Genomic DNA, 57,076 nt, shown 5'->3' with positions numbered 1-57,076 from the left:
GCCGGTGGAACGAAGATGGCTATTGGGGTCTTCCTGCTTCGGTTAAAATCACTTGGCGTTGTCCTCATTCCGCGCCATACCGTGCGCGCCATGACAGCGCCCCTCGTTTTCGACCGCTCCCTCGCCCGTCAGCGTCTCCAGCGCGCCCTGCGTCAGGGCTATGCGGATTTTCTCCTCGCACGGGCGGTGGAAGATCTCGATGAGCGGCTCTCGGCGGTGTTGCGAGACTTCTCGCTTGCTCTCGATCTCGGAACGCCGACGGCTCTGGCGGCGACGGCCTTGCGTCAGGCGAAGCGGGCTCGAGAGGTGGTGCGATTGTCGCCGCTTCCCGAAGCCGGGGCTATCGTCGGCGACGAAGAGAGCCTGCCTTTCGGCGATGCGCGGTTCGATCTCATCGTGTCCCTGCTCGCGCTGCAGGGCGTCAACGATCTGCCGGGGGCGCTCGTGCAGATCCGGCGCGCGTTGAAGCCCGACGGTCTGTTCGTGGCGGCGCTCTTTGGTGGTTCGACGCTGACCGAATTGCGGCAAGCCTTCACGGCGGCGGAAGTGGAGATCGAGGGCGGCGTCAGTCCGCGCGTTGCGCCCTTCGCGGATTTGCGGGATCTTGGCAGCCTGCTCCAGCGGGCCGGGCTCGCGCTGCCGGTCACGGATTCGGAAGTGGTGCGCGTGCGCTATGCCGACCCGTTTTCCCTCATGCGCGATCTTCGCCGCATGGGGCTGACGAATGCCTTGCACGACCGCCGCAAGACGCCCCTCAAACGCCGCACCTTGATGCGCGCGGCGGAGATCTATGCGGAATGCTTCGCCGATCCCGATGGGCGGGTTCCGGCGACGTTCGAGATCGTCTGGCTTCTCGGCTGGGCTCCGCACGAGAGCCAGCAAAAGCCGCTGCGTCCCGGCAGCGCCCGCATGCGGCTTGCTGACGCGCTTCATGTCGAGGAACAGAAAACCGGAGAGAAGCCGGGGCCGTGAGGCCTTGGGCACGGGACGGTTACGCCCTAGGTTTTTGGTGTGGTCCGCGGAACGCAGGTTTCGGCGGCATCACATTTCGAGGGTCCTTCGCCATGAAACCCGCCACGAAGAAATCCAGCCCGGATCATCCGATTTCGATCACGCCGAATCCCCACCGCATCCGCGTGGTCCTCGGCGGCTTCATCATCGCCGAAACAACAGAGGCGCTAGCCTTGCACGAAGCGACATTGCCGGTCGTGCAATACATTCCGCGTAAAGACGTGCGGATGGACCTTCTCGACAAGACTGGTCGCCACACCAACTGTCCCTACAAGGGAGATGCGACCTACTACACCGCCAGCGCGGGCGGCCTCGTGCGAAGCGACGCGGCCTGGAGCTATGAGAAGCCGCAGGCGTCCGTCGCGGCGATTGCGGGCTATATCGCCTTCTACCCGGAGAAGGTGGACGCCATCGAAGAGTTCAAGGATTGATCGTCGTCAGGGCTTCTGGCCCGATGCCGTCTTCAGCCTTCCGCTGAGCGAAACAAGCGCCACGCCCGCCAGCACGACCGCGCCGCCAAGCATCTCGCGCGGACCAATCCGCTCGCCAAGAAAGATCATCGCGAGGATCGTGGTCCAGACAGGCAGAAGGTAGCCCACCATCGAGGCGCGAGTCGGCCCGGCGCTGCGGATCAGGTACATGAACAGCAGCATCGGCAGCGCCGTTGCGATGACGCCGAGGGCGAGAAGCGGTGCGATATGTGCCGGCACCGCCCCGAAAGCAGATGGGCCGACGAGAACGAGAGCGAGAATCGTCGCCGGGATGCCGGAGCAGATTTGTTGGCCGAGCGCGAGACGGGCAGGGTCGGCCTGTCGCACGACACGTATATAGAGGTTCGCGCTGGCATAGCTCAAGGCGCAGCCGAGCATGGCGAGCGCACCCGACGGGCTGACCCCGCTTTCCGGAAACGCCGCCGGACCGATGAGAATGGCCATGCCAATAAAGCCGAGCATGACGCCCATCATGCGGCCGCGCGTCAGCCGCTCCTCGGCGAACATGAAATGCGCGAGCACCGCGACGATGAGTGGGGAGGAGGCCTGAATCATCGCGGCGGGCCCCGTGGTGATCTGCGTCAGAGCGTAGGCGAGGAGCACGTTCGGGATCCAGCCGTTGAGGGCTCCGAGAATGATCCAGCTCAGCCATTCACGCCCGTGCGGAATGATGCTCTTGCGTTGGACGGCGAACCACAAGGCGAGTGAGGTCGCGCCAATCAGCCCGCGCATGCCCGCCAGCGCGAAGGGGTTCACGTCGCCGCTGAGTTTCACGAACAGAAATCCGCTCGCCCAGAGAATCGAACAGGCAAGCAGGTTCGTCACGAGGAAGCCGCGTGCCGGCGCGGTTGGCGCGGGAAGGGTAGTGCCGCCGGTCATGATGCGCTCAAGGGCCGACGAGATCGATGAGGAAAGGCAGCAGCGGCTCATCCGCCGGCGGCATCGGGTATTGCCGCAATTCCTGCGGCTTCACCCATTTCAGCGCCTGCCCCTCCAGCGGCTGCACGAAGCCCTCCCAGCGGCGGCAGATGTAGAGGGGCATGAGAAGGTGGAAGCTCTCATAGGCGTGGCTCGCGAAAGTGAGCGGCGCGAGGCACGCTTCCTTGACGGCGATGCCGAGTTCCTCGCGCAATTCGCGGATGAGTGTCTCTTCCGGCCGCTCGCCGAGCTCCATTTTGCCGCCGGGAAATTCCCACAAGCCGGCAAGCGCCTTTCCCTCAGGGCGCTGCGCGAGAAGGATACGGTTGTCCGTATCCACAAGGGCGACGGCGACGACGAGGGTCAGTTTGAGAGGGGGTGTGTTCGTGGTCATGGCGGGCTCACCTCTCCCAAGACTTTTTGCTGAATGCAACAACTCTGGGCATGAGAAAATTTTCATGTAAGAGATAACATTACTCAATGGTTAGAGAATGAGTAATGGTTATGAAGAAGGAAATGCTGGCCGCCGCTGTTTGCGCTGCCTTCATGGGATCGTCGGTTCCTGCATACGCCGCGTGCAAGGCAACGAGCGTATTTTTCAGTGGAAGCCTCGCCGAAACCGAAGGTGAGATGACCGTGGTCTCGGGAACATCGTGCTGGTCGGGCGTGAACGGCATATCGGGAGCTCTCTCCGAGGTTAAAATCACGCAGCAGCCGAAGGTAGGCAAAGCCGGCGTAGAGAATATGCGCCCGTATTACATGGCCAAGCCCGGCTATCAGGGGCCCGATGAGTTCACTTATGCCTATATTGGAACCGACCAATACGGGGGCCCGATGAAGATATCCATCAAGCGGAAGATCACCGTTGTTCCGAGCCTTTAATCAACAAAAAAATTGGGGGATTCAATGATCAAGAAAGTTGCGGTTGCGTGTGGCCTATGGGCTGCCAGCGCCATCCTGGGAACCGCTTCCGCCGACTGCTCGGGCGGATCGGTGTTCATTACTTCGGCCCGCGCTCAAGTGGAGGGCGAACTGACGGTGAAGGCCGGCACGGGGTGCTCCTTCAACCTCAATAATATTCCCGGCGCGGTCAATGAAACGAAGATTGTGCAGCAGCCGAAATTCGGCCGGGCAGGCGTTAGCAATCTCACGCCCTTCTACGCTGCCAAGGCTGGTTACTCGGGCGCGGATGAGTTCGCTTATGCCTTTATCGGCATGGACCAGTATGGCGGCCCCATGAACGTTCAGATCAAATGGAAAGTGACTGTCGTCCCCTGATCGGGAAGCGCCTCAACTGCGGTAATCGCCGTTGATTTCCACATAGGCCTTGGTGAGATCGCAGGTCCAGGCCCGCGCCTCGCCACGGCCGAGGCCGAGATCGACGCGGATCGTGACCTCGTCGCCCTTCATGTAGGCCGAGGTCTTGGCTTCGTCATAGTTCGGGTCGCGCGCGCCCTTCACGGCGACGCGAATGTCGCCGAACCAGATCGCGAGCTTGTCGCGCTCCGCCGGTTCTCCCGCCTTGCCGACGGCCATGACCACGCGGCCCCAGTTGGCGTCCTCACCGGCCACGGCGGTTTTGACGAGCGGCGAATTGGCGATCGCCATCGCGATGCGCTTGGCGGAGGTCGCGCCGCTCGCGCCTGTCACCTTCACGGTCACGAACTTGCGCGCGCCCTCGCCGTCCCGCGCGACCTGCTGCGCGAGATCGCAGAGCAGATCTTCGAGTGCATTGCGGAATCCGGTAAGGCGGCGGTCGCTCGGAAGCGAGATCGCGGGCGCGCCGCGCTCTGCCGCCGCGCCTGTCGCGAAGAACAACAGCGTGTCGGAGGTCGAGGTGTCGCTGTCGACCGTCACGCAGTTGAAGCTCTTGTCGGCGCCCTTCTTCAACAGCGCCTGCAACACCGGCGCGGCGATGGGCGCATCGGTGAAGATGAAGGAGAGCATCGTCGCCATGTCGGGAGCGATCATGCCTGCGCCTTTGGCGATGCCGTTGATCGTCACTTCGACGCCGCCGATGGTGGCCTTGCGGGTCGCCACTTTCGCAAAGGTGTCGGTGGTCATGATGGCCTTGGCGGCATCGACCCAGGCGAGGGGCTTTGCCTGCTTCTGGCACTTGTCGAGCACACCCTGGAACTTGGTGGCGTCGAGCGGCTCGCCGATCACGCCCGTGGAGGCGATGAAGACCTGCGAGGCGCGGCAGCCGGCGGCCTTGGCCGCGATGTCGGCGGTGAGCTTCACGGCCTCGGCGCCCTTCTTGCCGGTGAAGGCGTTGGCATTGCCGGAATTGACGACGAGCGCGCGGGCGCTGCCCTTGTCGAGATTCTTGCGGCACCAGTCGACCGGGGCCGAGGGGCACTTGGAGCGCGTGAACACGCCCGCCACTGCCGTGTCCTTGGCGAAGGTCATGTAAAGAACGTCGGTGCGGTTCTTGTATCGGATCCCCGCCTCGGCGGTCGCGATCTTCACGCCCTCGATGGCGGGAAGGCTCGGGTAAGATTTCGGCGCGAGCGGGGAGACGGTCGTGGACATGAACAAAAACCGATGAGGAGCGGGAAGCCACACAGAATGCGCGAACTGCGGCTTGTCCACGGTTTTTGTCAAGCCTAAGCTTGGCTTTAAAAGGATTCTGGAAGCACGCGGTGCGCGTTTCTGCCTGATCCCCGTCAAACGGCCAGGGTCAAATGAAGGCCGGGATGGTGTCCCATCCCGGCCTCCTGAAACTTACTGCTTCTTCTGCTCGACGAGGTTGCCCTTGTCGTCGAGGCGCTCGATCTTGGCTTCTTTACGCAGGTTGAGGATCAGGTCCTGCTGAGCCTTGCGCTCGAGGTAGGTGTTCACCTGCTCCTTCATCTCCTCGAGGGAGGGGGCGGGCTTGGTGCGCTTTTCCTCGAGCTTGATGACGTGCCAGCCGAACTGCGACTTCACCGGCTCGGAGATCTGGCCGGGCTGAAGCTTGAAGGCGGCTTCCGCGAAAGGCTCGACCATGCGGTCCTTGGTGAAGAAGCCGAGATCGCCGCCATCCGTCTTGGAGCCCGGATCCTTGGAGACCTCGGCCGCGACCTTGGCGAAGTCCTCGCCGCCTTTCACGCGAGCGAAAACCTTCTTCGCGTCGTCCTCGTTCTCGACCAGGATATGGCGGGCGCGCACTTCCTCTTCCGGCGTCATGCCCTTGACGGTCTCGTCATAGAGCTTCTTGGCGGCTTCCGGCGTAACGGCCTTCTTGGCTTCCAGGGCGAGATACTCGTCGAGGAGGGTCTTGTCCTGGTTGTAGGCGAGCTTGCGGGCAAAATCCGGCGTGTCGTAGATCTTGGCCGCCGCCGCGGCGTTCGCTCCGAGCTTCAGGTCGATCATGTAGCCGATCAGAAGGTCGCGCTTTTGCGGCTCGGGCATGTTGGGAAGCTGCAGGGCAGGGTCCGTCTCGGCAATGGCGAGGTCGGCCTCGGTGATCTCGACGCCGTTGACGCGGGCGACGACCTTGTTCCCTGCCGTAGCGGCAGCCGCAGGGGCGGCAGGCGGGGTCTGGGCGAGGGCAACGCCCACGCTCAGGGGAAGGGCCACGCCCAGCGCGAGAACGCTTTTGAGAAGGGATGATGAAATTGACATATTGAAGTCCTCTGGCGGGCCTCGAAGCGGCAGCCGCTCGGGGTGGATCGATGGCCGACTTCCCGGCAGTTTGCAAGGGATAGCCGATCTGTGGCAAACCTCCTGCCGGTTAAGCTTAAAGGGCCGAGCCTGTGGAAGCGCGACTGCGCCGGAGTGGCGCAGCCTTTTAGATGCACTCCCGCATAATTAAGTCTATAACGCGGCCCAAACCGCTGTTTACCCGGAATCCTGGAATTCGAAGGCTCTCGATGTTTGGTTCTTTCGCCAAGAAAATCTTTGGCTCGGTTAATGATCGCCGCTTGAAGTCATATCGGCCTAAAGTGGCCGCGATCAATGCGCTGGAGGCCGAACTGGAGGCCCTGTCCGACGAGGAACTGCGCGCTCGCACGGCCGCCTTCAAGGCCGAGGTTGCCGCCGGAAAGAGCCTGGATGACCTTCTGGTTCCAGCCTTCGCCACCGTCCGCGAGGCGGCCAAGCGCACCCTGGGCCAGCGTCATTTCGACGTGCAGCTCATCGGCGGCATGGTGCTCCATGAGGGCTCGATTGCCGAAATGCGCACCGGCGAAGGCAAGACGCTGGTCGCGACGCTGCCGGTCTACCTCAATGCGCTCTCCGGCAAGGGCGTTCACGTCGTGACCGTGAACGACTACCTTGCCCGCCGTGACTCGGAGTGGATGGGCCAGATCTACCGCTTCCTCGGCCTCACCGTCGGCGTGATCGTCCACGGCCTCGACGATGCCGAGCGTGCCGAGGCCTATACCGCCGACATCACCTACGGCACCAACAACGAATACGGCTTCGATTATCTGCGCGACAACATGAAGTACGAGATGGCGCAGATGGTCCAGCGCGGCCACAACTTCGCCATCGTGGACGAGGTCGACTCGATCCTCATCGACGAAGCGCGCACGCCGCTCATCATCTCCGGCCCGCTCGACGACCGTTCCGAACTTTACTTCGCGGTCGATCAGGTCATCCCGCGCCTGTCGCGGGAGGATTACGACCTCGACGAGAAGCAGCGCAGCGTGTCGCTCACCGAGGACGGCACCGGCAAGATCGAAGAGCTCTTGCGCGAGGCCGGCCTTCTCACCGAGGGCGACCTTTACGATGCGCAAAACGCGACCCTCGTTCACCACATGAACCAGGCCTTGCGCGCGCACACCCTGTTCCAGCGCGACAAGGACTACATCGTCCGCAACGATGAAGTGGTCATCATCGACGAATTCACCGGCCGCATGATGCCGGGCCGCCGCTATTCGGAAGGGCTGCATCAGGCGCTCGAGGCGAAGGAGCGCGTGCAGGTTCAGCCCGAGAACCAGACGCTGGCCTCCATCACCTTCCAGAACTATTTCCGCCTCTACGACAAGCTCGGCGGCATGACGGGAACGGCGGCGACGGAAGCCGACGAGTTCCTTGAGATCTACAATCTCGACGTCGCCGAAATCCCGACGAACCGTCCCGTCTCGCGTATCGACGAGGACGATGAGGTCTACCGGACGGCGGAAGAAAAACACAAAGGCATCATCCGCGAGATCGAAGCCTCATCCAAGCGCGGCCAACCGATCCTCGTCGGCACGACCTCTATCGAAAAGTCGGAGCAGCTCGCCGAGCTTCTCGTCAAGGACGGCTACACCCTTATCGACTTCGAAAACCCGCATGCGCTCGATCCGCTCTACAAGGCGGCGCGCGACGGCACGGGCACGAAGCACTTCGCGGTTCTGAATGCGCGCTTCCACGAGCAGGAAGCCTTCATCGTCGCGCAGGCGGGCGTGCCGGGGGCGATCACCATCGCTACCAACATGGCAGGCCGCGGCACCGACATTCAGCTCGGCGGTAACGCCAAGATGCGCATCGAGCGCGAGCTTGTCGGAGTCGAGGGCGAAGAGCGCGCCGCTAAGGAAAAGGCGATCGTCGAAGAGACTGCCGCCTTCAAGGAGAAGGCGCTCGCGGCAGGCGGCCTTTACGTGCTCGGCACGGAGCGTCACGAATCCCGCCGCATCGACAACCAGCTGCGCGGTCGCTCGGGCCGTCAGGGCGATCCGGGCCGCTCGAAGTTCTATCTCTCGCTTCAGGACGACCTGATGCGCATCTTCGGGTCCGACCGCATGGACGGCATGCTCGCCAAGCTCGGCCTGAAGGAAGACGAGGCCATCATCCATCCGTGGATCAACAAGGCCATCGAACGCGCGCAGGCGAAGGTCGAGGCGCGCAACTTCGACATCCGCAAGAACATCCTGAAATACGACAACGTTATGAACGACCAGCGCAAGGTCGTGTTCGAGCAGCGCAAGGAGTTCATGGCTGAAGAGAGCGTGCGCGAAACCATCGACGATATGCGCCACGGCGTCATCGACGATCTCGTCGACCGCGCGATCCCTGAGCACGCCTATGCCGAGCAATGGGATGTCGCCGGATTGCAGGAAAGCGTCGCGCGCTTCCTCAACCTCGATCTGCCGATTGCCGATTGGGCGAAGGAAGAAGGCATTGCGGACGAAGAGATCCGCGAACGCATCCGCAAGGCCGCCGACGAATCTTACGCGAAGCGCGTCGAGGAGAATTCCTCGGACGTGATGACCTATGTCGAGAAGCAAGTGCTGCTGCAGAGCCTCGATCACCTGTGGCGCGAGCATCTCGTGACGCTCGATCACCTGCGTCAGGTCATCGGCTGGCGCGGCCTCGCCCAGCGCGACCCGCTCAACGAGTACAAGGCGGAGGCGTTCGACCTGTTCAACAATCTCGTCGGCCATCTGCGCGAGCAGGTGACGGGTCAGCTGATGCGCATTCAGGTGGTGTTCCAGCAGCCGGAGCAGCCGTCGCTGCCGCCGATGTTCGGCCAGCATCTCGATCCGGCGACGGGCGAGAACGAAATGGCGCCCCCGCAAGCCCTCGCCTTCGCCGCCTCCGACCCACAGCAGGCGCGCGATCCCAACGACCCCTCGACCTGGGGACGTGTGGGCCGCAACGAACCCTGCCCCTGCGGATCGGGCAAGAAGTTCAAGCACTGCCACGGGCAGTTCGTGGCTTAAGGCCGCCAGGGCTACTGAAGTCAGTCGGTTCTCACCGCCGCCGTGTCACACGGCGGCGGTTTTCGTTATGGGCTTCGCAAAGCAGCGACAGCAACCTGCGTCGCCCGCGTCAGCGGGGAGGGTAACGCATCAAGGGCGAACCATCCGAAGGCGCTGTGCTTGTGCGGCTCAACGATGCGCGGTTCGCCGCTGATGTTCCGGGCGCGGTAGACGGGCGCGATCCAGTGCTCTGCGCCTTCCGTGTCGATCTGATCGACGACACACAGAAGCTCAAGGTCCATGATGGTCACGCCGAGCTCCTCGGTGACCTCACGCGCCACGGCGGCCTCGACCGGCTCGAGCCAATCGACCTTGCCGCCCGGCAATCCCCAGTGACCAGCCTCGGGCGGATTGATCCGTCGGATGAGAAGAATCTTGCCGTCCCTCATGATGACCGCGCCGCAGCCACAACGAGGTTCCTTCATGGTCGGTCGATTCATGGATTTCCTCTCGCGAGCATGAAAAAGCCCGCCGAGGGGCGGGCTTTTGGAGCTTGTCTGGCAGTGATGCCGTTCAGTTTCTGACCTGCGCCAGCTTCATGCCCGTTGCGGCCTCGGCGCGCTTCTGGGGCTTCACCGGCGGCTTGGGAACCTGGGCGGCGGGGGCCGTCGTCACGGGCGCGGCCTGCGCCGTTTCCGCGACGGGTTCCGCCGTGGAGGAGGTGCTGAACAGATCGCCGATGCCGTTGAACATCTTCTTGTAGAACGGCGTCTCCTGCGAGCCGGAAGCCGCGGAGGCCTGAACCGGAGCGCTGGCGGCGGGAGCGGTGGAGGCAAGCTTCGTCTCGGCCACCGGCGCCGGTGCAGCGGCGACCGGCGCGGGGGCCGGAGCTGCCGGAGCGAAGGCGAGGGCCGTTGCGGGCACAGCGGCTTCCTTCGGCTTGCCGGAGGCGTCGAGTGCGATTTCCTGCGGTCCGGTGGACAGGCCTTCGGGGCGGCTCACGTCGCCGAACTTGTCGCGCGTGCGCGCATCCACCACGAGGGACCCGCCCTCAAGGGTGCCGGCGAGAGCGCGGCGGAAGGATTCGTGCGACGAGCCGTCATGATAGACGAGCTTGACGGGCTGGACGCCGCGGGCGACCTCAGCGACTTCCTGCTCGTCCTTTACGCGCTTCTGCTCGACGGCGGCGGATACGGCGCTGCCTTCGCCCACGTTGAAGGCATAGCGGCGGTCGACCACCGAAACCCGCGGTTCCTCGTGGGTGACATCGAAATAATCCGAGCCTTCCTTGAGGTTCTTCCAGAACGCCATGTTCGGATCCAGCCGATGCTGGGCGAAGTTCTGTGCGTTCATGCGGAAGGGGTAGGACTGGAACTGGAAGCCGCGCTGCCCGCTCGCGAAGGCTTCGCGGGCGATGGAGTAGATCTCGGCAATGGCCTCATCCGTCATCGCGAAGCAGCCGCGAGAGGAGCAGGAGCCGTGGGTCATGATATCGCCACCCGTCCGGCCATAGGCGCGGTCGTAGGCGTTGGGATAGCCCACGTCGAAGGACAGGTAATAGGAGGAATTCGGGTTCATCTGCGCCGGGGTGACCGTGTAGAAGCCCTCCGGCACCTGGCGATCGCCCTCGCGGGTCTTCGGCCCGAGCTGGCCCGACCAGCGGCAGACGGGATAGGTCTTGAGGAGCGCGTACCTGCCGTCGCCGGCGCGCTTCCAGATCTCCATCTCGCCTTCTTTCTTGTAGGCGCGAATCAGGATCGGATCGCCCTTGGACATGCCTTTGCTGGCCATCAACGACATGGTGGCCGCAGGAATGGGCGTGAGGTGACGTGTCGAGCTTCTGCGGAAGCTTTCATCCTGACAGGCAGCCAGAGCGAGCGCCAGGCTCGCCGCCATCGCGAAACGCTTCATCATGGGGGACCCCGCATTTCTGATCCGCCCGGTTCCCTTTGTCCGAACGGTTCCCCGATATCGTTAAATCGTTAGCCTTAACTCAGCCTTACCGCAAGCGGAGCCATATTGAAGCCATGGTTAATAGTTCGCTAATCCGGGGAAAAACCTGATTAAATTCAGGGGTTTCCCCGAAGCCGCGGCGAGGAGGCCAGGGAGCCTGGCGGCCCCTCAGGCCTGCTTCAGGGCGCGCTTGCGCTCATGCCGCGTCAGGGCGTGGGCGATCAGGGCGTCCATGAGACCGCGCTGGGGCAACCCGCCCGCCTCCCAGAGCTTGGGGTACATGCTGATCGCCGTGAAGCCCGGCAGGGTGTTGACTTCATTGACGAAAAGGCTCTCCGGATCGAGCGGATCGATGAAGAAATCGACCCGGGCCAAGCCTTCGCAGCACAGGGTCTGGAAGGCCTCGATGGCCAGCTCTTGCGCGCGGCGGGCCTGTTCCAGAGGAATATGCGCCGGAATGCGCAGGTCAGCGCCCGCCGCATCCTCATATTTCGCATCGTAGCTGTAAAAGCCGTGGCTGCTCGCGGGGGCGATTTCGCCCAGCGGCGAGGCGCGCAGTTCTCCGGAGGGCTCCTGCAGCACGGAGCATTCGATCTCGCGCGCGCCCGCGACGCTGCGCTCGACCAGGATCTTGCTGTCGTAGCGCAGGGCGAGGGCGCAGGCCTTCTCGAATTCCTGCGCGGATCGCGCGGGCGACACGCCGACCGAGGAGCCCATGTTGGCCGGCTTGATGAAGAGTTCCGTCGTGCCGAGCACCACGGTCGCAGCTTCGTAATCCGTCAGGTCATCGGCGGTCAGGGTCAGGAAGGGGACGATGGGCAGGCCGCCGTCACGCAGGAGGCGCTTCGCCACGTCCTTGTCCATGCCGGCGGCGGAGCCGATGACGCCGGAACCGACATACGGCACGTCCGCCAGTTCCAGGAGGCCCTGCACCGTTCCATCCTCCCCGTTCGGCCCGTGAAGGACCGGGAAGACGAGATCGAGATGCAGCACTTGGGGAGCAGCGCCGTCGAGAACGATGAGGTCGCCCTTGCGCCCCGGGGGCAGGGCCACCTCGGGGGCGCTCGCGGGAATCTCGAGGGACTTGGCGTCCGGGGCCGCCGCATTGCCCAAGTACCAGCGGCCATCGCGGCGGATGCCGATGGGGACGATGTCGTAACGGGCGGGATCGAGAGCGCGAAGGATATTGGCGGCCGACATTCTTGAAACGTCGTGCTCCGCCGAGCACCCGCCGAACAGAAGTCCGACAGTCTTGCGCGCTTGGTTCATCATCGATCCTCCGGCCACATTCGCTTTATGGCCGAAGGGATTGAAGCATTGTTAACGCGCCGGGTTGAGCCCCTTAAAGCTTGCGGCCGATGGCGAGGAACTTGGCCGCCCGGTGGTCGCGCAGCTCCGAGGGACCCATGTTGCTGAGGTCGTGCAGCGCTTCCTCGACCGCGTTGCCGGTGGCGGCAAGGGCAGCCTTCGTGTCGCGGTGCGCGCCGCCCACGGGTTCGGTGATGATGCCGTCGATGACGCCGAGGCGCATGAGGTCCTGGGCGGTGATCTTCATGTTGGTGGCGGCGTCCTGCGCCCGCGCCGAATCGCGCCACAAGATCGAGGCCGCGCCTTCCGGCGAGATCACGCTGTAGATGGCGTGCTCCAGCATCAGCACCTTGTTGGCGGTGGCGATCGCGATCGCGCCGCCCGAGCCGCCTTCGCCGATGATGACGGAGATGTTCGGCACGCCAAGGCCGAGCTGGGCGTCGGTGGAGCGGGCGATGGCTTCGGCCTGGCCGCGCTCTTCCGCCTCGATGCCGGGATAGGCGCCGGCGGTGTCCACGAAGGAGATGACGGGAAGCCCGAACCGGTCGGCCAGCTCCATCAGGCGCACGGCCTTGCGGTAGCCCTCAGGGCGCGCCATGCCGAAATTGTGCCGGATGCGGGTTTCGGTGCTGGAGCCCTTCTCCTGCCCCATGATGCAGACCGGCTGGCCCCGGAAGCGACCGAAGCCGCCGACGATGGCCTCGTCTTCCGAGAACTTGCGGTCGCCGGCGAGCGGTGTGAAATCGGTGATCAGGCCCGCGCAGTAATCGACGAAATGGGGCCGCTGCGGATGGCGCGCGACCAGCGTCTTCTGCCAGGGCGTGAGCTTGGCGTAGAGATCCTTGAGGGCATCCGCGGCCTTGGTTTCCAGCCGGTTGATGTCTTCGGTGATCGAAACCGCGTCGCGGCTTTCCCCGAGAGCCCGAAGTTCTTCAACCTTGGCTTCCAGCTCGGCGACCGGCTTTTCGAAATCGAGATAACTGCGCATCGGACTCTATGAAAAACAAAAAACCGGCGCTGACCCGGACCTCTGATCTTGCAAAGTCCGCTCCGCCGGTCGGGCGGAAACTGGCGATTTGAAGGTCACAAGTCAAGTTTGCCACTGCGAATGCCGCCCATGAATGCGGGTTTTACAAGGAAAAACGGCCCGTTTCAGGGCGCTTCGCCGACCCGGGAGGCGGGTGCCGGAACGAAAACCGGGGCGAAGCGGCGGGCCCGGCGCGGGGCGCGGACGGTGACGGGATGGTAGAGCTGCTTCGTCGCCTCCACGATGTGGAGCCCCGCGAAGGGCAGGGAGCAACTGGCCCCGACCCGCTCCCAGGCCTGCGCCGTCTGGAGCAGAAGGCGGCTCCCTATGGGCGGCACGTAGAGGGTTTCGGCCCAGCCTTCCGGCGAAAACCAGGTCTGGCGCATGAGCGCCTTCAACTGCGTGCGGCTGAAGGGCTGGCCGTAGCCGAAGGGCGTCGTGTCCATGCGCGCCCACAGGCCCCGCCGGTTGGGCACGACGACAATGATCCGCCCGCCCGGCGTGAGGATGCGCCAGATCTCGTTGAGGAGTTCGCTCGGGCTCTCGACGGTTTCAAGCGCATGGACCACGAGAACACGGTCGATGGAAGCGTCCGGCAGCGGCATCATGAGAGGGTCGACGAGGGTCGAGGCCGAGGCTCCCGAGCGCGGCCAGTTCACCACGCCCTGGCTCGCGGGCATGAAGGCGAGGGCACGCTCGCACTCCTCCCGGATCGTGCCGAGATAGGGCGGCGCGTAGCCGAGGCCGAGCACGCGCAGGCCCGCCAGTTGCCCCCAGAACCGGGCGATGGCGCGGCCGACATAGCGGCGGGTCACATTGCCGAGCGGGCTGGCATAAAAGCTCCGCAGATCGGTGATGTCGACGCTCATCCTGTTCCCTTGCCCTGGAGTCTGAACGTGTCTCTTTGAAACACGATCAGACTCCAGATTTCTTTATTTGGCGCATGATCCGGGCGAACAACCGGTGTCCACTTGTTCTGATCATGCTCTGGGGCTGGTTTCGGGGGCGGACTGTCCCATGATAGACCGCGACACATCAAGCTGGAGCAAAATTCGATCAGAAATTTTGCTCTCACTTTTGAGTGGCGCATTTTCTTCAAGAAAAGTGGCGTCCACTTTTCTTGAAAATGCTCTGGAGTTTCCTCATGCCCGCCCAGATCCATGTCTTTCGCTGCCTCTCCGACAATATCGGGGCTCTTGTCCACGATCCCAAGACGGGAGCCTGCGCGGCCATCGACGCGCCGGAGGATGCGCCGATCCTCGCGGCGTTGGAGCAGACCGGCTGGCGTCTCACCGATCTTCTCATCACCCACCGCCATTTCGATCACGTTCAAGGGGCGGCGGGCCTGAAAGCCAAAACCGGCTGCCGCATTCTCGCGCCGCTCAAGGCCCGCGAGGCGGTGCCTGATGCGGACGTTTATGTCCAGGAAGGCGATATCGTGAGCGTGGGCGATCTGAAGGCGAAGGTGTGGGAGACGCCCGGCCATTGCTCGGACCATGTTTCCTACTGGTTCGAAGCCGAGCGCGCGGCGTTCGTGGGCGATACCCTTTTCACCCTCGGCTGCGGGCGCGTGCTCGATGGCAGCTATTCCGATCTCTGGTCGTCGCTCCAGCGTCTCGCCGCGCTGCCCGACGATGTGCGGATCTATTGCGGGCATGACTACACGCTCTCCAATGGAAAGTTCGCGCTCGCGGCGGACCCGGACAACGCGGCCTTGAGGGCGCGCGTGGCGGAGGCCGAAGCCGCCGCGAAGGAAGGACGCTTTCTCGTTCCCACCACCATCGGCGAGGAGAAGGCAGCCAACCCGTTCCTGCGGGCGGGCGAGCCGGCTCTTGCCAAATCGGTGCAGTGCGAAGGCGCGGATGCGTTCAGCGTGTTCCAGGCTCTGCGCGAGTGGAAGAACAGGTTCTGACTGGACAGGATTGCGGGGCTGAGGTTTAGCATCAGCGCTCGTTCCGGAGCCTTTTTTCATGACCGATGCCAACCTGACTCTCGCGCTCGAGAGCCGCCTTCTCAATGCGTGGCCCTCGTTCGACTATCAGGTCCATGACGGGTGGATGCTTCGTCTCGCGAAGGGTTATTCGAAGCGCGCCAATTCGGTGACGCCGTTCGCGCCGGGGCTGAGCCTCGATGAAGAGCTTCTCGATCACATGATCGCGCAGTTTCATGCTGCGGGGGTGATGCCGACCTTCCGGCTTCCCGGCATCGAGGCGGCGAGCGTCGATGCGTTGCTCCAAGTGCGCGGCTTTCAGGAAGTCGAGCCGACCCTCGCGCTGCAGGCTTCGCTCGCAGGAGATGTCGAGGCCGATCCGGATGTGCTGATCGAGACGCAAGCGACAACGCGCTGGGCGCGGGAGACGGCACATTCCTACGGGGCCGACAAGGCCGATGACGCGACGCTGTTCGAAATCATCTCGCGCATTCGCCAGAAGGCCGCCTTCGTGACCCTTCATCGCGACGGCAAGGCGGTGGCTTGGGGGCTTGGCGTGGTGGAGCGCGGTTATGTCGGGCTCTACGACATCGTCGTCTCCCCGCAGATGCGCGGCGCAGGCCTTGGCCGGCGCATCGTAACGAGCCTCATGGCCTGGGGCCGCGTGGCGGGTGCGCACAGCGCCTACCTTCAGGTACGCGAGGAAAACGCTATCGCCCGCAAACTCTATGAAAGGCTCGGCTTCAAGCCTGCTTATCGTTACCGGCATCGCGTTCTGCCGCGCGCCTGATCGTCAGACTTCCTTCGCGGCCGGGCGCGAGCGCGCGCCGAAGGTCGCAACCAGCGCCCCGGTGACGATCAGCGCGCAGGAGAGCGCGAGGGTCGCCGTCGCCTCGGCAAAGCCGCTGACGACGAGAAGCAGCGTCGAGAGAACCGGTGTCGCGTAAGAGGCGACGCCGAGAAAGCGGATGTCGCCGCGCTTCATGCCGATGTCCCAGACATAGAACGCCACGCCGACAGGCCCGAGGCCGAGCGCGACGATGCAGGCCCATTGCAGGGCGTTCTCCGGCCACACGGTTGTCTCGAAGGCGAGGTGGCAGAGAAGGCTTAAAGCCGCCGTGGCGAGGCAGAAGCCCGCCACCGCATCCGTCGGCACCTGCCCGAACCGGCGCGAAAGCACCGAATAGGCCGACCACACGAAGGCGGCGATGAAGGCGCAGATGTAGCCCGGCATGTATTCCGCTCGCGCATCGAGCGCTCCGCGCCCCGCGATGAGGATGACGACGCCCGCAAATCCGAGAAGCGCGCCGACAATATGGGCGGGCTTCAAGCGCTCGCCGGGCAGGAATGATGAGAACAGCACGATCAAGAGCGGCCAGAGATAGTTGAGCAAGCCTGCTTCCGCGGGCGGTGCGAGACGCAGGGCCGCGAAATAGAGCGCGTGATATCCGAACAGCCCGCCGAGGCCGAGCGCCCAGACGATGGGCTTCTGACGCAAAGCGGCGATGCCCCCCGGCCGCACGATCCAGCTTCCCACGCCCACGAACCCGCCGATGAGGAAGGTCATGGCCGCGAGCTGAAAAGGCGGGATCTTGCCCGTTGCCGCCGTGAACATGGCAAGAAGCGACCAGAGCAGAATGGCGATAAGGCCGATGAAGGTGGCGGTGCGTGTCGTCATGGCGCTTCGCATAAAGCAAAGCGGCCGAAGAGGGGAGTGGCTTTCTGTCTAGGGGCTTGGTCGCAGCCGGGATTTTAGGCCATGTATTGCCCGCCGTTGACGGCGAGCGTCGAGCCGGTGATGAAGCCCGCTTCGTCCGCAGCGAGGTAGAGCACGCTGCGGGCGATTTCTTCCGCCTCGCCGAGACGGCCGACCGGGATCAGCGGCAGGATCTTGGTCTTGAGCACTTCCTCGGGCACCGCCTGCACCATCTCCGTGCCGATATAGCCCGGTGCGATGACGTTGACGGTGATGCCCTTGGCGGCGTTCTCCTGCGCCAGAGCCTTCGCGAAGCCGATCGCGCCCGCTTTCGCGGCGGAGTAGTTCGCCTGCCCCATCTGGCCCTTCTGGCCGTTGATGGAGGAGATGATGACGATGCGCCCGAAGCCGCGCTCGCGCATGCCCTCGATCACGGGGCGGGTACAGGTGAACATGGAATCGAGATTGGTGCGCAAGACCGCCGACCATTGCTCGAATGTCATGCGATGGAACATGCCGTCGCGGGTGATGCCCGCATTGTTCACCAGAATGTCGATGGGGCCGATGTCGGATTCGATCTTGCGGATCGATGTCTCGCACAATTGCGCATCGCCGACATCGAACTTGTAGACGGGAATTCCCGTCTTGTCGTGGAAGGCTTTCGCGGCTTCGTCGTTGCCGCAATAGTTGGCGGCGACCGCATAGCCCGCATTCTTGAGCGCCTGCGAGATCGCGGCTCCGATGCCACGAGTGCCACCGGTAACCAAAGCGACGCGCGCCATGTCTTCCTCCTTCGTAAAGCCGTTCCCCGCGGACCGGCCTCGAACGGGCCAGCCTCTTGTTGGGACGACCCGGCAGCGCGAGTCGTCCTAATGCATAGCTTAGTGCGCGTTTCGGAGAAGCCTAGAAGGATTGCTGACGCATTGAAGGGTGCGATGATCCTTCTTTAGGCGATATCCGCCGGTCACGGGGCAGGTTCCGCAACCGGCGAACGGTGCTGTCAGCGCTCGACGCACATGGCGACGCCCATGCCGCCGCCGATGCAGAGCGTGGCGAGGCCCTTCTTGGCGTCGCGGCGGCCCATTTCATGGAGCAGGGTCACGAGCACGCGCGCGCCCGACGCGCCGACCGGGTGGCCGATGGCGATGGCGCCGCCGTTCACGTTCACGATGGACGGATCCCAACCCATGTCCTTGTTCACGGCGAGAGCCTGCGCGGCGAAGGCCTCGTTGGCTTCCACGAGATCGAGATCGGACACCTTCCAGCCGGCCTTCTCCAGCGCCTTGCGCGAAGCCGGGATCGGGCCCGTGCCCATCACCGCCGGATCGACGCCCGCCGTCGCCCAGGAGACGATGCGCGCGAGCGGCTTCAGGCCGCGCTTCTTGGCTTCCTCGGCGCTCATGAGAACGAGGGCTGCCGCGCCGTCATTGATGCCCGAAGCGTTACCCGCCGTCACCGTGCCCTCCTTCGTGAAGGCGGGCTTGAGCTTGGCGACCGAGTCGATGGTCGTGCCGGGGCGGATGTACTCGTCCTGATCGACGACGATGTCGCCCTTGCGGGTCGAGATGGTGACCGGCACGATCTCGTCCTTGAACTTGCCGGCCTTCTGCGCGGCCTCGGCCTTGTTCTGCGAGGAGACGGCGAACTTGTCCTGCTCCTCGCGGGTGAGCTGCCAGCGCTGCGCCACGTTCTCGGCGGTGTTGCCCATGTGGTAGCCGTGGAAGGCGTCGGTGAGGCCGTCCTTCAGCATCGTGTCGACGAGCTTCAGGTCGCCCATCTTCGTGCCGCCGCGCATATAGGCCGCGTGCGGCGCCTGGCTCATGGATTCCTGCCCGCCCGCCACGATGATGTCCGCATCGCCATTGGTGATCTGCTGCAGGCCGAGCGCCACGGCGCGCAGGCCCGAGCCGCAGAGCTGGTTGAGGCCCCAGGAGGTCTTTTCTTGCGGGATGCCGGCGGCCATCGCGGCTTGGCGGGCAGGGTTCTGCCCCTGAGCGGCGGTGAGGATCTGACCGAGGATGACCTCATCGACATCGGCAGCATCCACCTTGGCGCGCTCGAGCGCTGCCTTGATCGCAATCGCCCCGAGTTCGTGGGCGGGCGTATTGGCGAAAGCACCGTTGAACGAGCCGACGGGGGTGCGGGCGGCACCGACGATGACGATGTCTTTTTGGGCCATTGCGATCTCCTCTCATGGCGGACGGCGTTTCCTGACTGACGCCGATCATAGCGCGATCAACGCCTCCGGCGAGAGGGAGTCAAGTTCGCCCTAGGGCTTAAGGGCCCTGCCGCCGCGAGGCCGGCCTTAGACTTTTGGTGCTTTGCCGCCTTGCTGGATTGCCTATAATCTGAGCATCATTGCCGCGCTTCCGACAGATCCGCACCGGAAGCATCGGCCATGTCGGATTTTTCAGGGATCGTTCAGGGACCAAATGGCGACGGAAAAGCAGCCGACTGTCATCAAGAAATACGCCAATCGACGCCTCTACCACACGGGCACATCCACTTACGTGACCCTCGAGGACCTCGCCACGATGGTGCGGCAGGGCGAGGATTTCGTCGTTTACGATGCCAAGTCGGGCGAGGAGATCACTCGCTCCGTGCTGACGCAGATCATCTTCGAGCAGGAGAGCAAGGAGGGGCAGAACCTTCTGCCCGTCACCTTCCTGCGCCAGCTGATCCGCTTTTACGGCGACAGCCTGCAATCGCTGGTGCCGAGCTATCTTGAATTCTCCATGAACAATCTCTCCAAGGAGCAGCAGAAGCTCCGGGAGCAGATGACCCAGGCCTTCGGGCCCTCCGCCTTCCAGGCGATGGAGGAGCAGGTTCAGAAGAACATGGGCTTCTTCACCGATGCCATGCGCATGTTCGCCCCCTTCGCGCCGCGCCCCGGCGGGGCGGCTCCCGCCGAAAAGAGCGAGGACAAGGCCGCCGAGGCGAACGATCTCGATGCCTTGAAGAAACAGATGGCCGACATGCAGGCCAAGCTCGACACGCTGTCCCGCAAGTAGCTTTGACCGGGCTTCAGGCGCGCCGTGCCTGAAGCGGCGCGGCCTCACGCTCTGCCTTGAGCGCGGGGCCGAACAGGCCGCCTTGGAGGTAGTCCACGCCCCATTCCGAAAGAAGCCGCGCGGTTTCCTCGCTCTCGACCCACTCGGCGATGGTGGCGATGCCGCAGGAATGCGCCTTCTCGATCAACTTGCGGACGAAGAGGCGGTCTTCCGTCGAACGATGGAGGGTCTGGATGAAGCGGCCGTCGATCACCGCGAGATCGACCGGCAGGCCGTGCAATTGCTCAGCGGAGAGATAGCCCGTGCCGAACCCGCGAAGCGCAAGGCCGATGCCGAGCGCCTTCATGGCGTCGAGGCGCCCTTGCGCGGCCTCGCAGCCGAGGGCGGCTTCCGGCACGCTGACGATCAGCCGCGAGGCGATGCCGGGCCGGATGCCGAGATGCGCGGCGAGCATCGCCAGCCATTCCGGATCTTCCAGCGTGGCGCGGGCGATGGGCAGCACGAGGCCCTCGCTGTGATGCTCCGCCAGATGATCGGCGGCGCGCTCGAGGAGGCGCCCGTCAAGGAGAAGCGAGAGCCCTGCCTGCTCCATCGACGGCGCGAGATCCTGCGCGGCGGCAACGACGCCCTTCGCGTCGATGCGCGGCAGAACCGTGGACAGGATCGGGCGCATCGACGCCGCATCGACGATGGCCTGGGCGAGGAAGCCGATTTCGCGGCCATTGAGCGCGTCGATCACGTCCTCAGGGCTCGTTCCGGATGCTGTCGGGGAGCTGGCTGCGAGGCGCTCGTGATAGAGGCCCGCGCGCTCGCCCTGCACGATGGCGTGGTCGAGTGCCTTTTCGGCATGCCGCAGAAGATCGGCGGCATTCGTTGTATGATCGGGCGCGCTCGCCGCGCCGAGGCGAACGGAGACCTCTATCAGCGACGGATTGGCGGCGATGACCTGCAGCACCCGGTTCATGGCGCTTTGCGCCTCCGCTCCTGTGCAGGAGGTCAGCGCCAGGGCGAAGCGGCCGGGCGCGTAGAGGGCGAAATGGTCGCTTCGGCGCAGAAGGCGGCGCACTGAGCGGCCGATTTCCGTTAGCGCTGTTTCGTCATCGGCGGATTGCTCCACCGTTCCGACGATCAGCGTCACCGCATGACGGGAGTTTCGGGTTTCGGCGACGTCCTCGGCAATGTCCTCCAGAAGGGCGGAGCGCATTTCGATGGGGGCATGCGAGGGGGCGGCGGTTTCCTCCCCGAGCTGGGCCCGGATAAGGCCGCGCACGAAGGCGGGGCGTCCATGCCCGTCCACGAAGAAGCAGCCTACATCGTCGATCATCACGATCCGGTCCGGATCGAGCCTCAGGGCATAGCGAGCTTCGAACGGCGTGCCGTCATCGGTCGGGGCGGTCTCGCAGGACAGGATCGCCGCGAGCCGGTCCAGGCCGCTATGGCGCTCGGTCAGGTTTGCGAAAGCGGCTCCGGTGCGCGGCAGGTCGTCCGCCGAAACGCCCAAGGCCTCAGCGGCGTTGGGCCCCCAGGTCAGAGTGTCGGTCGCAAGGTGCCAAGTATAGGCGGCGTTCGCGGAGGAGGCCGTCGTCGCCGTCGTGAGAGCGCCGGATCGCGCAAAACCGCAGGAATCCCACAACACGCCACCGAAAAGCCCGGCCCGGCTCCGCCTCGCCATCACCCATCCTCAATCATTGGGGCGGGGCTTGTCCCCGCTGAAATTGAGGGTCAGGATCGAGGGCGAGCGTTAACGAAGGATGAAATTGAGCCGGCAATCAGCGCCTGCGATCCTGAAAAGTGGGGATCGCCCGTCCGGGTCGTGAAGAGCGGGGATAACGGAAGCCGATCTGACGCAGGCAACAAAAAACCGGCGCTTGTGACGCCGGTTTTTCGGGATCTTAAAGATCGTGCCGCTCTCAGGCGTCCGACTTCACCTTCAGAACCTGACGGCCACGGTACATGCCGGACTTCAGGTCGATGTGATGCGGGCGACGGAGTTCGCCGGAATCCTTGTCCTCGATATAGGTCGGGGCTTTCAGGGCATCGGCGGAGCGACGCATTCCGCGCCGCGAGGGCGACGTTTTTCTTTTTGGAACGGCCATTTTTCGTCTCCGGTCAAAGGCTGAGCACCCGTTGAAACCGGGAAACGCTCAATACGCAATCTGATAAGGTGGGGCCTCATACAATGTCTTTGGGCAAATATCTAGCCCCAAACCGTGCCCCGTTTCAGTCTTTCAGGCAGCCGGCGTAAGGCGCGGCTGATTCCATTCGCGCCAGAATGGTCGCGGCCCTTGCCGCATGGCTCCGGCTCGGGCGGGCCGGGTTCCTGACCAGCGGGTTCGGCAAGGCGGTGGCGAGAAGGGCCGCCTCCCGGCGGGTCAAGTCCTTCACGGACTTGCGGAAATAGGCCCGGGCGGCGGCTTCCGCGCCGAAGATTCCATCGCCCCATTCGGCGATGTTGAGATAATTTTCCATCATCTTCGTCTTCGGCCAGATCAGATCGAGGTAAAGGGCGACCGGCAGTTCCAGGCCTTTTCGGACGTAGGAACGGCCCGGCCAGAGAAAGAGATTCTTGGCCGTCTGCATGGGGATCGTCGACGCGCCGCGCGCCGGGCCGTCCTCGTCGGCGGCCTCCACCACTTCGCGGATGGCCTGCCAATCCACCCCGGAATGCTGGCAGAACAGGCTGTCCTCCGAGGTCATGACGGCAAGCGACAGGTGAGGGGAGATCTCCTTGAGGGAAACGAAATCGCGTGTGACGGGCTGCAAGGTCAGCCAGCGCCCGAGCATCAGGGTCGAGACCGGGGGGATGAGCGCGTAGGAAAGGCCTAGCCAAAACACCGCCGCCACCCATAAGAGAATGCCCCATGCGCCGATCTGGACGATGCGGCGGAGAAGGCGCGAGGCGGTCATGGGCTTCCTCTCCCGCTCCGCCCGGATCGCTCCGGGCTTGAGGCTCACCATATCGCTTTCCTCGGGCGCAAGCTTGGCTTCGTCCGGATTCAGGCTGAACATGATGCCATCCAACAGCTCTTTCGTGATGCGACTGGCCGAGGCCGCGGGCAATGTCGAGACAACGCTCCAGGCTTTGCTATCAGACGAAGTGCGTCCCGGCGAGATCGCAAGGCCAGCCCGCCTGATGGAGGCGATGCGCCATGCAGTGCTGGCGGGGGGCAAGCGGCTGCGGCCCTTTTTGACGATCGAGACGGCGCGCCTGTTGGGCGCGAAGGGCAGGGGAGCCTTGCTCGCAGGGGGCGCGGTCGAACTCCTGCATTGCTATTCCCTCGTCCACGACGATCTCCCCTCGATGGACGATGACGACCTGCGGCGCGGACGCCCGACCGTGCACCGGGCCTTCGACGAGGCGACGGCGATTCTGGTGGGCGACGCTTTGCAGACGCTCGCCTTCGAAATCCTGGCTTCACCCGAGGTCGATGCCGATCCGGCGATCCGGTCCGAGCTTGTCCTTGGCCTTGCGCGTGCCTCCGGCCTCGGCGGCATGGTCGGTGGGCAGATGCTGGATCTTGCGGCGGAAGGGCGCTACGGCGTGGCGAATCTGGCGGAAGGCGATGTCCGCCGCCTGCAGATGATGAAGACCGGCGCCATTCTCACCTTCTCCGTCGAGGCGGGCGCGATTCTCGGCCATGCCGATGCGGGCGTACGGCGGAACCTCGTGGCTTATGGCCGCGCGCTCGGTGCGGCTTTTCAGGTCGCCGACGATATTCTCGACCGCGAATCCTCCGCAGAGGCCCTCGGCAAGCGCACCGGCAAGGACCAGGAAAAGGGCAAGGCGACCCTCGTCGACCTTTTGGGCATGGAGGGCGCGCGGCGTGAATGCGCGCGTCTCGTGGATGAGGCGAACGCGGCGCTTGTCTCCTTCGGTGCGCGCGCGGACGTGCTTCGCGATGCGGTGCGCTTCGTGGTCGAGCGGCAGGTATGAGGGACAGGTGAGCGATGGTGATCCGCACGAGGGAAGGCAGCGCCGCCGATATTCCCTTCGTCATGGCGACCGAGCACCTGCCCGGTTTCGATGCTTTCATCGGGCGGTGGGACGAGGCGCAGCACAATCACGAGATCGCGAAGGCGGGCAGCGCCTATCTTATCGCTGAAAAGCCGGATGGATCTTCGGCCGGTTTCGCGATCATCCGCGATCTTGATGAACCGTTCGGCAATGTGCTGCTCAAGCGCATCGCCGTGAGCGAGCCAGGCCACGGCGTTGGCCGCACGCTTCTTCTCGATGCGATGGCCTGGGTCTTTACGCGGACCAACGCGCATCGCTTCTATCTCGACGTTCTGGTGCAAAACGAGCGGGCGCAGAACGCCTATCGCCATGTGGGCTTTCAGCAGGAAGGCATCATGCGCGAGATCTATACGCGGCCCGATGGATCGCGCGTGTCGGCTCTGCTGATGTCGATCCTTCGTCCCGAATGGGTCGCGCGTTACGGCAGCGTCGGCACCCAATAGTTCAGCTTCACATGCCCGGCGCGCGTTTCATGCGGCGTTTCGCCGGCAAAGACCCCGCCATTGGCGAGAATGACTTTTTGCGAGCCGACATTGTCGTCGTCGCAGGTGACGAGAACGCGCGAGAGACCTTCCGACCGCGCGACGGGAAGGACGAGGCGCAGCGCCTGCGTGGCGCATCCAAGGCGGCGCTTCCACGGCACGACCGAATAGCCGATATGGCCGGAAACGTGCGGCGGCAATTCCTCCGTTCCGCGCAGAAAACGGAAGTTGAGGCGTCCGCAAAATTCCCCGTCGCTGATCCAGAAATCATGCGCGGGCAAACGCTCCATCTCCGAGCCGTCCGGCATGCGGATGGTGGGGCTCTCATAAGTCTCGTAGAGAAACCGCGCGGGGGCGTGCCGTAACTTGTCCAGCAGCGCGATCTGCTCGCCGCTCACGTTGCGCGTGGTGTTGGGCGACCAGCCTCGGCGCAGGGCGTCCTCGTAGGCGGGAAGTCCCTCGATGTTGGGCCGGATGAGCGAAATGATCGTCATGCGGCCCGACTTTATCGCGGGCCGCATGAAGTGCAATGTCAGACGGTGACCTGCGTGCCGACTTCCACGACGCGCCCTGTCGGGATCTGGAAGAAGTCCGTGGCGTCGCTCGCGGACTTGGCGAGGCTGATGAAGATCTTGTCCTGCCACAGCGGCATGCCGGAGCGCGTCGCGGGCCTGATCGAGCGGCGGGACAGGAAGAACGACGTCGCCATGATGTCGAACTTGAAGCCCTGCTTGCGCAGGATCGCAAGACCGCGCGGAATGTTCGGCGTGTCCATGTAGCCGTAGGTCATCTGGATGCGCCAGAACGAATCGCCCACATGCTCGATCTTCACGCGCTCGTCATCGCTGACGCGCGGTACGTCGACGTTGCGCACAGTGAGAATGGCGTTTTTCTCGTGCAGCACCTTGTTGTGCTTGAGGTTATGGAGAAGAGCCGCCGGCGCGGTATCCGGGTCGCTCGTCAGGAACACAGCCGTGCCCTTCACCTGATGCGGCGGGCTCTTTTCAAGCATGTTGACCAACTCGACGAGAGGTACGTCGATCTTGCGGGTCTTCTCGAAAAGAATGTGAGTGCCCTTCACCCAGGTTCGCATGAGGATAACGAGCGAGGCGGCCAGGAGCAGCGGTACATAGCCACCCTCGAAAACCTTCGTGAGGTTCGCGACCAGGAACATGCCCTCGATCAGCGCGAAGGGCAGCATCACCAACGCCGAGGCCAGCAGCGACCACTTCCACACGCGCCACAGGACGATGAAGGCCATGAGCGAGGTGACCATCATCGTGCCTGTCACCGCAATGCCGTAGGCCGAGGCCAGCGCACCCGAGGTGCGGAACAGAACGACGAGCAGAATGACGCCAACCAGCAACAGCCAGTTGATCTTCGGCACATAGATCTGCCCCGAATGCGATTCCGACGTGTGGCGTGCTTCGAGGCGCGGCAGGAGGCCGAGCTGCACCGCCTGGCGCGAAATGGAGTAAGCGCCGGTGATGACGGCCTGGCTGGCGATGACCGTCGCTGCCGTCGCGAGCAGCACCATCGGCAACAGGCCCCATTCGGGCACGAGCAGGAAGAACGGATTGTCGGCGGCGTCGGGGTTCTCGAGAATCAGAGCCGCCTGGCCGAGATAGTTCAGGATCAGCGCGGGAAAGACGACGGCGAGCCACGCCACTTGAATGGGCCGGCGTCCAAAATGCCCAAGATCGGCAAACAACGCCTCCGCGCCCGTGACGGCGAGGAAGACAGCGCCGAGCGCGACGAGCCCCGAGGCGCCGTGATGTCCGAGATAGTTCACCGCATAGTAGGGATTCAACGCCATGAAGACGGCGGGTTCGTTCATGATGTGCGGAACGGCCGCCACCGCCATCGCGATGAACCAGATCACCGTGATAGGCCCGAAGAAGGCGGCGACCTTGCCGGTGCCGCGGCTTTGCACCGCGAACAGCATCACGATGATCGTGAGCGTGATCGGCACGATGTAATGATCGAGCGCGGGCGTGACGAGCTTGAGGCCTTCGACCGCGGACAAAACGGAGATCGCCGGCGTGATGATAGCGTCGCCATAGAACAGGGCCGCGCCGAGAAGGGCGCAGCCGAAAATGACCGTGCCGCCGCCAATCGCCTTGCGGATAAGGGCCATGAGCGAGAGCATTCCGCCCTCGCCCTTGTTGTCCATGCGCAGAAGGATGATGACGTACTTGATCGTCACGATCAGCGTCAGCGCCCAGAGGATGAGCGAGGTGACGCCATAGACCTCGATGGGCTCGATGATGCCGTCTCCCTTCGCCGTCGCCAGCGCTTCGCGGAAGGCGTAGAGGGGGCTCGTGCCGATGTCGCCGTAGACCACGCCGATCGAACCGATCAGCAGGGTCCAGAATCCGGCTTGGGTGTGCGTTTCCGAAGGGGTGGCGTCGATAGCGGCCAGGTCGGCCTGCCCGGACGTGATGGCGTGTTGGTCTGCCATGATCTCTCGTGGTGTATAGAGCGCGTCCGTGACTGCCTTCGATCCGCCCGCGTTCCAGCGAATGCGAAGGCCTTATCCCCGAACGCGGCGGCCCCAGGGCCGGCGCGGCAGGGTCTCTAGCATATCGCGTGCGAGCTTAAAACGGAATCTGAGCGCAAGTTCCACGAAGGTCGAGGGCACGGATAGGTTATTCCGCCGCGCTTCGGGTTCCGGGCCCGAAGCGCTTTTCGATGTAGTCCTCAACAAGCTTCTGGAAATCCTGCGCCAGGGTCGGCCCGCGCAAGGTTACAGCTTTGCGTCCGTCGATGAAGACCGGTGCCGTCGGCTGCTCGCCGGTGCCCGGGAGCGAGATGCCGATATCGGCATGCTTGGATTCTCCGGGCCCGTTCACGATGCAGCCCATGACGGCGACGTTGAGTTCCTCGACGCCCGGGTACTGCTTTCTCCATTCCGGCATGGAGGTGGAAATCCAGGTCTGGATATCGCGGGCGAGTTCCTGGAACACGGTCGAGGTCGTGCGTCCACAGCCGGGGCAGGCGGCGACGAGCGGCACGAAGGTGCGAAAACCCATCGTCTGGAGCAGTTCCTGCGCCGTGCGCACCTCGACAGTGCGGTCCCCGCCCGGCTCGGGCGTCAGCGAATAGCGGATCGTGTCGCCGATCCCTTGCTGGAGCAGAATGCCGATGGCGGCGGAGGAGGAGACGATGCCCTTGGAGCCCATGCCGGCCTCGGTCAGACCGAGGTGGATGGCGTAGTCCGAGCGGCGGGCGAGTTCCTGATAGACGGCGATCAGGTCCTGCACCGCCGAAACCTTGGCGGAGAGAATGATGCGGTCGCGGGGAAGGCCGATTTCTTCCGCGCGGGCGGCGGAGAGAAGGGCGGATTGCACCATCGCCTCGCGCGTGACCCAGCGCATATCGCGCGGGCGCGCGGAGACCGCGTTCTCGTTCATCAGGTGGGTGAGGAGCTCCTGATCGAGGGAGCCCCAGTTGGCACCGATGCGCACCGCCTTGCCGTGGCGGATCGCCATTTCGACGATGGCGCCGAACTGCCGGTCCTTCTTTTCCTTGAAGCCGACATTGCCGGGGTTGATGCGGTACTTCGCCAGAGCCTCCGCGCAGGCCGGATGATCGGCGAGAAGCTGATGACCGATATAGTGGAAGTCGCCGACCAGCGGCACGGTGATGCCGAGCCGGTCGAGCCGTTCGCGGATCTTGGGTACGGCGGCGGCCGCCTCGTCCCGGTCGACGGTGATGCGCACGAGTTCCGATCCGGCCTGAGCCAGCGCTGCCACCTGCGCCACCGTCGCATCGGCATCCGCCGTGTCGGTGTTCGTCATGGACTGGACCACGATCGGCGCGCCGCCGCCGACCGTCACATCCCCCACACGCACGCCCACGGTCCGGTGGCGCGGCGCGGGGCCGGCGATGTCGTCGGCTTCGGAAACGGTCTGGTTCTGGGAAACGGAGGTCATACGGCTATCCACGACGGCAGGGGATGCTGCCGTCGTTTAGCTGAAGCCTAATCAAGCGTCCGTCAAGCGCGGCTAATGGGCTGCATTCTGGCAATGCGAGCAGCGGCCGGTAATTTCGATCATCGCTTCCCGCGACTGGAAGCTTTCCCGCCCGAGGATGTTCAGCAGGCTGTTGGAGAGCTCTTCCGACATCGTCTCGTCGACGCCGCCGCAATCCTCGCAAATGAGAAACGCGGCCGTCTCCTTCGCGCCGCCGTTGAGGCTGGCGACATAGGCGTTCTTGCTGGCCAGCCGATGGGCCAGCCCCTGTTCGATGAGAAATTCGAGGGCACGGTAAATGGTGATCGGCGCGATGCGACGCCCGCCGGGGGCCACGATCTCGGCGAGCTCGTAAGCGCCGAGCGGCTTGTGGGTGCTATAGAGGGCCGCCAGCACGTTGCGGCGGATCGGCGTCAGCCGTGCGCCGTTGGAGCGGCAGACAGCCTCGGCCTGGGCCATGGCCCGAGGGGCGCGCTCGGACTGGCGGGCGGCATGGGCGCAAACATCTTCCTGGTGGGGGCGTTCTGCATAAGCGAGATTGCTGGACACGATGGAGCCTACCATTTCGAGGGCGGCCCGGAACGGGCGCCGATTTCCCGCATGTTTATATAGGTAATGTACTACCCTTTCATAGAGGGTTTTAAGCAACGAAACATCAAATCGATATTGCAAATTCGCAAAATCAGAGAACGCCCGTGGTTTCCTTGAATCGCCAGACGCTCGTCCGCTTGATTTCCGCATCCTCGAGGGCCCGGGTGACCGGGACTTCGTAGAGGGCCAGCGGCTCCAGCCGCTCCTTGGGAAGGTAGCTGCGGCCCGGATCGCCGATCAGCACGCTCGCCCCGCGCCGGCGAAGGGCGAAAAGCCAGTCGATCACCCGCCCGGCAAGATCGCGCTCATAGCAGATGTCGCCGGCAATAACCGTGTCCCAACCGCGATCCTGCCCGATCAGGTCGCTGTCGTCGCTCGAAAGATGCACGCCGTTTGCCTCGGCATTCAGGCGGATGGCGGTGAGAGCGAACGGGTCGATCTCGCAGGCGACGACTTCCGCCGCCCCCGCTTTCGCGGCGGCAATCGCCACGAGCCCGGACCCGGACGCGAAATCGAGCACGCGGCGTCCCTCAACGGTTTCCGGATGGTCGAGAACGTAGCGCGCGAGCGCCTGACCGCCGGCCCAGGCGAAGGCCCAGAAAGGCGGGGGAAGGCCGATCTGCCCCAGCTCTTCCTCGGTCTTCTGCCACAGTTCGGTGGCCTCGTCGGCGACGTACAGGCTGATCTCCGGGGCATGCGGCACGGGCCTGAGCCGCGTTTGGCTGCGGATGAAGCTCTCCGGATCCGCGATCATGCCGTCAGCACCGTGCGGTAGAGGGTCTTGACGGTTTCCATCACGTCCCGCTCGGTGAAGCCGTCGAGCACGCGGCGCCGCGCCGCTTCCCCCATGCCCGCAACCGTGGCGGGGTTGGCGGTGAGATCGACCAGTATTTCGGCCAGCCTGCCGGCATCGTCGGCGGGGGCGATTCGTCCCTCGACTCCATCGCGCACCAGCGTGCGGCAACCCGGAACATCCGTCGTCACGATGGCACGTCCGCAGGCGGCGGCCTCGAGCAGTGTACGCGGCAGGCCCTCGCCTCCGCGGGAGGGAAGGCAGCCCACATGGTGCGCGGCATAGACCGAGGCCACGTCCGTTGTCGGGCCATGCCAGGAAATACCCGGTTCGGCGCTCCAGCTCCGCAAGGTCTCTTCCGGAATGGCCTTCGGATTCGAGGGGTCGGGAGCACCATAGAGGGACAGCTCAACATCCGCCCCCTGCGCCCTTGCCGCTCTCGTCGCCTCGACCGCGAGATCGACGCCCTTCGACCAGAGCATACGGGCGATGAGGGCAACGCGCAGGGGCGGCTGCGGGGGCAGGGGAGCAGGCTTCAGCCTCTCGGGGTCGATGCCGGCCCCGCCCACGATCATCACCTGTGAGCCGTGCGGGTCGAGGCCGAGCATGCGCGGATCGTCAGGGTTTTCGAAAAGGTAGCGGGTCCGCTTTGTTTCGAGGCCACGCACCAGAAAGCGAACGGCCTTGCGCGCGAAGGCACCCAGCCCATCGCCTCGCGCGCCCAGAAAGCCGAGGCCCGTCAGGGCGAAGATCCGGCGCGGCACTCCGGCGAGGACGCTGGCAAACCCGCCGATCAGAATCGCTTTCAGCGCGATGCAATGGACGAGATCGGTCTTCTCATCCTTGAGAATCGCGGCAAGCTGGCCGGCGGCGTATCCGGCTGCGAGCGGGTTGAGGCTGCGGCGCTCCGCTTCGAGGGGAATAACCCGGGCACCTGTGGCTTCAATGACGTCGCGGTGGCGGCGGACGCGTGTGACGACGCACACGTCGAGCCCGAGTTCTCGCGCGGCGCGCGCCATCGGCAGGAAATGCGAGGCGAAGAACCAGTCCTCGGTGACGACAAAGACAAGCTTGCGGCCAGAGAGATCGGAGGGCGAAAGGGGCACAGCTTTTCCAGAAGCGAAAGGATCAGTTCTTCTAAACGGTGGACCTGGCTGAGGAAACCTCCGTGTCGGGAGGAGGGGTGAAAACACCATGCGTGACCGCGACGGATGGCCACAGGGGGGAACCCGCGCAAAATCGTTAGCAGGCCCCGGCGACAAGCTTCCGATCCGAGGCGGGGAGGCGGGTGTTGGTGCCCTCATTCCGCAAAATCGACATATTGTCGGGGGACCTCTTCCGCGCAAATGGGCCGTTTCTTGAAGCGGTCTCCAGTGGAACGCATGGCGTTCGATTAACCAAAAGCACTTACGGTTCGGTGACTCCAACTCAAGAATCCCGAAGAATTTTCCTATGGCGCAGCTTTGACTTATTGTGCCAGAACGTTGACATAGTTACATGGAATATGATTACAAAAGAACGTTGCGTTACGTAAACCGCGATTGACGGGGCTATCGATCGAAGCGGAAACATCTCTCCCAAACCTAGTTAACTTAAGGGTTTGATGAAGGCCGCTCTTCCATTATTAAGCACCCAGCTATCGTCCCGATAAGGAGAAGCGCCGTTTCTTGAGAAAATTGGCCGCTACAGGCGGAACAATCGGGAAACGAACGCGGCAGAGGCGTCTTTAGGAATTTCAAATGAAGCAGGCATCAAGACCAAGAGAAGAAAGCACGGAAGTTTCCGACGCTCTTAAAACGTGTCTTCCGTCGTTCGGTGGCGTCGCCATCTTCTCGGCCATCGTCAACGTCCTGGCCCTGACCGGCTCGCTGTACATGCTGCAGGTCTACGACCGGGTTCTCTCCAGCCGCAGCGTCGCGACGCTCGTCGGTCTCTCCCTCATCTGTCTCGCGGCCTACGTGCTCTCGGGTGCGCTGGATACCATCCGCGCCAAGATGCTCGCCCGTATCGGCGCGCGGTTCGACGAGATTCTCGCGCGCCGCATCTTCGATCTCGTGGCACAGATGCCGCTCAAGGGCGCCAAGTCGTCTGAGAGCATGCAGCCGATCCGTGATCTCGACCAGATCCGCAACTTCCTTTCCGGCATGGGGCCGACGGCTCTCTTCGACATGCCGTTCATGCCGATCTTCTTCCTCGGCTGCTTCATCATCCATCCCTGGCTCGGCCTCTTCTCCGTGATCGGCGGCGTCGTCATCGTGCTGCTCACGCTCTACACGGACAAGAAGAGCCGCGATCCGATGTATGAGCTCACCAAGAGCGGCGCCGAGCGCCATACGCTCGCCGAAACGAGCCGCCGCAACGCCGAGGCCGTCCGCGCGCTCGGCATGATCGGCTTCCTCGGCGACCGTTACGACGAGGTGCATACCCGCCATGTGATCGACGGGCTCCGCCTGAGCGAATCGTCGTCGGTCATGAGCGCTTTCGCCAAGATCTTCCGCATGGTCCTGCAATCGGGCATCCTCGGTCTGGGCGCGCTGCTGGTGATCGAGGGGCAGATGTCAGGCGGCTCCATGATCGCGGCGTCGATCATGATGTCCCGCGCGCTGGCTCCCATCGAAATCGCGGTTGCGAACTGGAAGGGCTTCATCGGTGCGCGTCAGAGCTATCATCGCCTGCAGCGCATCCTGTCGCTGATCCCGGCGCAGGGTAAGCGCCTGCCGCTGCCCGCGCCCGTCGCCAGCCTTCTCGTGGACGACATCTATGTCGCCGCGCCTGGTTCCAACCAGCCCATCGTGCAGGCCGCGGCCTTCGAGCTGAAGGCCGGCCAGGGGCTTGGCCTGATCGGACCCAGCGCCTCCGGCAAGTCGAGCCTCGCGCGCGCCCTCGTCGGCGTGTGGCCGACGCTTCGGGGCGAAGTGCGCGTTGATAGCGCGGCGCTCGACCAGTGGGAGCCCGACAGTCTCGGGCGTCATGTGGGCTACCTGCCGCAGGACGTCGAGCTGTTCGACGGCACGGTTGCCGAGAACATTTCCCGCTTCCAGCCCGACGCCAAGCCTGAGTCGATCATCGACGCTGCGAAGAAGGCCGGCGCGCATGAGCTGATCCTCAACCTTCCCGACGGCTACGACACGCATATCGGTGAAGGCGGCGCTTCGCTTTCCGGCGGCCAACGTCAGCGCGTGGCGCTTGCCCGTGCGCTCTATGGCGATCCCTTCCTCGTGGTGCTCGACGAGCCCAACGCCAGCCTTGACGGCGCCGGCGACGAGGCTCTCAATCAGGCCATCCTGTCGGTGCGCCAGCGTGGCGGCGTGATCGTCATCATCACGCACCGTCCCGCCGCTCTCGGCAATGTGGATCTCGTCGCAATCATGGAAGAAGGCCGCGTCAAGGCCGTCGGTCCGCGTGACGAGGTTCTGCAGGCCGTCATGAAACGCAACAATGCACAGCAAGCTCCGGCGCGTCCGCAAGGCGCGCCGCAAGGGGCTTCCCTGAGGGAGGTCGGCTAATGCTCGTCCTGCAATCCGCTCCAGCTAAACCTTCCATCCACCAGAACAAGCTGCGTTATCTCAACCGGCTCGGACTTTCGACAATCGCGTTGTTCGCGGGCACCATCGGACTTTGGGCGGCCACTGCCAACCTGTCCGGCGCTGTTGTCGCCGGCGGCCAGTTCGTCATCGATTCCAGCGTCAAGAAGGTGCAGCACCCGACCGGCGGCATCGTCGGCGAGCTGAAGGTGCGTGACGGCGATCGCGTGAACGCGGGCGACCTTCTGGTGCGCCTCGACGAGACCGTGACGCGGGCCAATCTCCAGCTCGTGTCCAAGCAGCTCGACGAATTGCTGGCCCGCCAGGCTCGCCTCGAAGCCGAACGTGACGGCATCGCGGAGATCCAGGTTCCTGTCGAGCTCGCCAAGCGTGTCGACGAGCCCAACATCAAGAAGATGCTGGCCTCTGAAAAAACGCTGTTCGATGCTCGCAAGGCGAGCCGCGAGAGCCAGAAGGACCAGCTCCGGAAGCGCGTCTCGCAGTATCAGGACGAGATTCGCGGCCTCACGGCGCAGCAGGAATCGAAGGCCCGCGAGGCCGCGTTCATTGCCGATGAGCTGAAGGGCGTTCGCGATCTCTATCAGAAGAACCTGGTGCAATTGCCACGCCTCAACGCTCTCGAGCGTGATGCAGCCTCTATCGAAGGCCAGCGTGGACAACTCATCGCGGCTGTTGCCCAGTCGCAGGGGCGCATCGCGGAAACCGATCTCCAGATCATTCAGGTCGATGAGGAGACGCGCGCCAATACGCTCAAGGATCTGCGTGACACGCAGGCTCAGGTCAACGAGTATACCGAGCGTCGCGTGGCGGCCGAAGACCAGCTCAAGCGCACGGATATCCGCGCACCGAGCCCGGGCTATGTTCACCAGCTCAATGTGCACACGGTCGGTGGCGTGATTTCCCCCGCCGAACCTGTGATGCTCATCGTGCCGTCGAACGACGTTCTCGACCTCGAAGCACGCGTGCTGCCGAACGAGATCGATCAGCTCGCCATCGGTCAGCCGGCGGCCATTCGCGTTCACGCCTCGAATGCCCGCAACACTCCCGAGCTTCACGGAACGGTTTCGCGCATCTCGGCAGACGTCTCGCGCGATCAGCAGACCGGGGCGTCGTTCTATACGATCCGCGTGGCGATTCCTTCGGAGGAGCTCAAGCGTCTTGGCCAGCTCAAGCTGATCGCTGGCATGCAGGCGGAAGTGTTCGTGCAGGTCAACGAGCGCACACCGTTCCAATACCTCATGAAGCCCGTGAGCGAGCAATTCGCTCGCGCTTTCCGCGAACACTAAAGCTCGCTGCCAAGGCGGCGGCCCTCGGGTTCGCGAGAGCTGCTTTAGCAACCGAGTTCGTGAGTTGAGCGTTGACAAAGGCCCGGTCAGTCGACCGGGCCTTTTTCGTGCCTGCGCCGCGCCATAGCTGTCCAGGCCAGGTTTTCTCCTACGGGCATGAAACTTTGCGCGGTGCAGTGAGTTTTAAAGCTAGGCAATTCGATTCATTGAAAAGCTTCAGCGAGGTTTCGTCGTTTTGAAAATCATCCTCCGCTTTGGCGGAATCGCACTGCTGGTTGCCGCCATCGTGATCCTGGCGGTTCTGCCGTTCGCGACTTCGTTTGTGGAACAGTGGTCTCGCCGTGATGTGGAACTGCGCTCGCGGCTGGTTTTCAATTCGGCCCGCGATCAGGTCGCAAGCCTTCTCCAGAAAAATGATGCGGCGAGCCTCACGGCCCTGTTCGACCGGATCACGTCCGACGAGCGCGTGCTGGCGATCGGATATTGCGACGCGAACGGCTTGAGCTACCCCACAAAGAACATGCCGCAATCGTTCTCCTGCGAGCAGGCCGCACGCTCGAACGCCGAAGCATCCGCGACGATCTCCGAGGACAACCGCAACATTCTGGTCAGTGCCTTTCCGTTGAAAGTCTCGAGCGGCCGGACGGGGCATCTCGTCATTCTTCACGACCTCAGCTATGCCGAGCAGCGCGGCTGGGAAGCGCGCAATTATCTCTTCCTCGCCTTGACTGGCGTCGCTTTCGGCGCGGCCGCGCTTGCCTCCGTCATTGCGATGTTGGTGATGCGCCGCTGGCTCGCCTCGATCCGCCTGGCCATAGAGAATGCGCGCACCGGGACGGCGGGCGCACCTGCGGACGACGAGCTCATCCCCATCGGTCAGGAAATCCGAGACGTCTTGCGGGAGCTTGAATCTTCCCGTCGTACCATCGACGCCGCCCATACCGACTGGAGTCCCGAGACCCTGCGCGCCGCCCTCTCGAACGAGCTCTCCGGCTCGGAAGTGATCGTGGTGTCGAACCGTGAACCTTACATCCACAATAAAACGGAAAGTGGCGACATCACGCTGCAGATTCCCGCGAGCGGTCTCGTCGCCGCACTCGAGCCGGTGACGCGCGCGTGCGGCGGAACGTGGATCGCGCATGGCAGCGGCTCCGCGGATCGAGAAACTGTCGATCCTTATGATCGCGTTGCGGTTCCACCCGATCATCCGCTCTACACGCTGCGGCGCGTCTGGCTCTCGGAGGAGGAGCAGGACGGCTATTATTATGGCGCCGCCAATGAAGGCCTGTGGCCGCTCTGTCACATCGCCTTCGTGCGCCCCACTTTCCGTGAATCCGATTGGCGCATGTATCGCGCGGTGAACGAAAAATTCGCAGATGCCGTTGTGGCGGAGGCCAAGCGTGAGGACCCCATCGTGCTCGTGCAGGACTATCACTTCGCCCTGCTGCCGCGCATGATCCGCGACCGGTTGCCTCGCGCGACCATCGTGACGTTCTGGCATATTCCGTGGCCGAACGCGGAGACTTTCGGCATCTGCCCGTGGCGCGAGGAGATCATCGATGGTCTCCTTGGCTCCTCCATTCTCGGGTTTCACACGCAGGCCCATTGCAACCACTTCCTCGACGCCGTGGATGCCTATGTCGAAAGCCGCATCGACAGGGAAAAGGATTCCGTGACCTTCGGCGGCCAGGAAACCTTGATCCGTCCCTATCCCATTTCCATCGAGTGGCCCCCGACGGCGCTCGAAGGGCAAAAGCCCGTTCCGGAATGCCGCCTCGCCGTGCGGCGGCGTCTCGGCCTGCCTGACGATATCCGCATCGGCGTCGGCATCGAGCGGTTCGATTACACGAAGGGAATCGTCGACCGCATGCAGGCCATCGATTTTCTTCTGACCGATCATCCCGAATGGAAGGGACGCTTCACCTTCATTCAGGTGGCCGCGCCGACGCGCAGCAAGCTCGCGAGTTATCGTCAGTTGCAGGACGAGGCCGAAGCGCTGGCGAAGGAGATCAACCAGAAGCACGGCTCTGATACTTACGAGCCGATCAAACTTCTCATCCGGCATCATCAGCCGGACCAGGTTTTCGAGCTGTTTCGTGCGGCGGACCTGTGCATCGTCTCCAGCCTGCATGACGGCATGAACCTCGTCGCCAAGGAATTCGTCGCCGCGAGGGATGATGAGGAGGGCGTCTTGATTCTCTCGGCCTTCGCGGGCGCGTCCCGTGAGTTGTCGGAGGCGCTGATCGTCAATCCCTATAACGGGCATGCGATGGGGCAGGCCATCGACCGCGCCCTGCGGATGTCTCCCAACGAGCAGCGTGAGCGCCTGCGGCTCATGCGCGATCAGGTGCGCGAGCGCAATGTCTATCGCTGGGCGGGACAGATGCTGCTGGCGGCATCGCGCCTGCGCAAGAGGCAACGCATTCGGCGCTTGATCAAGGCGGGGAGGCGCGCGGCAGCCAATGCGTGAACACCCGGCCCATCGAAACGCATCCTTGGCTGCTGCGGAACAGTGGGCGCTCTTTCTCGATTTCGACGGCACGCTTGTCGACATCGTAGAGCGCCCCGATGCGGTCGTGGTCGATCAGGGATTGCGCGATGTGCTTTCCGGCATGAAGGACAGACTCGGCGGTGCGCTCGCCATCATCAGCGGGCGGCCCATCGCTTTTCTCGATACGAGACTCGCGCCGTATCGCTTCGACATCGCCGGCCTTCACGGGCTTGAATATCGCATCGGCAAGACGGTCTATCTCTGCCAGCCTGAGGATCATCCGCGCCTGCGCGGGATCGTTCCACGCCTTCAAGATGTCGCATCCGCGAAGTCCGGCGTTCTGGTCGAGGACAAGGGATGCTCTGTTGCAGTCCACTGGCGTCTCGCTCCGCAGGAGAGGGACTTCGTTCTTGCGACGGTGAATGCGGCGGCCGAGGCGCTGGGGCCGGAATATCGCATTCAGTTGGGCAAGGCGGTTGCAGAACTTTTGCCGGCGGCGGCAGGCAAGGGAAAGGTCATCGAGAGTTTTCTCCGACAAGCCCCCTATCGAGGGCGCAGGCCGATCTTCGTCGGGGACGATTTGACGGACGAGAACGGGTTCAACGCTGTGAACGCCCTTGATGGAATTTCGGTCCGCATCGGGGATGGCAACACCGTCGCCCAAAAGAGGCTGCAGACACCCGCCGCGCTGAGACAATGCCTGTCCGCCTGGGTCGCGGGAGGCGTGTTGCCGTTGATGGAGGAGGCTGGCGCATGACTTCACTCGACCTTGCCGTCATCGGTAACTGCATGATCGCGGCGCTTGTGGACCGGCGCGCGCAGATCGTCTGGAGCTGCTTCCCGCGCTTTGATGGAGATCCCATTCTATCCGCCTTGATCGATTCCTCGGAAGGCAGGGCCGATACCGACCAGCATGGCATCTTCGCCATCGACATGGTCGGCATGCAGACATGCGAACAGACTTACATCGAAAATACGGCGGTCCTCGTGTCCACCATGATGGATGCGCATGGAAACGTGCTTGAGATCACGGACTTCGCGCCACGATTCAAGAATTTCGACCGCATGTATCGCCCGCCGATGCTGATCCGCCGCGTGCGGCCTGTGAAGGGGCGCCCACGAATCCGCGTACGCCTGCGTCCGCATTTCGAATGGGGCTCGCAGAAACCGAGCCTGACGCGCGGCAGCAACCATCTTCGGTTCGTCGGGCCGGGACGTTCGCTCCGGCTCACGACGGACGCGCCGATCTCCTACGTGTTCGCCGAGCGTCCTTTCGTGGTCGACAGGCCGGTTTCGTTCTTCTTCGGAGAGGACGAGCCTTTGCGTGCGGAGGCGGATGCCACGGCGCGCGAATTCTTGAGCAAGACGATCGACTTCTGGCTCGACTGGGTGCGCTCGCTGTCGATCCCCTTCGACTGGCAGGAGGCGGTGATCCGCGCGGCGATCACGCTCAAGCTCTGCAACTATGAGGAGACCGGCGCCATCGTTGCCGCGCTCACGACATCGATCCCGGAAGCGCCCCATAGCGAACGCAACTGGGACTATCGTTATTGCTGGTTGCGCGATGCCTATTTCGTGATCCACGCGCTCAACCGCCTCGGCACCACCGGCACGATGGAGGACTATCTCAATTACATCGCCAACATCGTCGACGACATGGAGGCGATCCCGGACCAGAAGGACATGCCGCCGCTGTTCAGCATCACGCGGTCAATGCAGCTCGAGGAGAATGTCGCCGAGGCGCTTACCGGCTATCGTGGCATGGGGCCGGTACGTGTCGGCAATGCGGCCTACACGCAGATTCAGAACGACGCCTACGGCAGCATCATTCTCGCCTCAACCCATGCCTTCTTCGACCGTCGCCTGATCCGCACCGGCAATCGCGCCCTGTTCGAGCATCTCGAAAAACTCGGTCAGCGTGCGGTGGAGGTATTCGACCAGCCTGACGCCGGGCCCTGGGAGCTGCGCACCAAGGCCTCCATCCACACCTTTCCGAGTGTCATGTGCTGGGCGGCGTGCGACCGGCTGGCACGGATTGCTGGGGTGCTCAAGCGTGAGGACTGCATCGCCTATTGGCGCGAGCAGGCCGACCGCATGCATGCGGTGATCGATGCGCGCGCTTTCAATGCTCAAACCGGCACCTTCGTTTCGGGCTTCGACGGCGAGCACCTGGACGCGACCCTGCTGCTTCTGGCCGAAATCGGCTTTGTGAAGCCTGACGATCCGCGATTCGTCGCCACGGTGGATGCCATCGGCAAGAACCTGCGGCGGGGCGATCTTCTGCTCCGTTACGACGTAGAGGACGATTTCGGGCGCATGCACACGGCGTTCATGGTCTGCGCCTTCTGGTATGTTGATGCCCTCAACGCCATTGGCCGCCGTCAGGAGGCACGGGACCTTTTCGAACGAATTTTGCGCTTACGGAATTCCTTCGGTCTCTTTTCTGAGGATGCGGACTTCACGACGGGGGAATTATGGGGCAATTTCCCGCAGACCTATTCAATGGTCGGTCTCATCAATTCTGCCGTACGCCTGAGCCGGAGCTGGGAGGACGCATTCTGAAGCATTGACGGGCAAAGCAGCCGCTTCGCCCATGCGATCAGGACGCGTACCCGGTGCGGTGAGAAGAGCAGAAAAGGGGTTTGATGTTCGCGTTTCCTGTTCTGCTTGGTGACATCGGTGGCACCAATGCCCGCTTCGCCGTCCTCATGGGCCCCGGCGAACCCATTCTGTTCCTGCCTCGCACCCTCACAGCCCAGACCTCCGACCCGGTCGTGGCCATCAGGACCGCGCTGAAGGGCTATGCCGGGGTTGCTCCGCGCTCCGCAATCATCGCGGTCGCGACCCGCGTCGACCGTCCGGTCATCCGCCTCACAAATGCCGATTGGACCATCGACGCCCAATCCATCGGCACGGCGCTCGGGTTGGAGCGTGTCGTGCTCGTCAACGATTATACGCCGGTGGCGGCGTCCGCGACGGTGCTCGACGCCGCGCGCGGCGATCTTGCGCCCCTCGGCTACGGCGGCAGGCCCGGTGAAGGCGCACGCCTGGTGCTGGGCCCGGGAACGGGTTTCGGCGCAGCAGCCCTTGTGCCGGTGGAGGACCGCTTCGCGATTCTGGCGACGGAGGCGGGCCATGTGGAATTCGGGCCCGTGACTGACGAAGAAATGGCCCTGTGGCCGCATCTGGAGCGAGTCGGCGGGCGCATCACGGCGGAAGTCGTCCTGTCCGGGCCGGGGCTGTTCCGTCTCGCGCGGGCGCTTGCCGCCCATCGGGGCGTGGATTTCACCTTCAAGGTGCCGAACGACATTCTCACTGCCGCGCGTGAGGGGGATGTTCTGGCAACCGAGGTCCTCGATTTCTTCGGCCGCTGGCTCGGGCGCTTTGCCGGGGATCTGGCGTTGACCTTCGAGGCGAGCGGCGGGGTCTTTATCGGCGGCGGCATCGCGCCGCGCATGGTCGATATTCTGCAAAAGGGCGGCTTTCGCGGCGCGTTCGACCGCAAGGCTCCCCACGACAACTGGGCGCGCAACGTTCCGGCTTTTGTGATCACCAATCCGGAGCCCGCGCTCGAAGGGCTGTCGGCCCTCGTGACACATCCGGAACGTTTCATCTATCACGCGCAGGGCTGGCGAGCCTGAAGGCTCCGCCCGCCACCGTGACCGACTTCTCCTCCTTGCCTCTTCGGCGCTTTCTCATCAGGCCATGAAAACAGAACAGATTGCTCTCTCGCCCCTCGCTCCCGGCGCGAACCTCTCCCTGACCGTGCACCGCTTCGGTGAGGCGGGCGCGCGCCCGCGCGTCTATATCCAGGCGGCGCTCCACGCCGACGAGATCCCCGGCATGATCGCCGCGCACCATGTGCGCGAGCGGCTCCTGGCATTGGAGGCGGAAGGCAAGATCAAGGGTGAGATCATCCTGGTGCCGTCGGCCAATCCCATTGGTCTTTCCCAACGCATGCTCGGGACGCCGGTCGGGCGCTTCGATTTTTCGAACGGCATGAACTTTAACCGGGGCTATCCTTATCTCGTGCCGAAGGTGGCCGAGCGCGTGGCGGGACGCCTCGCGGATGACGGCGCCGCCAATGTCCGCACGATTCGCGAGGCGCTTGTTGCTGAGCTCGACGCCACGCCTGTCAACAATCCGGCCGAGGTGCTGAAGAAGACCCTGCTGCGCCTCGCCATCGAGGCGGACATCGTGCTCGATCTGCACTGCGATTCCGAGGCCGTGATGCACTTTTACACGCATACCCGCTCGGCGGATGAGTTCGCGCCCCTCTGCGCCCTGCTCGGCGTGAGGGCCATTCTCCTCGCGGAGGAATCTGGCGACGATCCCTTCGATGAAGCCTGCAGCCGTCCCTGGGCCGAGCTGGCAGATCGCTTTCCGGATCGCCCGATCCCGTTCGGATGCCATTCGACAACGGTGGAGTTCCGCGGCGAAGGGGACGTGAACCACGATTACGCCTGCGCCGACGCGAAGGCCCTGATCGACTATCTGACCTTGCGCGGCGTCATCGCAGGCGAGGCGCCCAAGGTCCCTGCCGCCCTCTGCAAGCCGACGCCGCTGGCGGCGTCCGTGCCCGTCGTCGCGCCGGCCTCCGGTATCGTCGTCTTCCAGGTTCAGCCGGGTGCCGAGGTGAAGGCGGGGGACGTCATCGCTGAGATCGTCGACCCTCTCTCCGGCAAGGTCGCGCAGGCCAAGGCCGGCTGCGACGGGGTGATGTTCGCCCGCATTCTCGGCCGTTTCGCCGGCGAGGGGCAGCGCCTCGCCAAGATCGCGGGCACGATTGCAAGTCGGACCGGAAAATTGCTGGGTGCCTGAGGCTCCACTACCCCACAAGGAAAGCCGCCCCCGTGAAGGGCGGCTTTTTCATTTCAGAACGCGCGTTGGGACAATGATCTTGTCAGGGGGCGGCCCTGGCGTATCTTGGCCTTGTTGCGCGACTTTCCGGGCGAAGGGCAGAAGAAGACCAGACGAACAAGACGAGAGGAGGATATGCGGGAGAGCCTTGGGCCGACCGGGCCGGCTTTCTTGCAAGGCTGACCCTGGGCGCGACATCGTTCCCCGAAAACGGAGATCTCCGATGATCGTCAGTTTAGCGACCTACACCTTCATCCATACCGCCTTGAGCCTCATTGCCCTTGCCGTGGGCTTCATCGTCATTGCCGATCTGTTCGCGGCGCGAATCCGCCCGTTCTGGACCGGCGTGTTCCTCTTCACCGCCATCGCCACCAGCGTCACCGGGTTCGGCTTTCCCTTCAACGGCGTGTTGCCATCCCATATCGTCGGCGTGATCGCCCTGATCATCCTCGCGGCGGTGCTCTATGCGCGGTACATCGCCCATTTTTCAGGGACATGGCGACGAATCTATGCGGCGGGAGTGGTCGCGAGCGTCTATCTGCTCGCCTTCGTCGCCATCGCCCAGGCTTTCCTGAAGGTCCCTGCTCTCAAGAATACCGCACTGACACAGGCCGAGCTGCCCTTCGTCCTGTCGCAGGGCATAGCGCTCGCGGTTTTCGTCGTGTTGGGGGTTCTTGCTGCCAGGGAGTTCCGGAGAGGGGCCGTTCAGCCCGTCCGGGCCTGAGGCTGCGGGCGTTCCGTTTCAGATCTGTGCGAAGGTAGGGCTTTTCAGCGAAGCACGCCGGAAAGGGGCCCCTCTCCGGCGTGCTCTTAGCATTACCTCGCCGTGCGGTTCGCCATGGGCGGTTCCGCAGAGCCAAGGCTAAATCAATGACTTAGCGGATGCCCACGGCGAGGCGACGACAGTGACAATGAGACACTGGACCACCTCCTTTTCGTTGTTGCGCGAATATCCAATATGGTGTGTGAGGCCAAATGGCGTAAAGAGGGCTGCGCTGCGGCGTCTTGCCTCCGCCGTGCCATCTTGAGTAGAACCTGGACACCATGACTGACCTTCCGGCTCCCGTGAGACGCCGTCGCACGTTTGCGATCATCTCCCACCCCGACGCGGGTAAGACCACGTTGACCGAAAAGCTGCTGCTCTTCGGCGGAGCGATCCAGCTCGCCGGTGAGGTGAAGGCCAAGAAGAACCGCGTCTCTACGCGCTCGGACTGGATGGGCATCGAGAAGGAGCGCGGCATCTCCGTCGTCACCTCGGTGATGACCTTCGAATACGGCGATTGCGTCTTCAACCTGCTCGACACGCCGGGCCACGAGGACTTCTCGGAAGATACCTACCGCACGCTCACGGCGGTCGATTCCGCCATCATGGTGATCGACGCCGCGAAGGGCATCGAGGCGCGCACGCGAAAGCTCTTCGAAGTCTGCCGCATGCGCGACATTCCCATCGTCACCTTCGTGAACAAGATGGACCGCGAGACGCGCAATCCCTTCGATCTTCTCGACGAGATCGAAAAGACGCTGGCCCTCGACACCACACCTGTCACCTGGCCCATCGGCCAGGGCCGCAGCTTCGCGGGCACATACGATCTTGCACGCAACCTCGTGCGCCGCATCGACACCGATGACGAGCCGCAGAGCGTTTCCGGCCCCGACGATCCGTTGATCGAGGCGATGCTTCCGTCGCACGAGATCGAGGCGTGGCGCGAGGAAGTGTCGCTGGCGAAGGAAGCCTGCAAGCCGTTCGATCTCACGTCCTTCCGCGAGGGGCATCTGACGCCGGTGTTCTTCGGCAGCGCCCTGCGCAATTTCGGCGTGCGCGACCTCATCGACGCGATGGCGGCCTATGCCCCGCCGCCGCGCGGGCAGGAGGCGGACAAGCGCCAGGTCGAGGCGGGCGAGCCGAAGATGACCGGTTTCGTGTTCAAGATTCAGGCCAACATGGATCCGAACCATCGCGACCGCATCGCCTTCATGCGCATCTGCTCGGGCAAGCTTGCGCGCGGCATGAAGGCGAAGCTCGTGCGCACGGGAAAACCTATGAGCCTCAACGCGCCGCAATTCTTCTTCGCGCAGGACCGCGCGATTGCGGACGAGGCCTGGGCTGGGGACGTGGTGGGTATTCCCAACCACGGCACCCTGCGCATCGGCGACACGCTCACCGAGGGCGAGGACATCGTGTTTCGCGGCGTGCCGAGCTTCGCGCCTGAAATCCTGCGGCGCATCAAGCTGCAGGACGCGATGAAGGCGAAGAAGCTGCGCGAGGCCTTGCAGCAGATGGCGGAAGAGGGTGTCGTGCAGCTTTTCATTCCGCAGGACGGCTCAGGCGCCATCGTCGGCGTCGTGGGTGCGCTGCAGCTCGATGTGCTGAAAGAGCGCCTGTTGGCTGAATACGGCCTGCCTATCGATTACGAGCCGACGCGCTTCACGATCTGCCGCTGGATCACGGCGGAAGACGGTGTCGAACTCGACCGTTTCGTCGACAGCCATCTCTCGTCGATGGCGCGCGACCTCGACGATGCGCCCGTCTTCATGGCAGCGAACAACTTCAACCTTCAATACGAGATCGACCGCACCAAAGGCATCACGTTCTCGGATGTGAAGGATTATCAGAAGAAGGCGGCTTGAGAGCCGCATTCATGCAGGCGGGGGCGAAACGCCATCCGCCTGCGTTGATCATGAGGAGGGTTCCGGACGCGCCGATTTCATCAAGCCGCGAGCTTGCGCTCCGCAAACTGCGCCTGCGTCGCCTCGATGTCGGCGACAGTCGGCAAGCTCGCTTCGTTGCCGAGATGCTGAATGGCATAGCCTGACGCCGCGCGCGCGAAGATGAAGTGTTCGCGCCACGGCATGTCGGGCCGCGCCATCGCGGAATAGACGTAGGCACCGTGGAAGATGTCGCCCGCGCCGTTGGTGTCGACAACGTTTTCCGACGGCACGGCGAGCGCGGGAAGAACGCCTTCCGTTCCGGTTTCGTCGTACCAGACGAGACCGCGCTCGCCCAAGGTGACGCCGCCCACCTTGCAACCGCGGCTCTTCAGATAAGTCAGCATTTCGCCCGGCGTCAGATTCATCTGCTCGCACAGGCGTTCGGCCACGATCGCGACATCGATGAACTCGAGAAGCTCATGCGTGTTGGAGCGCAGGCCACCGCCATCGAGCGAGGTGAGAATGCCTGCTTCACGGCAGGTCTTTGCGTAGTGCATGGCCGCGTCCGCCTGGTGGCCGTCGAGGTGGAGCGCGCGGCAGCCGGTGAGGTTCAGCGGCGGAACGGGATGGAGATAATGGTCGTCACGGCAGCGGACGATGGCGCGCTTGCCGTTGTTCGGCATGATGAAGGACAGCGAGGATTCCACCACCTTGCGATGATGGACGGAAATGCCGTACTTCGCGGCCATGTCGATGAACATGCGCCCAAGCCAGTCATCCGCGATCGAGGTCAAAAGATCGGGCACGATGCCGAGCTTGGCGCAGGCGAAGGCGGCCGTCACGGCGTTGCCGCCAAAGGAGATAGCGTAGTCCCGCGCCACTGTCTTTTCGTCGCCGGTCGGAATCTCATCCGCCAGGAACGTCACATCGATGTAAGTCTGACCAACAAAGAGGGCTTGCATGGAAAATACGCTACCGTGGTTGAAGGGAAACGATTCGGCTCGGAAGCATTGGCCGAGCGCCGGCGATTGTGCAAGTTCTCGCGGCGAAGCTCAAGGCTTTGGCGAAGGCTCGACCATGGTCGCCAGTGCGTCGGCCAGTGGTTCGGCGGAATAGCCCAAAGCCCCGTCGAATGGGCGCTCGCGCGTCGCGATGAGGCCAAGCGCCACCACGACGGCGATTGAAAAGATCGACAGGGCAGCGACCTGGGCGCGCGGACGTTCCAGATGCACCATCGCGATGGCGACCTGGGTCATGAGGGCGAGGAAAATAACGACGGTCCATTTTGTGCGGTCCGTCTGGTCATCGCTCAAGGACAGCCGCACCGAGCGGGCCTTGCGCAGGGAAAGAACCGTATCGAGAAACGCCCCTTGCGCAGCCTGTCCGGCTTCGATCCCCACCTTCGGATCGGAGACAAGGCTGAGGATGGAGAGAAGAGCCTCTTCGGCCCTCGGCGAACTCTCCTGATTCGCCATGCGGGGCCATTCGTCCTCGATGAGGATGCGAATGTAATCGCGGATGGCTTGGCGCACATTCCGCATGTCGGCGGCGCTGGCGATGGTCATGGTGTTGAGGGCCAGAAGCCCGTCACGCTCGGCGAAGATGGCGTCGGCAGCGCGGCGACTGCGCTCCCAGACATCGCTCGCGAGAAAGCCTGTCAGCAGCGCAAAGAGGATTGCGACGGATCCGAAAAAGGGCGCGACGATTCCTGTGAAGCTTGACGCTGTCGTGCGGCAGCGCTTTCCGAAGCTGAGCCAGTGAATGAAGAGGAGGAAAATCGTGAGGAGAGCGGCCAGGCTGACGAAGATGCCCCAGACCGGCATGTCGAGCCATCGATCGAAGATCATCGGGGCCTCCATCCATCCAGCCTTGCACTATAGGACAGGCGTGACGTTTGTCGCCGTGGCAGCACGGAAAATGCTGCTGCGTAGCTTCACAAACGCCGCAGATGGTTGTCCCAGGTCCAGCGGTCGAGCTCCGTTCCACCGAGACGCTTCAGCTCCTGTGTTGCCACCGGGGCGAGCCTGACGCCGGAATTGCCGGAGGTTGCAAGAAGGACGCCTTCAATGGGCGCTGCCGCCACGCCGCACACGTCTGACATGCGGCGACGCCCGAGATATTGCCCGCTCGACACATCCCAGAACGCGATGGTGTTGCCGCGCGGGCTTGTGGCGGCGGCGAGTTTGCCGGAGGCATCGAGGGAGACAGAGCCGACATAGTTTTGAAGCGCGCCGAGATCGTCTTCCGGCATGTCGAGAAAACGCGTCTTGCCATCGGGCGTCATGACGCCGACGAGAGGCGGCATCTCATTCGGGTCGCCCTCGAACTGGCAGCCGAACACCGTTGTGCCTGCTGCCGTGACGGCGAGGTGGCGGATGCTCAGCCCCTTCAACGCCGCACCAAGGTCCGTCTTGACGAGAACGCTGCCGCTTTGCGGATCGACGAGCGCGAGGCTCGGCTCCATCTCGTCCTTGTTGAGAATTTCGCGGCCCGTTCCGGGATGCGTTTTGATGCCGCCATTCGCCACCACGATGTGGCGATGGCCGGGGAGAAACGCGAGATCGTGAGGGCCGATGCCGTAGCTTGGCATTTCGCCGACCCGGCGATAATCCGCCGTCGCGTCATAGATGCCGAGAACGCCATCTCCCGTCGCCATCGCGTTCTCGGTGGCATAGAGCAGTCCGCCATCGGCTGAAAACACGCCGTGGCCGTAAAAATGACGACCCGGCGGCGAGGTGACGACCCGTGTTACGTTGCCGCTGTTGCGGTCGATGATCGCGGCCCAGTTGCCGGGCCTGCGAGCGAAAACCACGAGATCTTCGGAGAAGGGGCGGATGGCAATGTCGTGGCCGCGCTCAGGCAAACGCGTGTTGAAGAGCATGCGCCCGTCGAGTGCGAACACGGCGACGTATGCGGCATCCGATGAGTCTAGGCTGGCCGAGACGAAGAGCGGCTCGGGGGTGCCCGCAAAGGCAAGCCGCGATCCGCCGGACGCGGCAATCGTCGCGCTCAAAGCCGCGAGGAATGAGCGCCGGTCAATCGCCGTCACGGCTGTTGAACCCTATCGTCACGCCAAGCGCGGTTGGAATGGTGTTGCCCGCAATCTCGCGCAGCGAGTGAACGGCGTCGCGCAAAAGAACGATCCGGCCACGCGTTTTGGGATCGGCGGAGAGCGTTCCGATGTTCGCCTGTCCGAGCCCCTGCGTCATCGCGCGCGCGGTGCGCAGGGCGTAGAACAGGGATGAGCCCTCGTCTGAATTGGGATCGACAAGCAGCTTGCCCATCGCTTCCGCTGCGTCGAGATTGATAAGGATGGCGCGCAAGGAGCGCTGGCTGCGCCAGCCTTCTGCCAGCAAGGGCTTTGCGTCGTCCGGCTTCTTGCCCATCGGAGCGCCGAGCTTTTGATCGTCGATGATGTCGAACAGGCCCACATAGTCCGTGGCGAGGCGTGTTGCGCCATCGTCGAGAAGGGCGGTGTCTCCGCTCTCCAGCGTGGCAAGCATGCCACCTGGACGACGCCACTCATCGAGAACCTTGGCGCTCGTTACGCTAAGGCCGCGCGCAATAGCGCGGCCGACGGCGCAGCGGCGCTTGGCGGCATCCGAACCATCCGTCAGCGCCTTTGCGGCGTCCTTCTCGAAGAGCAGACGTTCGAGCGCGGTCAAACCTTGCACCGCAGCGCTCGTTTGGGGAAAGCGCTCAGGCGTCAAATCATCCTCGCCGGTGCGCGAGAGAAGATTGCCGAGTGCGCGGTTGACGGTGTTCTGCCGCTCCGGCCAATGCGCCATGCGTTCGAAACGAAAATCGGTGGAGATCGGCCCGTAGAGAACGAACTCGATGCCCGCCCAGGCATCGGCGGCTTTCTGATACGCATCCTGAAGGGAGGAGGCTGCCTCCGTCTTCGGAGCGGCGCAAAAGGTCTCCCATGCGAGTTGCTGCGCCGTCATCGCCTTGGCGAGCGTCTCGTAACGGGGAATGATGAAGTCGCGCGAGACTTTCACCAGCGTTTCGCGGTTCGCGTCCGCTTTCGCGACACCTGTGAAGACAACGAGCGCCATAAAGGCGACGACGGGCAACCGGAACATGTCTGTCCTCATAGCGACCTCAAGTATTCGATGAGCTTTTGCCGTTCAGACGCATTGAGAGCCTCGAAACGTGTCCTTGCTCGAGCGGCCTCTCCGCCATGCAGGCGGATGGCGTCCTCAAGGGTCGAGGCACGTCCGTCATGCAACAGCCGTGAGCTGTTCGCAAGAGCTCGCGAAAGGCCCCAGAGCGGCGCGGTGCGCCATTCTGTTGAGGCCACGCCCGGTTCCGTCGCACCGCCGTCAAGCTCCGCTCCCATGTCGTGGAGCAGAAGGTCGGTGAAAGCGCGGACCGGGCCGTCCTTTCCGGGAATGGACGGGCGATGGCAGGCCGCGCAGCCGGTTGCTGCAAAGAGACGCTCGCCCGCGCGTTTGGTTTCAGCCACAGGAGGCGGCGCGATTGAAGCAAGATAGGCCGCGATGCGAGAGACGATCTCGCCGGAAATCTCCGGCGTGGTTTCGTCGCCCCCGTGGGGCGCCGCAAGGCAGGCCTTCTGTGCAGACGTACAATCGCCCGCAAGGGCAGGGCGTCCCAGCGTCGACATGCCGAGATCGAGATGGAAGGCCTGTTCGACCTGCTCCGGCAACGTTGGAGCGGAAGCCTTCCATCCGAAGCGTCCGATGCGCTTTTGTCCGTGGCTATCCGTGACCCAGTTGATGCGCCCGCGCACGCCATCCGGTTTTTCCTCCTGCGTCATCGCAAGAATGGCAGCGTCCGGGATGGTTTCGATGAGGCCGAGACCGCGAAGGGCCGGCGCGAGGAGTGTGCCCGTGCGCGTTTGCGGATCGAGATCGCCATAGGCGAGGGCATCAGGCTTGTAGCAGCCATTGCTCATGACGATGCGCCCTTCCGGCATGACGCCGGAAACGGCGGATGTCTGCAACTGCCTGCCGTAAACCGGATCGGGCGCGCCGGAGGCGTTGCTGAACCTGAGGGCGATGTTGTCGCTCATCACGATGCCGGCGGCATCGGTCTCCACCTTCACACGGTCAAGCGTCGTGTGGCAGGCGGCGCAGGAGCGCGCATTGAACAGCGGTCCCAGTCCGTCATTGGCAAGCGTCGATGAAGGCGCGGGAACCCAGGCGCGGCGGAACAGGGCACGGCCGATGGCCTCATCGAGAGCGTGGCTCTGTACCGGTGCAATGCCAATCAGACCCGCGATGACGAAGCGCTTCATCACGCGACCCGCAAATAGCCCATCATGCCGTATTCGAGATGCTCGAGCAGATGGCAATGGAACATCCAGTCGCCTTTTTGTGCGACGAAGGCGATCTTGATCCGTTCCTTCGGTTGCAACAAAACGGTATCTGCAAAGTGGCGCGGGCGCGCGAGCCGGGATGTGCTCAAGACCTCGAAGGTGTGGCCGTGCAGATGAATCGGATGATGATGCGGTGTCGCGTTCATCAGCTCGAACACATAGGAGCGGCCGGCCTGCAGCAGGCCGAGCGGAGCGGGCAGTTGGCGATGGTCGGTTGTCGGCCACGAGGCCTGATTGATCGCCCAGAACGTCTTGTCGCGCACGCACAGACCGTCGAGCAGAACTTTCGCGAGCGGATCGCTCGGCTCGAGCTTCGTCGCCATGTCCGCAGCGGAGCCGGAGGATGCGGAGAAGGTGAAGCTCATGCGTTCCGCTTGCGCGAGGTCGGCGCGTGGCAGATCGGGTGCATAGAGAATGGCGGGATCGAAAGCGCGCACCTTCCGCGCGGAGCCGACGGCGCGATAGGTGCCGAGCGTCCAGGGCTCCGACGAATAATAGTCGATCACCTTGAAGCTTTTTCCGGCTTTCGGCGCGCGCACCAGAATGTCGAGACGCATGGCCGATCCCATGCGCCATGTCTCGAGCGCGAAGGGCGGCACGGCATTGCCGTCGATGGCGATGACGTAAGCCTCCGCTCCATCGACGCCGATTTCGAGAACGCGGCTGCCGTCGAGATTGAGCACGCGCAGGCGGATATCGCCTTCCGCCGGCACATCGGCATTGACGGAGCCGACGCCGTTGACGGCGCGCACGGTGCCGAAAGTTCCCGCGCGGCTTGCGCCTTCCGTCGTCTCGAAGGGAAGCCAGCTTCCATCCTCGGCGAGGCGCCAATCCTTGCAGGCGAGAATGAGATCGGCATCCGGCGCGCGGCGCTCGTCGCCTTCCACGATCAGGACGCCCGCCATGCCTCGTCCGGTCTGTCCGGATTCATTGCAGTGAGGATGGATGAAGAACGTGCCGGGATCGGGCAGGGTGAATTCGTAAGTGAAGCTCTCGCCCTTGTTCACGGGAGGCTGCGTCACGAACGGAACGCCGTCCATCGCGTTCGGCACGCGGATGCCGTGCCAGTGAATGGCGGTGTGCTCGTCGAGACGGTTCTCAAGCCGTGCGCGGATCGTGTCGCCGACCCGGGCGCGCAGCACGGGCATGAGTTCATCCGTGTAGGTCCACACGCGCGTCTCGGGGCCCATGGGTCCGAGAAGGCGCGCGGGGCGTTCCATGCTGGTAAAGCGCCAATCGAGAACGCGCCCGCCGGGTGCCGGCGGGCGCGGTGTGAGCGGCGCAATCTTTACCGGACGCGCGAGAAGTCCCGAAGCGCCGGTCGCGGAAGCGAGAGCCGCCGCGCCGATGCCTTTCAGAACGCTCCGGCGTCCGATCATGGCGTCAGCTTTTCCCGACGGACTTCGGATCGTCGAGGCTCTGGGAACCTTCCATCTTGATGGTCAGGCCGAGCTTCTTCACCAGCGCCTCGATGGCGCGGGCCTGAACGACGAGGGCGTCGACGCCTTCCTGCACGGCCTTGTTTCCTTCCGCATTGCCCTCGGCAATCATCTGATCATAGGCCTCCTTGCCGGAATCCGCACGGTCCTTGATGGCCTTGAGCTTTGCGACGGCGTTGGTCATTGCCGCCTCGATCTTCGCGGCTTCCTCCGGGGCCTTTTCCTTGGCGTAGTCCGCAAGGCTCGCGCCCTGCACCACCTGCCCATCGGGGCGCGTGTATTTGCCCTGATAGATCGCGAGCATGCCGACGGCGTCGTTGTAATGCGAGTTGTGCGTGTTGTCGGAGAAGCAATCCTGCTCCTCTTCCGGATCGTGCAGGATGAGGCCGAGCTTCATCCGCTCGCCCGCGAGCTCGCCGTAAGAGAGGCTGCCGAGGCCGGTGAGGATGGTGGCAAGGCCCGCATTGCCGTCCTTCTTCGCCACGTCCTGCCGCGCTTTGCCCTTGGCGTCCCAGGCCTTTGCCATGTCAGAAAGATCGTCCACGAGAAGATCGGTCACGGCCTTCAGGTAATCACGACGGCGGTCGCAATTGCCGTTGGTGCAGTTCTGCAGCGAGTAATCGCTTGCGGCGCGCTTGCCGGCACCCGCTCCTGTGCCGTTGAGGTCCTGCCCCCAGAGCAGGAACTCGATGGCATGATAACCCGTCGCGACATTCGCCTCGACGCCACCCGCTTCATGCAGGCTTTCCGCCAGAAGCTTCTTGGTGATCTTCGATGCGTCGATCTGCTTCTTGCCGACGCGGATCTTCTTGTTGGCGATGATGTTGGCGCGGTAGAGCGGATTGCTGTCGGAGGATTCGCCATAGCTCTTGGCGTCAACGTAATCGATCAGGCCTTCATCGAGCGGCCAGGCGTTGACCTTGCCTTCCCACTCATCGACACGCTTGTTGCCGAAACGAAAACCTTCCGTCTGCAGGTAAGGAACGCGCGCCTTGATCCACGCTGCACGCGCCGTCTTCAACGTCTCATCGCTCGGGTTGGCGAGAAGCGCGTCCACGGCCTTCGAGAGATCGCGCGCTGTGCTCAGGGCATCACTGTACATGGCATGCGCGATGGTCGCGTAAGTTTCGACAATCGCCTTCGGCTGCGGCGCGTCTGCGCGCGCCAACGTTCCAAACGAGGTTCCGGCCATCAGGGCCGCCATCGCGACAAGCTTCAGTTTCATTCCCAGCTCCCGTTGCGGGCATCGGCGAGGGTGATGCCCGGCCTCCATGCCATCGAGGCGGCATGACTAGGCTCTCGGAAAACGAGATGCAATAGAGCTGCAAAAGAATAGAATTCTTCCAAAGAGGCAGATTGGAAGTATTTGAAACTGATATACTGCGAAACGAGTTTTCTTGCGCAGCAAGGTGGCAGGCGATGTCTGCTTCGGTTTCTGTGTTTGCTATTGAACCGTCGCGGCAAGGCGCGCCGCGGTCATGGCGGCGTCGACATCGCTGGTGATTACTTCGACCGGTGGCGACAGCTTTTCGCGGAAGGCCTGTGCGACAATCGGATGCAGGCGTGAGCCGCCGCCGACGAGCGCCACGGGGCGCGGGCCGACGCGCTTGATGAGGCTGTTGGCGAGGCGGGCCAGCTCCTGGCCGGCATCGCGCAGAATATTCAGGGCGACGGCATCGCCCCCTTGCGCTGCTTCCGCGACCGCGCGGGCGAGCGTACCGATCTTGCCGCGGTCGCCGCCATAGACATAGGCGCGCACCACGTTCCAGTCCGTGCCGCCGAGCGGTTGGGCGAGCGCCTGGCCGAGAGGTGTCGCCCAGCCCTCGCCGGGGCTTTCCTCTTCTTGCCGCAGAACGGCCTTCAAGGCCTCGCGGGCGATCCAGAAGCCCGATCCCGCATCGTCGATGAGATTGCCGCGCCCGCCGACGCGCAGCACGGTCTTGTCCTCGGCGAGGTAATAGCCGATCGAGCCGGTGCCGCTGTAGACGAGAATGCCTTCGCCGAGCGCGAAGTAGGACAGGTAGGCGATCCACATGTCCTCCGCGACGAAGATCTTGTCGCTCGCGACCTTGAAGGCATCGGCCAGCATGTCGCGCACGAGAATCTCGGCGGGTGTGTCGCGCGTCAGGCCGGTGATGCCCGCGACAATTCCCGAGGGCTTGCCATGTGCCGCGACTGCGTTTGCAATGCTGGCGATGATGTCGCGCGCACGCTCCTCGGCGGCGGCGGAGAACAGATGACCCGAGAGCGGATCTGCCGTGCCTTGCGCGACGCATTCGCCCTTCTCGTCACACAAACGCCAGCGCGTGGCGGTGCCGCCCGCATCGATCCCCAATCCCAACGCCATTTCGAATTGTCTTCCTCAGCTCGGGAGAAGCTACTTCGAGAGTTGGGAAAGCGCCACTCGCAAGTTGCCGTTGCTCTTGTCCAGCCGCTCCTTCGCCTCCGCGACGCCGATGCCGAGCGCCACGAGAACGGCGGTCTTCACATCGCCATCGGCTTCGGCGAGCGCCTTGGCGGCGGTTTCCTCGTCGCAGCCGGTGATCTGGATCACCATGACCGCGCTGCGGCGACGCAGCTTGGCGTTAGTCGCGCGCATGTGCACCATCAGGCCGCGATAGACGCGGCCGAGGCGGATCATGATGAGCGTGGAGAGAAGGTTGAGAATGATCTTCTGCGCGGTGCCCGCTTTCATGCGGGTGGAGCCGGCCACGACCTCCTCGCCCGTATCGGCGAGAATCGGGTGTGAGCAGGCGGAGAGAATTTTCGCGCCGGAATTATTGGAGATGCCGATGGTCTGCGCGCCGCGCGCCTTCGCCTCGATGAGCGCGGCGATGGTGAAGGGCGTGTTGCCGCTCGCAGCAACACCGATCACCACATCGTTCGGGCCGACATTGGCATTGCGGATGCCAGCCGTGCCTTCCTCGACAGAATCCTCGGCGTTTTCGACAGCTTGAAGCAACGCGCCGGGACCGCCCGCGATGAGATAGACCAGCTTGTCATCGGGCCAGTTGAAGGTGGGCGGAAGCTCCGTGCCATCCTGCACGCCGATGCGGCCCGATGTGCCTGCACCGGCATAGATGAGGCGTCCGCCACGTCCCAGGCGCTCCACCGCCTCTTCGGCGGCGGCGGCGATGGCCGGCAGCGCCTCCCGCACGGCGGCGACGGCGGCGAGCTGGCCCTCATAGAGAGCGGCAAGGATTTCGTGGCTTGGCCAGGAGTCGAGATCCTGAAAGCGGGCGCTGAACTGTTCTGTTGCCATGATGCTTCTTTCTTGCAGACCAGTATAGGTCCACTTTGTGTCCTGAGCAACGGGCGAAAGGCAGTCCGGCGCTGAAAATCACCGAACGCGAATCAGCGCACCAGCGCGTCGAACAGGGCGATGACCTTGTCGCCCGTTTCGCGGCGCAGCGGGATGATGCCGCTGTCCTTGTGCCGCGACGGATGCACCCGGTTGGTCAGAAGAGACCACGCGATGCCGCGTTCGAAATCCACCCACAGTCCGGTGCCGGTGAAACCTGTATGGCCTATGGTGGAAGCCGAGCAGGAATCGCCGCCCGACCAGCCGTCATAGCACCCCTCCCAGCCGATGGTGCGCTTCTCCGACTGCCGCTCGCGGATCGCCGCGAGGCTTGAAGGCGAAAGGCCGCTGCCATCGAGAAGGGAACGCGCGAAATCGAGCACGCCGTCGACGGTGCCGAACAAACCCGCGTGGCCGGATGCGCCGCCGAACGCATAGGCGTTCTCGTCATGCACTTCGCCGCGTATCACGCGTCCGCGCCATGTGCACTTTTCCGTCGCGGCGCATTGTTGCGGATCGGGCGTGAAGGTAAGGCCGGGCGCAAGCGGCTGCTCGATCAGCGGCTTTCCCGTCATGCGCTCGATGGCGATGCCGAGCATCATAAAGTTGTTGTCGGAATAGACCGGCGGGCTCGGTTGCCAGACGCGCTGCAAAATGAAGGCGCGCAGCGTCTGCGGGTCCTGCCCATAGGTGTAAAGCGGTTCCACCGCCGGCAGATGCGTGTTGTGCGACAGGCATTGCCGGAATGTCAGACGCTGCTCGGTGGCGTTCATGTCGTATTGGCGCAGATCCGGGATCACCTTGACGAGCGGATCGTCAAGGGCGATCCGTCCCGCCTCGACAAGGCGCAGGATCGCCGTGGTGGTGAAGATCACCTTGGTCAGGGAAGCGAGGTCGAACCACGTCTGTCGGGTCAGCATCTCGCGCGTCGGTTCGATTTGCGCGGAGCCTGCAAGATGAACGGCGCGCGCGCCGTCCTTGGTGACGACGCCGAGAACGGCGCCTGGAATCGCGCCGCCTTCAACGGAGTTTCGCGCGGGCTCGAAGGCCTGAACGATCAGTTCATCCAGTGTCATGTGAGAATCACGCCGCGCGGTTGAGTTCGCCGCCGGGCATGGGATGCGGCACGCCGGTCGTCGTCGGCAGACTTAAAGGCAGACCTTGCGTGGAGCGCACGGCGAGATAGCCGAAGGCCTGCGCTTCGAGGAAATCGCCGTTCCAGCCCACCGCTTCCACCGGATCGACGGCGACGCCGAGGCGTTCGCGCAGCCGTTTCATGAAATGCGCGTTGTTGCGTCCACCGCCGGTAACGAGCCAGCGTTGCGGCGCGCGCGGAACATGCTTGAGTGCGGCGACGACGGATTCAATCGTGAATGCCGCAAGCGTCGCCGCACCGTCCGCATCGGACAACACTTCGACGCCCTTGGCGCGCGCATGGAAATCCTGCCGGTCGAGAGACTTCGGCGCAGGGCGCGCGAAGTACGGGTTCGTCATGAATTCATCGACGAGCTTCTGGTCGACCTTGCCGGAGGCGGCGAGCTGCCCGTTCTCGTCAAAGGCGAGCCCGCGGCGGCGGAGCACGAAATCGTCCAGCAGGGCGCTGGCGGGACCGGTGTCGAACGCGATCACCGTGTCACCGTCGATATAGGTGACATTGCCGACGCCGCCGAGATTGAGAACCATCACAGGCTGCGGCAGCTTGCTCGCCAGCGCGCGGTGGTAAAGCGGCACGAAGGGCGCGCCCTCTCCGCCGGAGGCCACATCCGCGTGGCGGAAACGATAGACCGTGTCGATGCCGAGGGTTTTCGCGACACGCTCGCCGAGGCCGAGCTGACGGGTGAAGCGAACTTCCGGGCGGTGATAGACGGTCTGGCCGTGAAAGCCGATGAGCTGAACATCGCTGAGCGCGGTGCCTGCCTCCTCCATGAAACGCCGGATGGCCGCGATATGCGCGTCCGTCACGTCACGTTCCAGCGCTTCGAGCGGCTCGCTCTGCGCCCGCTCGGGCTGCGCGATGAGGTCCTGCAAAACGCGGCGCAAATCCTCCGGGTAGGGAAAGGTCCGTCCCGGGCCCGGCCTGACGATGGTGTCGCCGTCCGTTTCCACGATGGACACGTCGATGCCGTCCATCGACGTGCCGCTGATGACGCCGATTGCCCGAACCACAGGCCGTTGCGACATGACCGTTCTCCCAAGGGGCCGCTGTTCCCCCGACCATACTGCAAGTCCGGACCGGCGGTCCAGAGTGGTATGTTATTGGACCATGACAGGCACAGCGCGATCCCTTATAGTTCGACCACTGCCAGAGAGGGAGACAAAGGCATGCTCAAGGTAAAGCTGCGCGGGATCGTCG

General features: G+C 63.7%; 52 protein-coding genes (1 of these 52 only partly in view). 20 read left to right on the top strand and 32 right to left on the bottom strand.

Features of this window, described 5'->3' with window-relative positions:
* Positions 1–90 precede the first annotated feature (90 nt).
* Together DQW91_RS00725 and DQW91_RS00720 are read left to right on the top strand one after the other, a co-directional pair.
* On the top strand, positions 91–972 hold the full coding sequence (locus DQW91_RS00725) for a methyltransferase domain-containing protein (protein ID WP_112662377.1): 882 nt from the start codon (positions 91–93) through the stop codon (positions 970–972).
* A gap of 92 nt (positions 973–1,064) precedes the next feature.
* Positions 1,065–1,442 (top strand): DUF427 domain-containing protein, encoded by a 378-nt coding sequence (locus tag DQW91_RS00720; RefSeq protein WP_112661679.1) that lies wholly within the window; start codon positions 1,065–1,067, stop codon positions 1,440–1,442.
* 6 nt (positions 1,443–1,448) lie between these two features.
* Here DQW91_RS00720 and DQW91_RS00715 read toward each other — a convergent pair whose 3' ends face one another.
* Together DQW91_RS00715 and DQW91_RS00710 are read right to left on the bottom strand one after the other, a co-directional pair.
* Entirely contained in the window at positions 1,449–2,381 is a 933-nt protein-coding gene (locus DQW91_RS00715) for a DMT family transporter (protein WP_198411738.1), read from the bottom strand.
* Positions 2,382–2,388: 7 nt separating this feature from the next.
* The gene (locus DQW91_RS00710; RefSeq protein ID WP_112661677.1) at positions 2,389–2,814 is read right to left on the bottom strand and encodes a (deoxy)nucleoside triphosphate pyrophosphohydrolase; all 426 of its coding nucleotides are present in this window, start codon (positions 2,812–2,814) and stop codon (positions 2,389–2,391) included.
* A gap of 110 nt (positions 2,815–2,924) precedes the next feature.
* Here DQW91_RS00710 and DQW91_RS00705 point away from each other — a divergent pair, with 110 nt between their 5' ends.
* Entirely contained in the window at positions 2,925–3,302 is a 378-nt protein-coding gene (locus DQW91_RS00705) for a hypothetical protein (protein WP_157961289.1), read from the top strand.
* Between the two features lie 24 nt (positions 3,303–3,326).
* Positions 3,327–3,698 carry a hypothetical protein gene (locus tag DQW91_RS00700; RefSeq protein ID WP_112661675.1) on the top strand — a complete coding sequence of 124 codons (372 nt, stop codon included), beginning with the start codon at positions 3,327–3,329 and terminating at the stop codon, positions 3,696–3,698.
* Between the two features lie 12 nt (positions 3,699–3,710).
* On the opposite strand, the gene argJ is transcribed toward DQW91_RS00700, so the two are convergent.
* Together argJ and DQW91_RS00690 are read right to left on the bottom strand one after the other, a co-directional pair.
* Positions 3,711–4,952, bottom strand: a complete 1,242-nt coding sequence (gene argJ / locus DQW91_RS00695) for a bifunctional glutamate N-acetyltransferase/amino-acid acetyltransferase ArgJ (protein ID WP_112662376.1) — start codon at positions 4,950–4,952, stop codon at positions 3,711–3,713.
* 192 nt (positions 4,953–5,144) lie between these two features.
* A complete protein-coding gene (locus DQW91_RS00690) occupies positions 5,145–6,026 on the bottom strand; it encodes a peptidylprolyl isomerase (RefSeq protein WP_112661674.1) in 882 nt (293 codons plus the stop codon).
* Positions 6,027–6,274: 248 nt separating this feature from the next.
* Between DQW91_RS00690 and secA the strand changes: the two genes are divergently transcribed.
* A complete protein-coding gene (secA, locus tag DQW91_RS00685) occupies positions 6,275–9,052 on the top strand; it encodes a preprotein translocase subunit SecA (protein ID WP_112661673.1) in 2,778 nt (925 codons plus the stop codon).
* 65 nt (positions 9,053–9,117) lie between these two features.
* Here the strand turns inward: secA and DQW91_RS00680 are convergent, their stop codons facing one another.
* From DQW91_RS00680 to DQW91_RS00660, 5 genes are all read right to left on the bottom strand, one after another.
* Positions 9,118–9,531, bottom strand: coding sequence for an NUDIX hydrolase (locus DQW91_RS00680; RefSeq protein ID WP_112661672.1), 414 nt, complete (start codon positions 9,529–9,531; stop codon positions 9,118–9,120).
* A 73-nt stretch (positions 9,532–9,604) separates the two neighbouring features.
* Positions 9,605–10,945, bottom strand: coding sequence for a L,D-transpeptidase family protein (locus DQW91_RS00675; RefSeq protein ID WP_112661671.1), 1,341 nt, complete (start codon positions 10,943–10,945; stop codon positions 9,605–9,607).
* Between the two features lie 207 nt (positions 10,946–11,152).
* Entirely contained in the window at positions 11,153–12,253 is a 1,101-nt protein-coding gene (locus tag DQW91_RS00670; RefSeq protein ID WP_112662375.1) for a D-alanine--D-alanine ligase family protein, read from the bottom strand.
* A gap of 73 nt (positions 12,254–12,326) precedes the next feature.
* On the bottom strand, positions 12,327–13,280 hold the full coding sequence (locus DQW91_RS00665; RefSeq protein ID WP_112661670.1) for an acetyl-CoA carboxylase carboxyltransferase subunit alpha: 954 nt from the start codon (positions 13,278–13,280) through the stop codon (positions 12,327–12,329).
* A gap of 164 nt (positions 13,281–13,444) precedes the next feature.
* Entirely contained in the window at positions 13,445–14,188 is a 744-nt protein-coding gene (locus DQW91_RS00660; RefSeq protein ID WP_112661669.1) for a class I SAM-dependent methyltransferase, read from the bottom strand.
* Positions 14,189–14,463: 275 nt separating this feature from the next.
* On the opposite strand from DQW91_RS00660, the gene gloB reads away from it, so the two are divergent.
* Together gloB and DQW91_RS00650 are read left to right on the top strand one after the other, a co-directional pair.
* Entirely contained in the window at positions 14,464–15,231 is a 768-nt protein-coding gene (gene gloB / locus DQW91_RS00655) for a hydroxyacylglutathione hydrolase (protein ID WP_112662374.1), read from the top strand.
* A 58-nt stretch (positions 15,232–15,289) separates the two neighbouring features.
* Positions 15,290–16,039, top strand: coding sequence for a GNAT family N-acetyltransferase (locus tag DQW91_RS00650; protein ID WP_112661668.1), 750 nt, complete (start codon positions 15,290–15,292; stop codon positions 16,037–16,039).
* A gap of 3 nt (positions 16,040–16,042) precedes the next feature.
* Here the strand turns inward: DQW91_RS00650 and yddG are convergent, their stop codons facing one another.
* The 3 genes from yddG to DQW91_RS00635 form a co-directional block, all read right to left on the bottom strand.
* Positions 16,043–16,927: an aromatic amino acid exporter YddG gene (gene yddG / locus DQW91_RS00645; RefSeq protein WP_112661667.1), complete on the bottom strand. Its 885-nt coding sequence runs from the start codon at positions 16,925–16,927 to the stop codon at positions 16,043–16,045.
* Between the two features lie 74 nt (positions 16,928–17,001).
* Positions 17,002–17,727, bottom strand: coding sequence for an acetoacetyl-CoA reductase (gene phbB, locus DQW91_RS00640; protein WP_112661666.1), 726 nt, complete (start codon positions 17,725–17,727; stop codon positions 17,002–17,004).
* A gap of 218 nt (positions 17,728–17,945) precedes the next feature.
* Positions 17,946–19,124, bottom strand: coding sequence for an acetyl-CoA C-acetyltransferase (locus tag DQW91_RS00635; protein WP_112661665.1), 1,179 nt, complete (start codon positions 19,122–19,124; stop codon positions 17,946–17,948).
* A 253-nt stretch (positions 19,125–19,377) separates the two neighbouring features.
* On the opposite strand from DQW91_RS00635, the gene phaR reads away from it, so the two are divergent.
* Entirely contained in the window at positions 19,378–19,956 is a 579-nt protein-coding gene (gene phaR, locus DQW91_RS00630) for a polyhydroxyalkanoate synthesis repressor PhaR (RefSeq protein WP_112661664.1), read from the top strand.
* 13 nt (positions 19,957–19,969) lie between these two features.
* Here the strand turns inward: phaR and DQW91_RS00625 are convergent, their stop codons facing one another.
* From DQW91_RS00625 to mtgA, 3 genes are all read right to left on the bottom strand, one after another.
* Positions 19,970–21,628, bottom strand: a complete 1,659-nt coding sequence (locus tag DQW91_RS00625) for a GGDEF domain-containing phosphodiesterase (protein WP_112661663.1) — start codon at positions 21,626–21,628, stop codon at positions 19,970–19,972.
* Positions 21,629–21,866: 238 nt separating this feature from the next.
* The gene (rpmF, locus tag DQW91_RS00620) at positions 21,867–22,052 is read right to left on the bottom strand and encodes a 50S ribosomal protein L32 (RefSeq protein WP_112661662.1); all 186 of its coding nucleotides are present in this window, start codon (positions 22,050–22,052) and stop codon (positions 21,867–21,869) included.
* Positions 22,053–22,176: 124 nt separating this feature from the next.
* Complete coding sequence (gene mtgA / locus DQW91_RS00615; protein ID WP_245410853.1) at positions 22,177–22,965, bottom strand: monofunctional biosynthetic peptidoglycan transglycosylase; 789 nt, start codon at positions 22,963–22,965, stop codon at positions 22,177–22,179.
* Here mtgA and DQW91_RS00610 point away from each other — a divergent pair.
* Both DQW91_RS00610 and DQW91_RS00605 read left to right on the top strand, forming a co-directional pair.
* On the top strand, positions 22,964–23,890 hold the full coding sequence (locus DQW91_RS00610; RefSeq protein WP_112661661.1) for a polyprenyl synthetase family protein: 927 nt from the start codon (positions 22,964–22,966) through the stop codon (positions 23,888–23,890). The genes mtgA and DQW91_RS00610 overlap by 2 nt on opposite strands.
* A gap of 14 nt (positions 23,891–23,904) precedes the next feature.
* Positions 23,905–24,414 (top strand): GNAT family N-acetyltransferase, encoded by a 510-nt coding sequence (locus DQW91_RS00605; RefSeq protein ID WP_112661660.1) that lies wholly within the window; start codon positions 23,905–23,907, stop codon positions 24,412–24,414.
* On the opposite strand, the gene DQW91_RS00600 is transcribed toward DQW91_RS00605, so the two are convergent.
* The 6 genes from DQW91_RS00600 to DQW91_RS00575 form a co-directional block, all read right to left on the bottom strand.
* Entirely contained in the window at positions 24,390–24,947 is a 558-nt protein-coding gene (locus tag DQW91_RS00600) for a GNAT family N-acetyltransferase (RefSeq protein ID WP_112661659.1), read from the bottom strand. The genes DQW91_RS00605 and DQW91_RS00600 overlap by 25 nt on opposite strands.
* Before the next feature lie 38 nt (positions 24,948–24,985).
* Positions 24,986–26,914 carry a potassium transporter Kup gene (locus tag DQW91_RS00595; RefSeq protein ID WP_112661658.1) on the bottom strand — a complete coding sequence of 643 codons (1,929 nt, stop codon included), beginning with the start codon at positions 26,912–26,914 and terminating at the stop codon, positions 24,986–24,988.
* Between the two features lie 187 nt (positions 26,915–27,101).
* Positions 27,102–28,388 (bottom strand): flavodoxin-dependent (E)-4-hydroxy-3-methylbut-2-enyl-diphosphate synthase, encoded by a 1,287-nt coding sequence (gene ispG, locus DQW91_RS00590; RefSeq protein WP_112661657.1) that lies wholly within the window; start codon positions 28,386–28,388, stop codon positions 27,102–27,104.
* A gap of 72 nt (positions 28,389–28,460) precedes the next feature.
* Positions 28,461–28,976: a Fur family transcriptional regulator gene (locus DQW91_RS00585; RefSeq protein WP_198411737.1), complete on the bottom strand. Its 516-nt coding sequence runs from the start codon at positions 28,974–28,976 to the stop codon at positions 28,461–28,463.
* 133 nt (positions 28,977–29,109) lie between these two features.
* The gene (locus DQW91_RS00580) at positions 29,110–29,772 is read right to left on the bottom strand and encodes a class I SAM-dependent methyltransferase (protein WP_112661656.1); all 663 of its coding nucleotides are present in this window, start codon (positions 29,770–29,772) and stop codon (positions 29,110–29,112) included.
* Positions 29,769–30,917, bottom strand: a complete 1,149-nt coding sequence (locus DQW91_RS00575; protein WP_245410852.1) for a glycosyltransferase family 4 protein — start codon at positions 30,915–30,917, stop codon at positions 29,769–29,771. The genes DQW91_RS00580 and DQW91_RS00575 overlap by 4 nt, the downstream gene beginning before the upstream one ends.
* A 633-nt stretch (positions 30,918–31,550) precedes the next feature.
* Here DQW91_RS00575 and DQW91_RS00570 point away from each other — a divergent pair.
* The 9 genes from DQW91_RS00570 to DQW91_RS00530 all read left to right on the top strand — a co-directional run bounded on the left by DQW91_RS00570 (position 31,551) and on the right by DQW91_RS00530 (position 44,621).
* The gene (locus tag DQW91_RS00570) at positions 31,551–33,317 is read left to right on the top strand and encodes a type I secretion system permease/ATPase (RefSeq protein ID WP_112661654.1); all 1,767 of its coding nucleotides are present in this window, start codon (positions 31,551–31,553) and stop codon (positions 33,315–33,317) included.
* On the top strand, positions 33,317–34,642 hold the full coding sequence (locus DQW91_RS00565) for an HlyD family type I secretion periplasmic adaptor subunit (protein WP_112661653.1): 1,326 nt from the start codon (positions 33,317–33,319) through the stop codon (positions 34,640–34,642). Before DQW91_RS00570 ends, DQW91_RS00565 begins: the two co-directional genes overlap by 1 nt.
* A 235-nt stretch (positions 34,643–34,877) precedes the next feature.
* Positions 34,878–37,112, top strand: a complete 2,235-nt coding sequence (locus DQW91_RS00560) for an alpha,alpha-trehalose-phosphate synthase (UDP-forming) (protein ID WP_112661652.1) — start codon at positions 34,878–34,880, stop codon at positions 37,110–37,112.
* Between the two features lie 25 nt (positions 37,113–37,137).
* On the top strand, positions 37,138–37,890 hold the full coding sequence (gene otsB, locus DQW91_RS00555) for a trehalose-phosphatase (protein ID WP_245410851.1): 753 nt from the start codon (positions 37,138–37,140) through the stop codon (positions 37,888–37,890).
* Positions 37,887–39,695, top strand: coding sequence for a glycoside hydrolase family 15 protein (locus tag DQW91_RS00550; protein WP_112661650.1), 1,809 nt, complete (start codon positions 37,887–37,889; stop codon positions 39,693–39,695). The genes otsB and DQW91_RS00550 overlap by 4 nt, the downstream gene beginning before the upstream one ends.
* A gap of 101 nt (positions 39,696–39,796) precedes the next feature.
* The gene (locus tag DQW91_RS00545; protein WP_425373362.1) at positions 39,797–40,774 is read left to right on the top strand and encodes a glucokinase; all 978 of its coding nucleotides are present in this window, start codon (positions 39,797–39,799) and stop codon (positions 40,772–40,774) included.
* A 64-nt stretch (positions 40,775–40,838) separates the two neighbouring features.
* Positions 40,839–41,954, top strand: a complete 1,116-nt coding sequence (locus tag DQW91_RS00540; protein WP_112661648.1) for a succinylglutamate desuccinylase/aspartoacylase family protein — start codon at positions 40,839–40,841, stop codon at positions 41,952–41,954.
* Between the two features lie 262 nt (positions 41,955–42,216).
* Entirely contained in the window at positions 42,217–42,717 is a 501-nt protein-coding gene (locus tag DQW91_RS00535) for a hypothetical protein (RefSeq protein ID WP_112661647.1), read from the top strand.
* A gap of 320 nt (positions 42,718–43,037) precedes the next feature.
* On the top strand, positions 43,038–44,621 hold the full coding sequence (locus tag DQW91_RS00530; RefSeq protein ID WP_112661646.1) for a peptide chain release factor 3: 1,584 nt from the start codon (positions 43,038–43,040) through the stop codon (positions 44,619–44,621).
* 80 nt (positions 44,622–44,701) lie between these two features.
* Here DQW91_RS00530 and DQW91_RS00525 read toward each other — a convergent pair whose 3' ends face one another.
* From DQW91_RS00525 to DQW91_RS00475, 11 genes are all read right to left on the bottom strand, one after another.
* Positions 44,702–45,604, bottom strand: a complete 903-nt coding sequence (locus DQW91_RS00525; RefSeq protein WP_112661645.1) for a sugar kinase — start codon at positions 45,602–45,604, stop codon at positions 44,702–44,704.
* A 90-nt stretch (positions 45,605–45,694) separates the two neighbouring features.
* Positions 45,695–46,489, bottom strand: coding sequence for a bestrophin-like domain (locus DQW91_RS00520; protein WP_157961288.1), 795 nt, complete (start codon positions 46,487–46,489; stop codon positions 45,695–45,697).
* Positions 46,490–46,575: 86 nt separating this feature from the next.
* Positions 46,576–47,691 (bottom strand): DUF1513 domain-containing protein, encoded by a 1,116-nt coding sequence (locus DQW91_RS00515; protein ID WP_112661643.1) that lies wholly within the window; start codon positions 47,689–47,691, stop codon positions 46,576–46,578.
* A complete protein-coding gene (locus tag DQW91_RS00510; protein WP_157961287.1) occupies positions 47,678–48,727 on the bottom strand; it encodes an imelysin family protein in 1,050 nt (349 codons plus the stop codon). The genes DQW91_RS00515 and DQW91_RS00510 overlap by 14 nt, the downstream gene beginning before the upstream one ends.
* 8 nt (positions 48,728–48,735) lie before the next feature.
* A complete protein-coding gene (locus DQW91_RS00505) occupies positions 48,736–49,902 on the bottom strand; it encodes a di-heme oxidoredictase family protein (protein WP_112661641.1) in 1,167 nt (388 codons plus the stop codon).
* A complete protein-coding gene (locus DQW91_RS00500) occupies positions 49,902–51,362 on the bottom strand; it encodes a multicopper oxidase family protein (protein WP_112661640.1) in 1,461 nt (486 codons plus the stop codon). The genes DQW91_RS00505 and DQW91_RS00500 overlap by 1 nt, the downstream gene beginning before the upstream one ends.
* Before the next feature lie 4 nt (positions 51,363–51,366).
* Positions 51,367–52,647, bottom strand: coding sequence for an imelysin family protein (locus DQW91_RS00495; protein ID WP_112661639.1), 1,281 nt, complete (start codon positions 52,645–52,647; stop codon positions 51,367–51,369).
* 219 nt (positions 52,648–52,866) lie between these two features.
* On the bottom strand, positions 52,867–53,769 hold the full coding sequence (locus DQW91_RS00490) for an N-acetylglucosamine kinase (RefSeq protein ID WP_112661638.1): 903 nt from the start codon (positions 53,767–53,769) through the stop codon (positions 52,867–52,869).
* A 30-nt stretch (positions 53,770–53,799) separates the two neighbouring features.
* Positions 53,800–54,684: an N-acetylmuramic acid 6-phosphate etherase gene (locus tag DQW91_RS00485; RefSeq protein ID WP_112661637.1), complete on the bottom strand. Its 885-nt coding sequence runs from the start codon at positions 54,682–54,684 to the stop codon at positions 53,800–53,802.
* Positions 54,685–54,776: 92 nt separating this feature from the next.
* A complete protein-coding gene (locus DQW91_RS00480) occupies positions 54,777–55,799 on the bottom strand; it encodes a serine hydrolase domain-containing protein (protein WP_112661636.1) in 1,023 nt (340 codons plus the stop codon).
* A 7-nt stretch (positions 55,800–55,806) separates the two neighbouring features.
* Entirely contained in the window at positions 55,807–56,904 is a 1,098-nt protein-coding gene (locus DQW91_RS00475) for an anhydro-N-acetylmuramic acid kinase (RefSeq protein ID WP_112661635.1), read from the bottom strand.
* A gap of 141 nt (positions 56,905–57,045) precedes the next feature.
* Between DQW91_RS00475 and DQW91_RS00470 the strand changes: the two genes are divergently transcribed.
* Positions 57,046–57,076, top strand: partial view of an ABC transporter substrate-binding protein gene (locus DQW91_RS00470; protein WP_112661634.1) — the beginning only. 1,472 nt of this gene lie beyond the right edge of the window; 31 of the gene's 1,503 nt are visible here — the first part of the coding sequence; it begins with the start codon at positions 57,046–57,048; its stop codon lies off the right edge, out of view.

The sequence above is a fragment of the Microvirga flavescens genome (assembly GCF_003290125.1).
GTDB lineage: Bacteria > Pseudomonadota > Alphaproteobacteria > Rhizobiales > Beijerinckiaceae > Microvirga > Microvirga flavescens.
Note: the sequence above shows the minus strand (reverse complement) of the source record. Positions and strands in the feature narration are given on the sequence as shown.

Coding starts and splice junctions, on each gene's coding strand:
- DQW91_RS00725 (WP_112662377.1), top strand. CDS start 91: ATGACAGCGCCCCTCGTTTTCGACCGCTCCCTCGCCCGTCAGCGTCTC.
- DQW91_RS00720 (WP_112661679.1), top strand. CDS start 1,065: ATGAAACCCGCCACGAAGAAATCCAGCCCGGATCATCCGATTTCGATC.
- DQW91_RS00715 (WP_198411738.1), bottom strand. CDS start 2,381: ATGACCGGCGGCACTACCCTTCCCGCGCCAACCGCGCCGGCACGCGGC.
- DQW91_RS00710 (WP_112661677.1), bottom strand. CDS start 2,814: ATGACCACGAACACACCCCCTCTCAAACTGACCCTCGTCGTCGCCGTC.
- DQW91_RS00705 (WP_157961289.1), top strand. CDS start 2,925: ATGAAGAAGGAAATGCTGGCCGCCGCTGTTTGCGCTGCCTTCATGGGA.
- DQW91_RS00700 (WP_112661675.1), top strand. CDS start 3,327: ATGATCAAGAAAGTTGCGGTTGCGTGTGGCCTATGGGCTGCCAGCGCC.
- argJ (WP_112662376.1), bottom strand. CDS start 4,952: ATGTCCACGACCGTCTCCCCGCTCGCGCCGAAATCTTACCCGAGCCTT.
- DQW91_RS00690 (WP_112661674.1), bottom strand. CDS start 6,026: ATGTCAATTTCATCATCCCTTCTCAAAAGCGTTCTCGCGCTGGGCGTG.
- secA (WP_112661673.1), top strand. CDS start 6,275: ATGTTTGGTTCTTTCGCCAAGAAAATCTTTGGCTCGGTTAATGATCGC.
- DQW91_RS00680 (WP_112661672.1), bottom strand. CDS start 9,531: ATGAATCGACCGACCATGAAGGAACCTCGTTGTGGCTGCGGCGCGGTC.
- DQW91_RS00675 (WP_112661671.1), bottom strand. CDS start 10,945: ATGATGAAGCGTTTCGCGATGGCGGCGAGCCTGGCGCTCGCTCTGGCT.
- DQW91_RS00670 (WP_112662375.1), bottom strand. CDS start 12,253: ATGAACCAAGCGCGCAAGACTGTCGGACTTCTGTTCGGCGGGTGCTCG.
- DQW91_RS00665 (WP_112661670.1), bottom strand. CDS start 13,280: ATGCGCAGTTATCTCGATTTCGAAAAGCCGGTCGCCGAGCTGGAAGCC.
- DQW91_RS00660 (WP_112661669.1), bottom strand. CDS start 14,188: ATGAGCGTCGACATCACCGATCTGCGGAGCTTTTATGCCAGCCCGCTC.
- gloB (WP_112662374.1), top strand. CDS start 14,464: ATGCCCGCCCAGATCCATGTCTTTCGCTGCCTCTCCGACAATATCGGG.
- DQW91_RS00650 (WP_112661668.1), top strand. CDS start 15,290: ATGACCGATGCCAACCTGACTCTCGCGCTCGAGAGCCGCCTTCTCAAT.
- yddG (WP_112661667.1), bottom strand. CDS start 16,927: ATGACGACACGCACCGCCACCTTCATCGGCCTTATCGCCATTCTGCTC.
- phbB (WP_112661666.1), bottom strand. CDS start 17,727: ATGGCGCGCGTCGCTTTGGTTACCGGTGGCACTCGTGGCATCGGAGCC.
- DQW91_RS00635 (WP_112661665.1), bottom strand. CDS start 19,124: ATGGCCCAAAAAGACATCGTCATCGTCGGTGCCGCCCGCACCCCCGTC.
- phaR (WP_112661664.1), top strand. CDS start 19,378: ATGGCGACGGAAAAGCAGCCGACTGTCATCAAGAAATACGCCAATCGA.
- DQW91_RS00625 (WP_112661663.1), bottom strand. CDS start 21,628: ATGGCGAGGCGGAGCCGGGCCGGGCTTTTCGGTGGCGTGTTGTGGGAT.
- rpmF (WP_112661662.1), bottom strand. CDS start 22,052: ATGGCCGTTCCAAAAAGAAAAACGTCGCCCTCGCGGCGCGGAATGCGT.
- DQW91_RS00610 (WP_112661661.1), top strand. CDS start 22,964: ATGATGCCATCCAACAGCTCTTTCGTGATGCGACTGGCCGAGGCCGCG.
- mtgA (WP_245410853.1), bottom strand. CDS start 22,965: ATGTTCAGCCTGAATCCGGACGAAGCCAAGCTTGCGCCCGAGGAAAGC.
- DQW91_RS00605 (WP_112661660.1), top strand. CDS start 23,905: ATGGTGATCCGCACGAGGGAAGGCAGCGCCGCCGATATTCCCTTCGTC.
- DQW91_RS00600 (WP_112661659.1), bottom strand. CDS start 24,947: ATGACGATCATTTCGCTCATCCGGCCCAACATCGAGGGACTTCCCGCC.
- DQW91_RS00595 (WP_112661658.1), bottom strand. CDS start 26,914: ATGGCAGACCAACACGCCATCACGTCCGGGCAGGCCGACCTGGCCGCT.
- ispG (WP_112661657.1), bottom strand. CDS start 28,388: ATGACCTCCGTTTCCCAGAACCAGACCGTTTCCGAAGCCGACGACATC.
- DQW91_RS00580 (WP_112661656.1), bottom strand. CDS start 29,772: ATGATCGCGGATCCGGAGAGCTTCATCCGCAGCCAAACGCGGCTCAGG.
- DQW91_RS00570 (WP_112661654.1), top strand. CDS start 31,551: ATGAAGCAGGCATCAAGACCAAGAGAAGAAAGCACGGAAGTTTCCGAC.
- DQW91_RS00565 (WP_112661653.1), top strand. CDS start 33,317: ATGCTCGTCCTGCAATCCGCTCCAGCTAAACCTTCCATCCACCAGAAC.
- DQW91_RS00550 (WP_112661650.1), top strand. CDS start 37,887: ATGACTTCACTCGACCTTGCCGTCATCGGTAACTGCATGATCGCGGCG.
- DQW91_RS00540 (WP_112661648.1), top strand. CDS start 40,839: ATGAAAACAGAACAGATTGCTCTCTCGCCCCTCGCTCCCGGCGCGAAC.
- DQW91_RS00535 (WP_112661647.1), top strand. CDS start 42,217: ATGATCGTCAGTTTAGCGACCTACACCTTCATCCATACCGCCTTGAGC.
- DQW91_RS00530 (WP_112661646.1), top strand. CDS start 43,038: ATGACTGACCTTCCGGCTCCCGTGAGACGCCGTCGCACGTTTGCGATC.
- DQW91_RS00525 (WP_112661645.1), bottom strand. CDS start 45,604: ATGCAAGCCCTCTTTGTTGGTCAGACTTACATCGATGTGACGTTCCTG.
- DQW91_RS00520 (WP_157961288.1), bottom strand. CDS start 46,489: ATGATCTTCGATCGATGGCTCGACATGCCGGTCTGGGGCATCTTCGTC.
- DQW91_RS00510 (WP_157961287.1), bottom strand. CDS start 48,727: ATGTTCCGGTTGCCCGTCGTCGCCTTTATGGCGCTCGTTGTCTTCACA.
- DQW91_RS00505 (WP_112661641.1), bottom strand. CDS start 49,902: ATGAAGCGCTTCGTCATCGCGGGTCTGATTGGCATTGCACCGGTACAG.
- DQW91_RS00500 (WP_112661640.1), bottom strand. CDS start 51,362: ATGATCGGACGCCGGAGCGTTCTGAAAGGCATCGGCGCGGCGGCTCTC.
- DQW91_RS00495 (WP_112661639.1), bottom strand. CDS start 52,647: ATGAAACTGAAGCTTGTCGCGATGGCGGCCCTGATGGCCGGAACCTCG.
- DQW91_RS00490 (WP_112661638.1), bottom strand. CDS start 53,769: ATGGCGTTGGGATTGGGGATCGATGCGGGCGGCACCGCCACGCGCTGG.
- DQW91_RS00485 (WP_112661637.1), bottom strand. CDS start 54,684: ATGGCAACAGAACAGTTCAGCGCCCGCTTTCAGGATCTCGACTCCTGG.
- DQW91_RS00480 (WP_112661636.1), bottom strand. CDS start 55,799: ATGACACTGGATGAACTGATCGTTCAGGCCTTCGAGCCCGCGCGAAAC.
- DQW91_RS00475 (WP_112661635.1), bottom strand. CDS start 56,904: ATGTCGCAACGGCCTGTGGTTCGGGCAATCGGCGTCATCAGCGGCACG.